This window comes from Pusillimonas sp. ANT_WB101, assembly GCF_008369125.1.
GTDB lineage: Bacteria > Pseudomonadota > Gammaproteobacteria > Burkholderiales > Burkholderiaceae_B > Allopusillimonas.
The window spans coordinates 1722884-1779747 of sequence record NZ_VOAY01000001.1; the positions used below are offsets into that span (position 1 = coordinate 1722884).

The window sequence follows — 56864 nt, forward strand, 5'->3', positions numbered from 1 at the left end:
GTGCTGACGAGCTTGACCATTGACGTTCAGGCTGATGTTGCCAGACTCCAGTACACCCGTCTCGCTAAGGGCATGCAAAGGACCGATGGGGGCCGAATCATCAAAGGCTTTGCCAACTTCCCATGGTCGCCCCTGCTTCTTGGCTTCGCCTTGCAGGTCACGTCGTGTCATGTCTAGCCCAATGGCATAACCCCAGATACACGCTTGGGCCTGCTCGGGTGTGAGATGACGACCACCCGCGCTTAAGGCAACCACCAACTCAACTTCATGATGCAGATTGCTGGTTTGCTGCGGGTAGGGCATTAGGCCGGTTTCACCGTCAGCCACCTGCAACAAGGCGTCAGCCGGCTTGCAAAAGAAGAATGGATCTTCACGGCCCGTGAAACCCATTTCTTTGGCGTGCTCGGCATAATTGCGCCCGACACAGTAAACGCGACGCACGGGAAACACAGAAGCCGAGTTTGCAACGTTGAGCGAAGGCTGCTCAGGAAAGGGGATAACGGTATCCATTCAAGCTGCTCCAGTTTGGTAACGTGCAATACTGTCGGAGATTTCTTTGAGTGCGACTTCAGGGCCTTCCCAGCCTTGCATTTTGACCCATTTGCCGGTTTCGAGATCTTTGTAGTGTTCGAAAAAGTGCTGAATGCGGGTGAGTTCTTCTGAAGGCAGGTCTTGCGGGGTCTTTATATTGCGATACGGTGGGTAAATTTTATCGACCGGCACCGCGAGAAGCTTGGCATCGCCGCCTGCTTCATCTTCCATTTTGAGCACACCAATAGCACGTGCACGGATAACTGCGCCCACCTGAATGGCAAAAGGGGCAAGAACGAGCACGTCGACCGGGTCACCATCATCAGAGATAGTCTGAGGAATGTAGCCATAATTGCATGGATAGTGCATGGCGGTGAGCAAGAATCGGTCAACAAACACGGTGCCAGAGTCTTTATCAACCTCATATTTGACCGGGTCGGCATTCATGGGAATTTCGACCACAACATTAAATTCGGCCGGCGCGTTATCGCCGGCAGGTACTCGATCTAAGCTCATGCTTGCTTCAGCCTTACTGTAAATGAGAAAAAATCAGTCTCGTCCGGAACCGCTACGAGGACGATCAGACGTTTGTGACAGATCGACACCAGGAATGGGCGCACTGTCGAAATATTCATCAAAATCAGCGGTGTCGTTTTTGGCGATAACCCCCCCCGCCCCACCAGCAGGTGGCACTTTGTCATGCGGTGCAGCCGGCTCGGGGATTTTAGTATCATCATCCATGATAAAGTCGGCAGCACTTGCCGCCATGGGCACGACGTAATCATGTGAAAAACCCATGCCGCCAACTTTTCCTGCTTCGACCATTGTCGGATCGCCACGTGTATCAGCGGCTGGCAGGGCCTTGTTGGCTGGAAGCACTGGCAGCGCGCCAACCACTCCTGCCGCCAGACGCCAGTGTTTCATGGCATCGTCTGTACGACCCAGACGGTCATAAAGGGTACCTAGCAGCGCATGAATACGCATATCGCTGCGTAGCTTCATGCTGCGCAGCAGATAGCGTTCGCCTTGCCCCCACAGCTCACCGGTAAGGCAAAGCTTACCCAGCGCCGACAGTAGCGCGGGGTCATTGGGATGGTTTTTAACCCAGCCTTCGGCCTTGCTGAGACGCCGGGCCACCTGCTCAGCAGGGCATTGCGCATAGGCGCTTAGCAGGCGCGATTCAGGCTTAATGTTAAGCGCCGCCTCAAAGATACGGGAGGCCTCGTCATAATTGCCCTGCCCCGTTTGTATGGTAGCTGCCGCCAACGCAATATCGGGCAAGGTACGCTCGTCAGCCTTGAGATCACCCCAAATGCTCTTGAAGCCTTCAACCCCGCCATCACGAAGGCGCGCCGCCGCAGACGTTTCTATGAGCTGTACAGCCTCGGCTTTGTCGATGACGCCGCGGCGAGCCAGAACGCGTGTAAGTTCGTAGACGCGGTCGTGGTTATGCAGCTGAAGATGGGCTCGAAGCAACAGTTTTGTTGCATGAAAATACCGTGAACTGGCGTCTTGCAGGGGCTTTAGTAACTCTAGCGCCTCTTGCGGACGGTTTTGGTCAAGACACATTTCGGCGGCGACAATAGCTGTGGCCTCACCCAGCCTTGGGTTGCCTGCCGCGCTTGCTTTAGCCAGCGCTAGTGCTTCGTCACGGCGGCCGTATTCACCCAAATGATGGTTGGCACGGGCAGACGCCAGGCCCGCCAATACTTTTCTGCCACCTGAGCGCGTGCGGCCCAGCAATTTTGAGAGATCTTTCTCGGCTTCGGTATAACGCCCCTCAAGAATTTTGATCCAGCCACTTTCAAGCAGCTCATGATCACGCTTCTGGGCCCTCAGGCTACGCCACGAGCGGAAGCGCTCGGGGCCGCCACTAACCCATGCCAAAACCCGCAGGCATACGTACAAAATAATAAAGAGGGCCAGCAGCAAGAGCACAGCCAGCGTCAGTGAGAGCTCAATGCGCCATGGCTGTGCAATGATGAGTACGTTGCCGCTATGCTCGCGCAACACCAGTGCCAGTGCAACAGCAGCAATAAAAACGAGAATTGTCCAGATTAAGGCTTTCATGGCTTACCCCTGCAACGCGAACAAGGGTGTCATGCCAGCCAGCTGCTCGGCGGACACGCCGAGCAGCGCAGACACAGACACAGACGTATCGGTATCGGCGGCTGCGTCTGCAGCGGGCGCCACTTCATTCGTTGAAGCATCGCTCGTCACAGAGCCGCCATTTTGCGCAGGCGCACTGGTGTCAGACTGAGGGCGAGCTTCGCTGGCCGCAGGCTGCTTAGCAGTGGGGGATGTGGTCGACGCCGAGGGTGTGGTTGCCGTTTGATCCCCTGGTGTCGCAGGATGTGTATGTACACCTGTTGTGCCTGCATTATCTGCTGCACCATGAGGGCTGGAGTTCTGTGGTGCCCCATTCGCGTTGTCAGCGCCAGACTCGTCAGTTTCAGGAGCATCGGTACCCAAACGTTCAGACTTGCTTTTCTGATCTCGCAGGGTTTGAACAGCCTGCAGGCTGTTGTCGACATTAGGCACGGGCACAGCAATAGATGTGTCAGCAAATTGGCGTGCCAGCTTGACCGCCCTGCGGCTTTGCGGTGCTTGCTGGTCGAACCGGGTTTCTATGGCTTGCACCAACGCTGCCGTTTCAGTTTGCCAGATTTTGGGCTGTCGCATCATAAGGGCGAGCTGTGCCGTCATAATACGCATGCGCAAATTTTCGCGGAAGCGTGCAGACTGTTCGGGAGACATCAACAATGCCGTCGTGTCATCGACCCTGCGCACAGCAATGAATTGCCCAAGGTCTTGACCAATGGCTGACCATGCTTCGCGCGACCATGTTGAAGCCACGTGCATGCTTTTTTTCCACCATGGCGCATCAGGGTCAACAGGTGCTTCGCTGCCATTGTCGACTGCTTGCGACGCCGCTGACGCAGATGTGTGATCTAACGGCTCAGGTGCTGCGTCGTCAGGCATAAGCAAAGGCGCACTACTGACCAGCTGCCCTAGTTCATCAAGCTGCGACGACAGCATGGCGATGTCAACGGTGGTGGCAGCGCGCAGGTGATCGAGATCACCATTAATAGTTTGTTGCAACGATGCCAGGCCGGGACGATTTGCTCGGGCAAGCTGAGCCTGGGCGGTTTCGAGCGAGATGATGGCATTGGCAATATTGCCGCTTAACTGCAACTGCTGCTGAGCGATAGTGAGCAAATGCTCGATATCATTAAGCAACACCAGTTCGGAGCCACTGTCGGTCAGCGTCTGGAATGCGCGTTCCAGGCCATCTGATTGATCACGTGCGGCATCCACGGCTTGTTCTAACGAGGCCATTTTACGGGCCTGTTGTTCGACCTTGGCCAGCGCCTGACGCGCTTGTTCAGCGGCCTGACTGGCTTGGTCGGCGCTACGCCGCACCTGGCTCTGGAGCTCGGTCGACGTACGCAGGAATTCTTGGCGTTGGTACCACCAGGCCGCTGCCATAACCAGCGCCAGCAGCACCACAACCACGAGCACAGGCCCTGTAATGCTGCGCTGACGAGATGGTTTGGAGGGTGAGGCGCCAGAAAGGCCACCAGGCGCCCCAGGGCCGCCACTGCCACCTGATGCTGTACGACTCCCCGAGGGGGAAGATGTTTTAGACGTGACGCCGGGCCCGGATACGCCAGAGCCCGTTGTGGCTGCACTCGGTTTGCCGGCAGCCGACGTATCGGATGACGTGTTAGCGCGGTTTATGCTGTCTGCCGGTCTTTCGTTCTTGGACACAGCACTATCGGCGCCCGACTGCGTTTCGACCGGAGTCATGCCCGGTGCGGAAGATGGTGTTGGTTGAAGCTCGGTTTTTTTATCTGTCATGGCGCGATTGTAATCCCAGGTGGATTCTTAAGGCGATGCCGCCCGGAGGATGGCCTGAAAAATAGCCTCGTCATCAGGCTGGCATAGTTTTACCATTGACGGCGAGCCCTGACCACTGGCACCGAGCAATGATTGTAAGCGGCTGGCGATACGCTCGTGTATTACTACAAACCTGCAACGCTGCCATGCCTGTTCAAGCCCGAAGCGACAAATATTAGCAAAAACCGCATCAACGCTCTCACTGCTGGTCAGCAAAAACACGCAAGGCCGCGCAGAAGACAAGGCCAGTGCCAACTGTTCGTGTTGATGATTGTTCCAGACAGCCGCTTCGCGACGGTAGACGGCCAGGCGATCCACCTTGACCCCAGCCTCTTCCAGCCGACTGCCTAGCCATTCTCGCCCGTGCTCGCCTCGTACTATCAAGGCCTTGTCGATGCTGTCTATACGCGTATTGAGCAATGACCAGAGATTTTCTGAGTCTTGCGGCTGCGTGGCGTCTGGGAACAGCACATTGCCAACTGGCACCACACCGGTTTCGGTAACAGCCATGGCGGTCGCAAGGCCCACAGCGGCGGCCAAGGTACCTGATGGCCACCGGACTGCTGACGGGGCCTGTGCCAACGCTCGCATATAAAGTGAAACGGCGCGACCGCTGACAAACACCACCAGATCATAGCGGGTTGGCGGCGGGACCACAAACCCGGGATCCAGAATGTCAGAAATGCACAAGGCAGGCAGGCAAATCGCATGCAGCCCCACAGCACCAAGGCGTTGGGCCAGCAACTGATTTTTATCTTGCGGCCTTGTCAGAACAACGCTGGCGTCAATGGTCGCGGCCATAGTGCCGTACTGGCTTCAGGCCAGGGAAGCTGGTAATTGCAGCTTGGCCAATATTTTGTCAGCCCCCTGCTCCAGCAAGGTTTGAGCCGCTTCGCACCCTAATTTTTCCGCCTGATCGGTCGGGCCTCTGGTTTCAGAAAAAAGTACGCACGAGCCGTCAGGCTCTGCCACAAGCGCCCGCACATGAAGCATGTCACCGTCGAGCTGCGCGTATGCGGCCAGCGGAACCTGACAAGAACCGCCCAGCGTTCGCGATACCGCTCTTTCAGCCAACGAGCAGGCAGTCGTGGTGTGATCACCCAGTGGGGCCAGCCAGCGCTGCAGATCAGTGTGCGATTCGAGCACTTCAATGCCAAGAGCGCCCTGGCCTGCCGCAGGCAGGCTTTGCTCTATCGACAGACAGCTTTTTATGCGTGCGCCCAGCCCGAGTCGGCGAAGGCCAGCAGCGGCAAGAATAATGGCGGCGTAGTCACCGTTATCAAGCTTGGATAAGCGCGTGTCAAGATTGCCCCGCAATGGCCGCACAACGAGATGCGGGTAGCGCTTGCGCAATTGAGACTCTCGCCTCAGGCTTGAGGTACCAACCACAGCGCCTGGTGGCAGTGCATCAAGACCTGCAAACTGGTTTGAAACAAAGGCGTCACGTGGATCGTCGCGTTCAAGTATGACAGACAGCAGAAAGGGGCTGTGCATGTCTACCGGCACATCTTTAAGTGAGTGCACGGCGATATCGGCACGGCCATCAAGCAGCGCAGTTTCGAGCTCTTTGATAAACAGCCCCTTGCCGCCAATTTTTGAGAGACTTCGATCAAGAATCTGGTCACCCCGGGTGGTCATGGTCAGCAGGCTGACCTCACAAAGGGGATAAAGCTGACGCAGGCGATCACGTACATGCTCGGCCTGCCACAGTGCGAGCCGGCTCGCACGTGTTGCGATGACCAGCTTTTTAGGTGTTTCTGACATAAACCCGCTAGCTGAAATAGTTAATAAGGACTACAAGAACAATACCGATAATGGCCAGAATGCCCAGCCCTTGCAGCAGCGAAAGACCCGATTCGTAAGGTTTCTTTCGGCTGGATGATTTAAACAGACCCATTTGCATTTTCCTTGGTGGGCGCTTTACGCAGCCCTACCCATTTTCCTATGGCAATGACGAGCACTGCACCGACGACATGTGCCGCATACAGGGCAGGTACAGTGATCTCACCGAATTGCTGGATGATGAAAATATCTGAGACCAGCATACCCCCTGCTATCCAACCCAGCAAGCCAGCACCGAACGTGACGACCAGGGGAAATCGGTCGATCAGCTTGAGAACCAATGTGCTGCCCCAGACAATGATAGGCACGCTGACGATAAGCCCGAAGATGACGTAGTACATCTGGTGATCGAGTTGCGTGCTTTGTGCAGCGCCAGCAATGGCAACAACATTGTCCAGGCTCATGATGAAGTCAGCGATAATAATGGTCTTGATCGCAGCCCAAACAGTGGTTCCGCCCTTGATGTTGCCATGCTCGTCTTCTTGGGGCACCAGCAACTTGATGCCTATCCACAACAACAGCGCGCCGCCAACTATCTTGAGAAATGGGATGGCAAGCAGGGTTAGCGCAAATGCAATCAGCAGCACTCGCAGTATGATAGCCCCTGCTGTCCCCCACAATATGCCCTGCATCCGCTTACTGTGCTCGAGCCCGCGACAGGCCAGTGCAATAACAACAGCATTGTCGCCGCCCAGAAGCACATCAATAAGAATGATCTGGAATACAGCGCCCCAATGAAGCGTTTGCAAGGTTTCGAGCATGGGCTTACCTGTGAAGGTTTGCGTCTTAACGGCGCATATAAGCGAAGAGAAAGGCCCCTGCGGGCCTTTCTTGTTACCTGAATGCCGTGATCAGAGTACTGACTTTAGCAGTTTCCCCATTTCGGATGGGTCACGCGTGGTACGAATACCGCACTCTTCCATGATTTTGAGCTTGGCATCAGCAGTATCGTCGCCGCCCGAGATCAGAGCGCCTGCATGGCCCATACGCTTGCCTGCCGGCGCCGTGACGCCCGCAATAAAGCCCACAACAGGTTTTTTCATGTTGTCTTTGGCCCAACGTGCAGCTTCAACCTCATCAGGACCACCGATTTCACCGATCATGACGACTGCGTCAGTTTCAGGATCATCGTTAAACATCTTGAGGATGTCGATGTGCTTGAGGCCGTTGATGGGGTCGCCACCAATACCGACAGCCGTGGATTGGCCCAGGCCCAGCTCGGTGAGCTGCGCTACGGCTTCGTAGGTAAGCGTACCTGAGCGGCTTACTACACCGATGCGACCTTTCTTGGAAATATGGCCCGGCATAATGCCGATCTTGATTTCGTCTGGTGTGATCAGGCCGGGGCAGTTAGGCCCGAGCAGCAGCGTTTTCTTGTTCTGGTCACGCATGCGGTTGCGCACTTCGAGCATGTCGCGAACAGGAATGCCTTCGGTAATGCAGATAACCAGATCCAGGTCGGCCTCAACGGCTTCCCAAATGGCTGCCGCAGCGCCTGCTGGTGGAACATAGATAACCGATACGGTTGCGCCAGTTGCCTCTTTGGCCTCTTTGACGGTTGCGAAAATCGGCACGCCCTCGAAGTTTTGCCCCGCTTTCTTGGGGTGCACGCCTGCAACAAATGCGTTTGCACCGTTGGCGTACTCGCGGCACATATGGGTGTGGAACTGCCCGGTCTTGCCGGTAATGCCCTGGGTAATGACTTTTGTGTCTTTGTTGATCAGAATCGACATGTAGAAATCCTCGGCTGTATTCTTATTTCGCTGCGGCAACGACTTTGGTCGCGGCTTCGGCCATGGTGTCGGCGCTGATGATAGGCAGACCTGATTCGGCTAGCAATTTCTTGCCCAGCGCTTCATTGGTGCCCTTCATGCGTACGACCAGCGGCACGTTCAGGTTGACCGCCTTGCATGCCGCAATAACACCTTCAGCAATGACGTCGCAGCGCATGATGCCGCCAAAAATATTGACCAGTATGGCCTTGACGCCTTCGTTGCCCAGCATGATCTTAAAGGCTTCGGTAACCTTTTCAGCTGTCGCGCCACCGCCCACGTCGAGGAAGTTGGCAGGCTCGCCACCGAACAATTTTATGGTGTCCATTGTGGCCATGGCCAGACCGGCACCGTTGACCAGGCAACCGATGTTACCGTCAAGCTGGATGTACGCCAGGTCATATTTGCTGGCTTCGATCTCGGCGGGGTCTTCTTCGGCCAGATCGCGGTACCCAACGATTTCTTCTTGGCGGTACAACGCGTTGGTGTCAAAATTAAATTTAGCATCAAGAGCGATAATGTCGCCCGAGCCTGTGAGTATCAACGGGTTGATTTCTGCCAGCGAAGCGTCGGTATCCCAATACACCTGGTACAGTTTCTGGAACTCGACAGCCGCTTTGGTCACGGAGGCTTCCGGAATACCAATGCCACGTGCAAGTTCGGCGGCTTCCTTATCAGTGAGGCCGGTTTTGGGGTCGACAAAAACCTTAAGGATTTTTTCGGGTGTGGCTTCGGCTACCTGTTCGATTTCCATACCGCCTTCGTTGGAGGCCATAACGCAAACGCGCTGTGAAGCACGGTCAGTTACGATGCCAACGTAGTATTCTTTCTTGATGTCAGCGCCTTCTTCGACGAGCAGGCGGTTGACTTTCTGGCCTTCTGGCCCAGTCTGATGGGTAATTAACTGCATGCCCAGAATTTCAGAGGCGAGTTGACGTACCTCGTCAATGGATCTGGCAAGCTTGACGCCACCACCCATGCCCCGGCCACCTGCATGAATTTGCGCCTTAACGACCCAAACCGGCCCGCCCAGCTTCTCAGCGGCAGCGACGGCTTCGTCAACGGAAAATGCAGGAAACCCGCGCGGCACGGTAACGCCATACTTCTTCAGCAGTTCCTTGCCTTGATACTCGTGAATTTTCATTTGTTACCTGTCTGAACATAGAGAAAGAAAAACGTGCCAGAACCCATAACCCGCTGGCCCGCCGATGGATGTGCCCCTACACGCATTTCGCCTTAACCTTGGGCGTGACATACCACTGGGGGTAGTACTCGCGCGCAACTTCACCGTCGAGTCTGAGCGCATGACACCCCTCAAGCTGAAACGGACGCCTGGTGTCACCGACCTCTTTGCGCTTCTGATGCCGCTGGTTTGCCATAGTTTGAACAGCCACCGTTGGCAATACAAAAGATAACTCGGTTAAGTGCGTACAGCCCGCCACACGCCCAAAACGTTCTTTAACAGCGTTTCTGAAATTGCGCAAAAGATTCATGCCGGCAAGCTGCCCATAATCGGGCGTAATCGCCGTGCAGTTCTGATTGTAGGGGGCAGCGTCGTAAGCGGCCACGGCCTTGACGATAGTAAATTGCTCGTCAATAGTGATGCGCAAATGCATGTGGTGAAAAGGCACTCCGGCGCGTTGAATCGCGCCGGAGTGTTTGGAATAATCGTAAGCCTTGAAATCAATGAGTTCGGCTTCGATATCCCAAAGGCCGTCGTCCCGTGCGAACGAGTTCACACGAATAGAGCGTGTATGTAGCGGCTCGCGCGCAGTATCGGGAGGAGGCAATGGCATTTAGGGGTAGTTACGTATAGGACGAAAAACCCTTTAAGTATAGCGCAGTGTTTCGGCTGCTTTCACCATGGCTGTCAACGCGGCACGTGTCTCGGCCCAACCACGCGTTTTCAGGCCGCAATCGGGATTAACCCACAACTGTTCAGCAGGCAGTTTTGTAGCCGCCTTTTTCATCAGATCAACCATCCAGTCAAGGGCCGGGATGTTGGGCGAATGAATATCATAAACACCAGGCCCAATATCATTTGGATAATGAAAGTCTTCAAACGCCTGCAGCAACTCCATGTTGGAGCGTGACGTCTCAATGGTAATGACATCAGCATCCATAGCCGCTATCGACTCGATGATGTCATTAAATTCGGAGTAACACATGTGCGTGTGTATCTGCGTGTCGTCACGCACCCCGCTGGTTGAAAGCTTGAAGCAGTCTACCGCCCAGTCGAGATACGTTTGCCAGTCAGCACGGCGCAAGGGCAAACCTTCGCGGAAAGCCGGCTCGTCGATCTGAATGGCGGCAATGCCCGCCGCCTCAAGGTCATTGACTTCGTCTCGCAACGCGAGTGCAAGCTGGCGGCACGTGGTTTCACGTGGCTGATCATCGCGCACGAAAGACCACTGCAATATGGTTACTGGCCCTGTCAGCATGCCTTTGACCGGCTTTTTGGTAAGCGACTGCGCATAGGCCGACCAGGCTACCGTCATGGCAGCAGGGCGCGCTACATCACCAAAAATGACGGGAGGCTTTACACAACGCGAACCGTAGCTCTGCACCCACCCATTTTGGGTAAATGCGAAACCACCCAACAGTTCGCCGAAGTATTCGACCATATCGTTGCGTTCTGGCTCGCCGTGTACCAGCATGTCGAGACCGATTTCTTCCTGAAAACGGACAACGCGCTCAATCTCTTCACGCATGGCCTTTTCGTAGGCGGCATCACCCAACACGCCCTGCTTCCAGTCGCGGCGCTGTTTGCGAATCTCTATGGTCTGTGGAAAAGAGCCTATGGTTGTGGTCGGAAATGCGGGCAACCCAAGCCGCTCTTTCTGAAGAACGATGCGGGATGAAAACGGCGCACGAGTGCGCGAAACTGCATCTGACTGGGCGAGGCGTTGCTGCACCACGACGTTATGAATGCGTTTGGACGAGCGACGTGCCTGCAGAGCGTCACGCTGCTGCTGCAGCGCTTTGGCAATAGCGGGGTCGTCGGTACCCGAAACGGATGCAGCAAGCAGACGAAGTTCATCAAGCTTCTGGGTGGCAAACGAAAGCCAGCTTTTGAGTTCGGCGTCCAGAGCCTGCTCGGCATCAAGATCAACAGGTACGTGCAGCAGTGAGCAAGAAGGCGCCAGCCACAGTTTGTCACCACGCTGACTGACCAGGCTACCCAGTTTTTCTGTAAGTGCGTCGAGGTCTGAGCGCCAGATATTTCGGCCATCAATTACGCCCACCGAGAGCACTTGCTGCGCATCAAGCACCTGAAGCACGCTTTCGAGTTGCTCGGGAGCACGTACGAGATCGACGTGCACGCCTTGCACGGGCAAGCCTTTGAGCACACTTACGTTATCTTGCAGGCTTTCAAAATAGGTGGCCAGCAAGATCGACACACCGTTTGCTGACAAGGTTTGGTACACACGGCCAAATGCCTGCTTCCAGGCATCGGGCAAGTCTTGAACAAGAATTGGCTCGTCGATCTGTACCCACTCAACCCCCAGCGTGTGCAAGCGTTCGAGCACCTCGGCATAGACAGGCAAGAGGTTGTCGAGCAATGCCAGCTTGGCCGGGTCGCCAGCACCCTGCGCGAATGCATCACCTTTGCCCAGCCAAAGCCAGGTCAAGGGGCCTGGAATAACAGGCTTGACGGGGTGGCCCAACTCGATCGCTTCACGAACCTGATCAAACAAGGCCTCGCGGGCGATGCGATAGGTTTGCTGGGGTACTAGCTCTGGCACGATATAGTGATAGTTGGTGTCAAACCATTTGGTCATTTCGCACGCGGCCGCTGGTGTACCCGATGGTGCGCGGCCACGCGCCATGCGAAAAAGCGTATCAAGCGCGACGGGCTGATCAGAGGGCTGACCAAAGCGGGCGGGCACGGCACCCAACAGCGTGGTCCATTCAAGCACATGGTCATACCAGGCAAAATCACCCACAGGAACAAGTGACAAACCGCTGCGGGCCTGAGTCTCCCAGTGCCGCGCGCGCAACTCACGCCCTACGGTTTCGAGTTCTTGCTGATTGATGTCGCCAGCCCAGTAAGCCTCTTGCGCGCGTTTGAGCTCGCGTTGGACGCCTATGCGCGGAAAACCTAAATTATGAGTAAACGTCACGTTAAACCACCATTGATTGAATAAATTGTTCAGGAATCCATTGTGCCCGTATAATTTGTTGAATCAAAATCAAATACACCATGTATAAAATGAATTCTACTCATATTAATGCTCGATCAGGCCCAAGAAAACATAGCCGGCTCACTCTGCCAATTGCAGTGGGTGTCTTTTGCGCATTAAGTGGCGTCTTCCATGCTTGAAGTCCGCCATCTCGAAACACTAAGTGCCATACGCGACGCAGGCAGCCTGCAAGAGGCGGCCGAAAGACTGCATGTCACTCAGTCGGCACTGTCTCACCAACTGCGTGACCTGGAAGTAAGGCTTAAAACTCCGTTGTTAAACCGACGTACGCGCCCCGCCCGCCTGACTACGGCGGGTCTGCGTGTACTGGCGCTGGCAGACGAAGTACTGCCGCGTATCAAGGCCACTGAGCGTGAACTGCAACGTCTTGCTGCTGGGCGCACAGGCCGGTTGCACCTGGCCATAGAGTGCCACTCTTGCTTTCAGTGGCTTATGCCGGCACTCGACGCCTTCCGGCTGGGCTGGCCCGACGTCGAACTGGATCTATCGGCGGCGTTTTCCTTTGCGCCCTTGCCTGCCTTGGTTAGGGGCGACCTTGACGTGGTCATTACTTCAGACCCGCAAATTAATCCTGCAGTTGAATATGTGCCACTGTTCAAATATGAACTGGTGCTTGCCGTAGCAGCGGCCAACCCGCTGTCGCAATACAAATATATTGAGCCCCAGCAACTGGCTGATCAGGTATTAATTACCTACCCAGTCGAACGCGAACGACTTGATGTCTTTACGGCATTTCTGGAACCTGCAGACGTCGAGCCGGCCGCAATACGCAAGGCTGAACTAACGCCTGTGATTGCGCAGCTAATTGCCAGCCAGCGTGGTGTGGCCGCCCTGCCAAATTGGGCATTGACTGAATACTTAAACCAGGGCTGGCTGCGCATCTGCCATTTGGGTGAACATGGGGTATGGCGTACGCTTTATGCGGCAATACGCACCGAAGACATGGAGGCAGACTACGTGCGTGCCTTTTTGACGCAGGCACGTGATACGTGTTTTAAGACCTTGTCGGGCATTAAAAGCGCGAAATAATACGCTGCACAAGAGACTGCTACTGGCCGTACGGTATGTCACCCAGAATACGGCGTATGGTCTCGGGATCGAACCCGCGCGAGCCGAGAAAACGAAACTGCCGTGCGTACTCTTTGGAATCGGCAGGCAGCTGATCGAATTTTTTTTGCCATACGGCCTGAGCGCGCTCTAGCTCGGTTTGGCGCAGTTGCTCGCCGATACGGCTGATCGCATCATCAGGCAGGCCATGCTGGCGCAGCTCTTGCACTATACGCTGTGTACCTTGCCGCTCGGCACGACGATTTACCAGACTTTGTGCAAAGCGTTGATCGGAAAGCCAGTTTTCGCGCTCAAGATCATCGAGCAAAGCCTCAAGCGACTCACGTTCTTCAGCGTAAGGCAATAACTTGCGCTGAAGTTCTGTGCGTGAATGCTCACGGCGTGACAAGTAGCCGATGGCCCTGGCCTTTAAGCTGGGGCCCGCTCTGCTTGAGCGTGACGCTTGGCGGCTACTGCGCTGAGAGGACGTGCGTGTATAAACCGAAGCTTCATCATCAGGCAGATCATGCTCGGTATCGTAACGACTGGTTGAGCGTGAAACCTGACCAGCCGCGCCATGTGCTGAATTATCAACGACAGCGCCGGCCCTGGGGCCGGCGACATCGGCCTGCGCCGAACCTGACGCAGCCCGGGCCCGCTCGCCCTTTAAGCCGCCCTGTCGGGCGGGTTTGTTGGCGAGCGTTTCGAAGTCATCGTCGTGGCGGGACATAGGCTACCGGGCAAACTGCCCTTTTTAGTCTTCGGACTGTGCCTCTGATTCGACAGGCACGGGCTTGCGCGCGGTGGCCGCTACCTGAGCCACAACGCCCAGACTTTCGCGCACCTTGTTTTCGATCTCGAATGCCATGTCGGGATGCTCTTTCAGGTACTCGCGGACATTGTCTTTGCCTTGCCCTATGCGCGTACCCGAGTAGCTAAACCATGACCCTGCCTTGTCGACAATGCCGGCCTGAACACCGAGATCAATGATTTCGCCTTCGCGGGAGATGCCAGCCCCATACATGATGTCGAACTCGGCTTGCTTGAACGGCGGCGCTACTTTGTTTTTAACAACTTTGACGCGGGTTTCGTTGCCAACGACTTCGTCGCCCTTTTTGATGGCGCCGATACGTCGAATGTCGAGACGCACTGTTGAATAAAACTTGAGTGCATTACCGCCGGTTGTGGTTTCGGGGCTGCCGAACATGACGCCGATTTTCATGCGGATTTGGTTAATGAAGATAACCATGCAATTGGCCCGCTTGATGTTGGCAGTAAGCTTACGCAGCGCCTGGCTCATGAGGCGAGCCTGCAGGCCGGGCAGCGAGTCGCCCATGTCGCCTTCGATTTCGGCCTTGGGCACCAGAGCGGCTACAGAGTCGATGACAATAAGGTCAACCGAGCCTGAGCGAACCAGCGCATCAGTGATCTCAAGCGCCTGCTCGCCAGTGTCGGGCTGCGAAATAAGAAGATCGTCAAGGTTTACGCCCAGCTTGGCGGCGTATTGAACGTCAAGCGCATGCTCGGCATCAATAAAGGCGCACGTACCACCGATTTTTTGCATTTCGGCAATAACTTGCAGTGTGAGTGTGGTTTTGCCCGAAGACTCTGGGCCGTAGATTTCGGTGACACGACCGCGTGGCAAACCCCCGACGCCGAGCGCAATATCAAGCCCCAGCGACCCGGTCGAGCAGATTTGAATGTCATGCGAGACCGAATTGTCGCCATAACGCATGACCGAGCCCTTACCAAACTGCTTTTCAATTTGGGAAAGTGCGGCAGCCAGCGCCTTGCTGCGTTCACCAGCGGTTTTGCTTTGTTTGTCGTCCATGGAGGTCCTTGGCTGAAAATGCGAGTGATTCAAAAGATGGCGCCAGATAACCTGGCGCCATGGATTGATGGGTAATGGGATTATTGCATCAAATTATACTGTACAAATAACCAGATATACAAAACAGGCATCTCGTTATCCCTGAGTGGTCTTACCGGGCAATACATGCCAGAATGGGATAACCCCATTTTGAGGGTATAACCCCTACCGACATGCGCATACTTATTGCAGAAGACGACAGTATTCTTGCTGACGGACTCTCCCGTTCATTGCGCTACGATGGCTACACCGTCGACGTCGTAAACGATGGCCACAGCGCAGATTGTGCACTGCAGCTGCAGGCTTTCGACCTGCTTATTCTCGACCTCGACCTGCCACGCATGCACGGCCTTACGGTGCTGCGCCAGCTGCGTCAGCGCAACACACCCTTACCGGTACTCATTCTAACGGCCGCCGACACGGTTGAGCAACGGGTCAAAGGGCTGGATCTTGGTGCCGACGATTATATGGCCAAGCCATTCGCGTTGTCTGAGCTTGAGGCTCGTGCTCGCGCACTGACCCGGCGCAGCGCCGGAACAAGCAGCACGTTACTCACGCACAAAAAGCTCAGCTTTGACCTTAATGGACGGACAGCCACTATTGCCGGCCAGCCACTTGAGCTTTCTGCGCGCGAAACCAGCTTGCTGGAGGTCTTTCTTTCACGCACCGGACGCATGATTAGCAAGAACCAGTTTGTCGATCTATTGTGCGAATGGGGCGACGAAGTTACCCCTAACGCGATCGAAGTCTACATACATAGACTGCGCAAAAAAATCGAACCCAGTGGGGCTCGTATCGTGACAGTGCGCGGCCTGGGCTATTGTCTGGAAACCCAAAATCGGGATGAATCGGTTACCGCCTGAAGGCGTACCGGCACTGCATGCTGATCGACCCCGACATCCTCGACCAGGCCCGCGAACAGGCCGACACAGGCTTCTCCTGGCATCGACCATTTCGACGCAAAAAAACCAAAAGCAATCGCTCTCTGCTGAACAAAATTATTCTTTGGATGTTCGGCCCGCTGTTTTTGCTCTGGACCATAGGTCTGGTCATCACGTATTTCATTGCACAGAATATTGCCAATGCACCTTATGACCGTGCACTGACTGACCATCTGCGTATGGTGCGACACGAGATTGAACAACAGAACATTCTTAAAGGCGCGCAGCTTTCGCCCTTCGTAATCAATCTGCTTCACGGCGACCCGGAGCACCTGATTTACTGGGACGTGCGCGATGCTAACGGCAACTCGTTGGATGGCAACCACGCCATTCCACTGCCCGCTAACTGGTCATATGACATGGATAAAGTGCGCGTGAACAACGAAAGCATGGACGGCCACAGCGTTCGCGTGGCCTACGTGTGGGGTGGTGTTGATTCGACCGGTCTACCGTATTTAACTGTTGTTGCGCAATCCAACCAAATGCGCGCACGTCTGCAGCAAGAGATTCTCACCGGCATGCTGACCCCGCAGCTTATTGTGCTGCCCCTGGCGGCATTGCTGGCGGGGCTGGGGCTGACCCAAGGGCTGGAGCCTCTTACTATCTTGCAGGAACGCATACGAGCTCGTCGGGCAAACGACACTTCACCGATCACGGCCGAGCTTGCTCCCGCTGAAATCGTACCCCTTATCGCCGCCATGAACAGCCTGCTTCAGCGCTTGACGGCAGCACATGAAACCCAGCGACGATTTGTATCCAATGCGGCCCATCAGTTAAAAACACCTCTGGCCGGTATGCGCACGCAGGCCGAACTCGCCCTGCGTGAACGCAGTCCTGAAAAAATGGATGCCAGCCTCCAGCAGCTTATACGTGGTTCAGATCGTGCCACGCGGCTGGTCAACCAGATGCTTGCACTGGCCCGCGCCGAGAACCCCGACAACCTCAGCGGGCTCGGGCTTGAGCAAATTGATCTCAACCCGCTTGCAGAACAGCAGTCTGCGCAATGGGTGGATACAGCCATTAATAAACACATCGACCTGGGCTTTGAGTGTGCACCTTTTCCCGTCCATATTCATGGCGACCCATTGATGCTCGCTGAAATGCTGAACAACCTCATTGAGAACGCCATTATCTACAGCACCAGTGGCGGCAAGGTCACCATACGAACGGGCGGCGACGCGCTGTCGGCCTATCTTGAGGTGGAGGACACTGGCCCAGGCATCCCGGTAGAGGAGCGTGAGCGCGTTTTTGATCGTTTCTATCGGGTTTTGGGCACCAACGTCGATGGAAGTGGCCTGGGGCTACCCATCGTGAAAGAAATTGCCGAATACCACGAAGCAACAGTCGAGTTTATGCCTACCTCGGGCGACTATGAGACCCACGCGAGAGGCACCAGAATAAGAGTGAGCTTTAGCCGCATCAAGAACTTGCCAAGCCAGACCCTGTGGCTTAAAAAACATCATATGTGAGGAGACGTAATGGAAAGGAGCATGGCCACGCCAGATGGCAGCACGCTCACGGGGGCCCCCGCAGCAACCGGTCGCCCCATGTCTGCCGAAGAGCGCAAGGTCATTTTCGCCTCCTCACTGGGAACCGTGTTTGAGTGGTATGACTTTTACCTCTACGGCTCCATGGCCTCCATTATTGCCTTGCATTTTTTTTCGGGGGTCAACCCAACTGCAGGCTTTATTTTTGCGCTGCTGGCATTTGCCGCGGGTTTTGCCGTGCGTCCCTTCGGCGCCCTGGTCTTTGGACGACTGGGCGATATGGTTGGCCGCAAATATACGTTTTTAATCACCATCCTGATTATGGGTATGTCCACGTTTCTGGTGGGCGTGTTGCCTTCGTATGCTTCCATCGGCATGGCTGCACCAGCGATCATGATCGGCCTGCGCCTGCTCCAGGGCCTGGCACTGGGCGGCGAATACGGTGGCGCCGCTACCTATGTGGCAGAGCATGCGCCTCAAAATCGCCGTGGCTTTTACACCAGCTGGATACAGACCACCGCCACCATGGGGCTCTTCTTGTCTTTAATTATCACGCTGGGCATACGACGCTCGCTCAGTGAAGAGGCTTTTCTAGACTGGGGTTGGCGCATTCCGTTTCTGATTTCTTCGGTACTGCTGATTATTTCGGTGTGGATACGCATGCGGCTGAATGAATCACCTGCTTTTCGAAAAATGAAGGCGGATGGAAGAGGGTCAAACGCGCCGATCAAGGAATCCTTCGGACAGTGGGGTAATCTTAAAATCGTTTTGCTTGCATTGGTGGGCTTGACGGCTGGCCAGGCCGTGATCTGGTATACGGGCCAGTTTTACGCCTTGTTTTTCCTGACGAAAACACTGGCTGTGGAGCCCAATACGGCGAGCGTAATGATCGCCCTGGGCCTGCTTCTGGGCACCCCATTTTTCGTGGTGTTTGGCGCACTTTCAGACCGCATTGGCCGCAAACCCATCATTATGGCCGGATGCCTTATTGCCGCTTTAAGCTATTTTCCTGTTTTCAAGGCAATTACCCACTTTGCCAACCCGGCGCTCGAACGCGCTCAGGCCACCGCTCCAGTCGTGGTAACCGCTGACCCTGCCACGTGTTCGTTTCAGTTCAATCTAATGGGTACTTCATCCTTCAATAGCTCGTGCGATATTCTCAAATCGTTTATGGCCAGCCGTGCCGTCAATTACACCAACGAGGCCGCTCCGCCGGGCACTGTTGCAAGAGTACGCATTGGCAACGACGAATACGAGTCGTTCGAAGGCCAGGAAATGAGTAAGGCCGACTATGCGTCGAAGTCAACCCAGCTGCGGCACGCGCTTACCGACGCCATACGCCAGCACGGCTATCCTGCAGCCGCCGACCCGTTGCAGATTAACTACGTGGCTGTCATCGGGCTGCTGACCTTTCTGGTGATACTGGTCACCATGGTGTATGGCCCGATAGCCGCCATGCTGGTGGAGATGTTTCCGACGCGTATTCGCTATACCTCGATGAGCCTGCCTTATCACATTGGCAACGGCTGGTTTGGCGGGTTTTTGCCACCCGCTGCATTTGCCATCGTAGCGGCCACTGGCAATAGCTATGACGGTCTGTGGTACCCCATTATTGTTGCGTCTATTACGCTTGTAGTGGGTACTCTCTTTGTCAAAGAAACCAAGGACAATGACATCAATGCCTGACGCTGCCTGATTCAGGCCTACGTCAGCCTATACGCCTAAAATCAACTCTATAGAAGGGGCTGCATGCAACACAGGCGTCTGATCCCCCGGCCTGGTTGCGCGACAACTCTTTTATCGCCTGTACTGTGCCCCCCGCAAGCTTTTTTAGCGCAGTACAGGTGCTTCTTCGAATGGCCCAATGCCAAAGGCATCCCGGGCCATTTTTTTTGGCCTCATAGCCGCCAACTACGCGCCAGGCTACTATCACTGCAGTTGAGTCTATGCGCTGCGCTTTCAAAGATATTCACACCCATGGCTAGTACAAGCACCGACACGGGTTCACTGCCACCGTGCAGGCCGACAGCTTTCAAATCGTGACAACTCTACACAAGCCCGGCAAAGCCAATCGCAAATAGGGCTTACAATCAACGGTCCGGTTTTCTGCCCAAGGGCGCGCCTGCCTGACAGGCTGGCACGCTCGGGCCATTCATCAAAGACATACGACATTATGTGGTTTAAAAATCTCAAAATTTACCGTCTGGCCTCCTCCTGGAAATGCACCCCAGACACCCTCGAATCAGCACTCGCCCAGCAGGCATTCAAGCCGGGCGGTAGCAGCGACATGCAAAGCCTGGGGTGGATACCTCCCCGCGAGGATAGCGGCCTGGTGTACGCGCTTGACGGTCAGTACCTGATTACGCTTAGGGCTGAAAAAAAATTGCTGCCCACCACCGTGATCAATCAGTTTGCCAAGGCCAAGGCACAAGAAATCGAAGAACAGCAAGGTTTCAAGCCTGGTCGCAAGCAGATGAAAGAAATCAAAGAGCAAGTCACTGACGCGCTTTTGCCCAAAGCGTTCAGTATTTATCGCGACACCCATGTGTGGCTGGATACTCGCAACCACTGGCTGATCATTGATGCGGCGGCCTCTGCAAAATGCGACGAAGTGCTGGGCTTGCTGGCCAAATGCCTAGACAGCTTTCCTGTGTCACCACTCTACGTTGAGGCCTCCCCGGCGGCCGCCATGACCGACTGGTTGATCAGCGATGAAGCGCCTGCTGGCTTTAGCATCGATCAAGACACCGAACTGCGCTCTACCAGCGACAGCGGCGCCACTGTACGCTATGTGCGCCAAAGCATTGAAATTGATGATGTCCGCAAGCACGTGCAGACAGGCAAGCAGTGCACCCGCCTGGCCATGACCTGGGCCGACCGTGTGTCGTTTGTGCTGACAGAAGCCCTGGACGTCAAGCGCGTAGCGCCTTTAGATGTGATCAAAGAAGGGCAAGACGCGTCATCGCATAACGAAGCCGAGCAATTTGACTCTGACTTTACGTTGATGTCGGGTGAGCTTGCCCGTCTTATTGACGCACTTATCGAGGCGCTGGGCGGCGAGCGCAAGCAAGACGTCGCGGCCTGAGCTTTACCGCTTTACACAAGCGGGCGCAGTGTTTTCTCTGCGCCCGCTTGTTGTGTACTGTTAGTACATACCGTGAAATACACTGTCATCGGGCCCTATGTGCGATGGGGGGCTCCAGGTAACGTCACGCAGAGAATGCTGCACCAGCCCTTCAACGCCCAGCAGCACTGCAAAAATGGCCATGCGCACCGGGATACCATTATCAGTTTGGCGGAATATGGCCAACCTGGGATCATGGTTTAGATCGACGCTAAGGTCATTGGCCCCTTCGCGGCTGTCACGCGGCAATGGGTGCATAACAATGACATCAGGCCCGCAACATTTGTCGACGATGGCTTTGTTAATTTGGAAGTCAGGTGTGTACCCTTCAAGCTCTTCGGCAGCAAATCGTTCTTTCTGCACCCTCGTCGCATAGATGACATCAGCGCCAACCAGGCCTGTTTCAAGCGAATGGGTTTGTTCGATGACATGCCCCCGCGTACTTGTCTCTTCGACAATGTAGTCGGGCATTTCGAGCCCTTTTGGTGAGATCAGGGTAAATTTAAGGCCGCGATAAAGCGCCAATAGTTTAATGAGCGAATGCACTGTGCGACCGTATTTAAGATCGCCTGCCAACGCAATATGTGCGCCGTCCAACAGTTTGCCCAACCGCGAGAATTCGGTAAGTATAGTGTACAGATCAAGCAATGCCTGACTGGGATGTTCACCAGGGCCGTCGCCCCCGTTGACCACGGGGATATTGGTCGCCCGTGCAAATTCGGCCACAGAGCCTTTCTCTGGGTGCCGTATTACCATGGCATCAACATAGCCGCTCATTACACGGCTGGTGTCGTAAATAGACTCGCCTTTGGCCATGGATGAAAACGTAAACCCGGTGGTATCGCACACTGAACCACCCAAACGGCAAAATGCTGCGCCAAAACTGACCCGGGTGCGTGTACTGGCCTCAAAAAACAGGTTACCAAGCACTGCACCCTCAAGTACACGCGAGATCTTTTGACGGCGTGCGATGGGCTGCATGTGGTCAGCGATGCGAAACAAGTCTTCAACCGACTCACGGCTAAACTGATCCACTGATAGCAGTTGGTGTTTGCCTTCGAACGCAATACGATTGCGCAAGGGCCCCGACTGCGCAGTGTTATGCGAATATTTTTGCAGCAGGCTTTCGTTTTCGACGATTTCAGTTACAAAGCGTGAAACGACCTCGGGCATGGCACGATATTCTTGTGACCCCTCAGGTAGCAACCAAGTGTCTAGCGCACGACGCTTGACGCCAATACGCCCCGCGAACACATCACGAGTGAGATTAAGGCGGCGCATCGCGTCGCGTAGAAATACCTGTTGCGAGACAGTCATGAGAAAACCCTGAAAATATACGCAGAGCGTATATTTTATAAACACCCACGATATTCTGCGAGTGTTTTCTTCGGTTTCTCTATAAATACAACAGCAGGCAACTCACGTAACGCATGTACGCAGCATAGAACATGCACTGTGCCGTGACTCGCCACGCAGTAGACCCCAAGGCTTGGGACGCCAGCCGCAGTCAGGTCTTGCTGCGCTGGCGAAAGCCTACCATTGCAGTCGGGCGGACACCCGCGCAAAGATGGTGCTATTGCATGGACGACTGTACCGCTTCAAATAAACTCTGCAAGGCCCAACAGCCCATAACGAAGACGATCATACTTAATGCATATGCCAGGAGCGTACAGAACAACGGCACCCAATGGCCGCGCGTTTTATAAGATCGGGACAACTGATAAAGCAGGCTGGTTTGAGCGGGACAGGACCAAAGCAGCCCAAGCCCGGCCAGCGCAAGACCAGATAGATAAGCGGCCAGCGGTAGTCGATACCAGACGGCAGACACCTCCATGGTCACACCCATGGATAGCATTATGGTCAACAGTAAACCTAGCCCGTTTAGCCAAGCGACAAACTTGAAGCCCAGTGTTAGGGTGTGACCAAGGGCCTGTACGCTAACAAGATTGGATGGAGAGTTGTCCATGGATCGCTTTGCGCTTGCGCGTGAAGGTTGTCGGTACGCTTGAGTGTAGCGCGGCACAGTGGACAATGCCGCTATCGGGCACAAGAGTTAGAACATAGGCCAGCCAGGCCGGTCAGGCGGGGCTGGCCTATTTGAACAACGGTCTGCTTACGACATTAATATCGTCAGCAGACCGCTATTGCACTACGTGCGTACTTCTGTCCAAAAACTCTGCAATGCATAATAGTCTGCACCGAAGAGAAATGGCGAAAATCTAAACAAAAAGTTGAATAAACTTTAAAGGAAATACAGAATTTCGCCTTTTACCCCTGAAAGGATGGGCCAATACCCACCTTTGCAGAAATGACCAAGCACTGGTTTAACGCGGTGTGCCTTGCGGCATTTGAGTTGGAGCTGGAACGGGAGCTGGCACTGCCGATGGAGCAGGCTGCTGTTGCTGCGACTGCTGCTGTGTATCACCCGTGCCATCTTGCGGTACGCCAGCAATTGCCCGTGCAGCCGCTGTGGCATTTTGCTCGCTACCCACTGCGAAAATTAATTGGTCAGAGGTGACGGGCGTTGTGTAGCCCGGAGCAGCAAGCATGGTGCGCCCTACAACAAGCGCAAGCCGCAGGTTGGGGTTTTTGGTGGTGGCATCGGCAATCTTGGCTTTGCCAGACGCATTTAGCTGGAGAGCCAGCAGACCTGCACCATCTTTGCTAGAACCCGCCTGTACTCCTGAAAGATCATCGCGCGTAAGCACGGGCTGTGGGTTGACATAAAGCTTGCCGGCATCAACCTCAACGGGCGTCCAGCCCGTGCGGTCGGCGGTATCTGCCAGGAACACAGCGACGGCGGCACCCTGGGCTTGCGCCTGGGGTTGTGCCTGTGCTTGAGGCTGGGTGGGAGCGGTCTCGGCTGGTGTAGCTGTTTCGGCAGATGGGCCCTGCGCTGTCTTCTGTGTGGGACCGGTCGTCTGGCAGGCAGCCAGAGCGGCCAGACTAATCGGCGCAAGAATACGGGCCAAGGTACGAGCTGTCATCATAGATACTCCCCACTCTCAAATGTAAAACAATAATCAGAAAAGTGTACCAGTTGCCAGAAGTCGTTGCCGTCAATATCTGTCAATATGTAGAAAGACTTAAATGTTTAGATCACCACAAAAAACACAAAGCCACATAACCCTGCAGGTCTGACGACGCGGTATTCTGACGGATTGCACATTATTTTGGTGCATTATGTGACGCATCACATAACCAGCAAAACCATCCATCAACGGATCCGTACATCGCGCACCTCCAGCATAACGGTATCAACCACCCTGCCTTGTCCGTCCAATAACTCTATGCGTTTCTTACCTGGTTCAGGCGCCCAGGCAATGCGGGCACCACTTCCGATGATGTGGCCATCCACACGCCACGATACATTTTTAGCCATGCCCGCCGCAATGTTGGCAGCGTGCAACCAAACGCGCTGATGTTTCCATGGAATGTCCGGGTCTAGCGCAAGAATAGCCTGATCAGCCGGTTGCGTAATACGTGGTGTGCCCTGGTTGGCCGTCAATTGGCTGCGTGCCAGCTCAACCCGCTGTACTTGCGTATCGCCCAGAAACACGTCCTGACGTGTCGGCTCGATGCCTTGCTCGAAGCTAACCTGCCCGGTACTGACGGAAGCGGGCATGGCTGGCTGACGGCTGCCCTGCCCACGGTGCAGATACGTCATGATGTCGTGCCAGATAGGGCCAGCCCCCGAAACGCCCGACACCTCGCGCATACTGGCACCACCGCTGTTGCCGACCCAGACACCCACGGTGTAGCGATCAGACCAACCCATACACCAGTTATCACGCATGTCTTTGCTGGTGCCTGTTTTAACCGCCGTCCAGAAGGGGGTGGACAATGGGCTGTCGAGCCCAAACGTGCGGGCACGCGCCTGCCGGTCGGAAAGAATATCACCCACAATCCAGGCCGCACCCGACGCCATCACGGTTTGTGCGTGGTCTGCTCTACCCTCGGCAACCGGCAGCAACCGTGACTTGGATACTGTGCCCAAATTAGCCAGTGCACGATAGGCATTGGTAAGCGTCAACAGGCTTATATCAGCACTGCCCAGGGCCAGGCTGTAGCCATAAAAGTCACCAGTTTCCTCCAACGGCAGGCCCAGCCGCACCAGCAGACGCGCAAACGCATCCGGCGTAACCATGGTCAACACTCTGACAGCAGGAATATTCAACGACGAGGCCAACGCCGTACGCACGCTGACCCAGCCTGAAAACTGCTCATCATAGTTTTGCGGCATATAAAGACCGCTGCCAGTAGAAAGATTGAGCGGCCCGTCATCAAGCAACGACACAGCCGTAAGCCGTAGCTGCTCCAACGCCTGCGCATACAAGAATGGCTTGAGGGTTGACCCCGCCTGGCGGCGCGATCTTGCATGGTCAACATATGTGGCACCCGAAAGCCCACCCGAAGAGCCCACATAGGCCAGCACTTCACCACTACTATTGTCCAATACGACCACAGCTGCATCACGTACATTTGCCATATCAAGTTCGCGCAGCCTGAGCGCAACCGAATGCAGCGCGAAACGCTGAAGATCCGCATCTAGCGTCGTACGTACAACCTGTCCGGGCGAGAGAGCAGACTTATCAAGCCCCTGAAGTGCAAGCCGCGCAAAATGCGGCGCCAACCCGCGACGACCTGCCCACGGCGCGGACTTACGCTGCAAAGCCAGATAGACGAAATCGCGCAAACCAGTGCATTCGGCTGGCTGCCCCATTTCTCCCAGAAGCGCGCAGGTGCGCCGCACCAGAACAGGCTCAGGGGCATTGGGGCCGCGCAACAGTACAGCCGCCAGCGCAGCCTCGCGCATATTCAGTCCACTGGAATCCTTCTGGAAAAGCACGTGCGACAGCGCATCCACACCTTCGAGCTCACCGCGAAATGCAACCAAATTAAGATAGGCTTCCAGAATCTGGGGTTTGCTCCAATCATCTTCCAGCCGACGCGCCTCAAATGCCTGATCAATCTTGTCGCTGACACTGCGCCCACCTGGCCCGCGACTGTATGCAGGGTCAATCAACCCCAATAACTGCATGGTGAGTGTCGACGCACCGCGGCGTTGCGTGTTAATAAGGTTGTCCCAGGCAGCTGAAGCCATGGCCTGCCAATCAACGCCGCCATGCGAATAAAAGCGTCGGTCTTCCGACATGATCACAGCACGCTGCAGGGCGACGGATACATCATCCAGGGCAACCCAGTCTCCACGCCTTGCGTAAAAATCAAGCCGTACCCGTTCAAGCAGTTGCCCTGTCCGGTCTTGCACCAGCACATCAGAGGCAGCATAGTCGCTTTTAACCTGCTTGAACGAAGGCACGGCAAGCGACGGCCCGGCACAGCCGATGGCCAGTGCCAGCGCAACACAGCTTCTAACAGCAAGGTTTGCCACGGCCTTACTCATGAATTAGGTTCCACCTGCCTCGGCTGCACGTTTGACCTTGCCGTCCTCATTTTTCGGCTGGTTCGCAGCTTGCCCATCTTCTGCGGCAGGCTTTACCACCATGTTTTCCTTGTTCGGAAACTCGCCAAAAACGTCGGGTTGATACAACGCCTCAATGCGCGTAGACGGTAAATTGAAACTGCCCGCCGTATTTAGCCGCACCGTGTAGTCGATCGTAGTTGTACCCTTGGGCAAATACTCATAATAAGCACGGTAGGCCTCAAAGCTGCGCTCGATAAAGCTGGGGCCAAACCAGCCCGTGCTGCCTTTTTCACCCATAGTTGAAATGGATGAGTCACGCCCCAGCCCGCTGCCAAGCACGATCGCTCCGGCTGGAATAGGATCACTGAGCACCACCCAAGTCATAGGAGCCTCGGCACGTATTTTTAATGTCACCCGATACACGTCACCACGCGACCATACATCAGGTACTGCACGTGTAACAGGCTTGATGCTGCGCGTTAGCTCATAGCCGGATACCAAAGGTTTAAGCGTCGGCACGGCCGCAAGCGAGCGTACCGTCGCCCAGGCGCTGCCCCCGCCATTAGGAATAATGGCGAGCGCGTCTGATTTGGCTTTGCTCCAGGGCTGCAACATATCAAATGTGCGTACGCCCTGGTTGGCCGTGGCTGTATCCCAATCAAAGGTGCGCAGCGACCCCGATGCCAGACCAACTCGCACCGTTCCCGACACCGGCTCACGCTCGAACTTGCGCGCAAACTTTTCAATGGCCAGCGTACCCAGAAGATTGGCCGTGGTTGTGCGCCATGCGCCACGACGCTGCAAGCCAAGCAGGCCCTGCGCCAGACGAGGCATGTCGTCATCCCATTGGTTGGCATCGAGTGCCACAATCATCAGTCGCGCAAGGTTAGCGTCGCCGCCCTGCATCATCCACCAGGAATCATTCAGGCTATCTTGTGCAAACGTGAGCGTGGTGCCACTGGCTGCCAGGCGTGCACGCAGCACATGCCCCACCTGTTCGATACGCTGTGGCCGCTGAGGAATGCTCTGCACACGCTGCAACAAGCTTAGCCAGTCAATAATGGCCGAGGTTTGCCAGCGATCAGGCGTAATGGCGATGCTATCCAGCATGCGTGGCGTAAACCGGTCATAGCGAGACAACGCCTCAAGAGCCGTTAGCTTGCGCATATACAGGTCACGTGTAGGCGACCAGCGCTCGCGCTTTAGCTTGCCTTGTGCAAAGGCCTGCAAACCGTCAAGCATGCGGTTACGCTGTGCAGACGGGATCTCGAATGGCATGCCCAGTGCCTGCGCCTCGTGGCTAATCACTAACAGGTAGGCAGTTAGCACTTCATTGCCGTAGCGTGCCCCCGGAAAATAGGAAACCAACCCATCTGCATCCATGTAATCCGGCAACCGTCGCATAATGCCAGCCCACGTGGTCGTGTCCATCAGCCCGATTGCGCGTGAACTCACCTGCTCCAGGCAAGTGTAGGGGTAAGCCTGAAACCACTCCTTGACCCCAGGCAGGCCACCCGCGAGCGTGGATTGCAGATGCACTTGCAGGCCACCACGTGGCACCCCATCAGCATTTACCAAAGCGCCTGCTGGCGGCGAAACCTCCAGCCTGACCGCAGGCTTGGCCGCATCCACAGACAACAACGTGGACTGTCGCGTACGAACAGGTACGGCAGGAAGCAGCTTCTGCGTAAACGCGAGACGATCAGCAGCGGGCTTGTCACCCCGCGTTTCATGTGCTTCGAATGTCCAGGCCAGCGATGTGGCGTCAATAAACAGATTGCTTTCCGGTGCTTGGATATCCCACACAGCTACACCTGCAGAACCCGCCGCCAACACCATCTCTTGGGCCGGCAACGAGCCAGGCGCAACCCCATTACCTTTATAGGAGGCCCCCACGCTCACCTGCATGTCATGCTGGGTGGCATTGCGCAAGGTCAACATAGCCTGATAGCGATCACCTTCGCGTGCGACTGCGGGCAAACCGGGAATAATCTGCAGGTCTTGAGTGCTGACGATTTGTGTCGAACCCGTACCAAAACGCTCTGCACCAAAGTCGGCAATAGCCACCAACTGGAAACGCGTGATGGCATCGTTCAATGGCACCTCAATCGTGGCCTTGCCGTCAGCATCAAGTTCGACCGAGGGCTTCCAAACAAGCAGCGTATCGAGCAACTCGCGCGTAGGGCTCATTCCGCCCCCACCGCCGGCCGGCAACGCCTTGCGTCCATAATGGCGACGTCCCACAACCTGCATTTGGGCGGTCGATGTTTCTACCCCATAACTGTGCAACTGGCGCAAGGCGTCGAGCAAGTTCCAACTGGTATTGGGGGCCAATTCAAGCAGCGCCTGATCAACCGCCGCAAACGCCACAGTACCGTGAGACGCAGGCTTACCATCGGGCGTAGTCACCTGTATGGTGACCTGCGCTTTGTCCCGCACCTGGTAAGTTTCGTGGTTGGCACTTACTTTTACGTCAAGCTTGTCAAGGTCATCAGACACGCGTATTTCGGCCAGACCAAACCTGAATGAAGGCTTGGCCAGATCGATCAGCGCCGTGGGTGCGGAGTAAGTGTCTCCCTTGGTTTTAAACGCGTCATACCAGACCCCGGGGTTGCGCCAACCCCAGCTAAAGAAAGACTGCCAAGGCACCTCGCGCACCCGACCTCGCAGAGCCAGCACAGAAACATACACATTGGGGCCCCACTCTGCCTCTATAGGAATGCGAATCGTAGGATCTGAACCTTTCAGCTCAACGATCTGCGTCTTCAGTACGCCTTCACGTTCGACCGCCACCAGGGCCGTGGCGTGTCGATATGGCATACGCACCTGGAACTCTGCCGTTTCACCCGGCTTCCAGTCTTTGCGAGCCGGAATCACATCGATACGGTCATCATTGCTGCCCCCAAACCACAGGTCGCCTGCACCGGTAATCCATATCGTTCGTGCTGCACGCGAAGCGCGCCCCTGATCGTCTTTGGCCGTCGCCACAAGCTGGATTGAACCAGGCTCAGTCAGGTTTATTTCGCAAGCCAGCTTACCCTTGTCATCGGTCTTGCCGTCACACTGCACGCCTAAATCAGTCGTTTCGGTGTGATTGTCATAACTGTAGAAACCGCCCACCAGGCGCTTGCGCACCGAGTAGGTTTTGCGGGCCACAGCACTGACCGACATATCGACCCCCGCCTGTGGCTTGCCCGTCAGCGTAAGCGCCAGCACCTCAACCTTTGCTGGTTTACCGGCTTGTTGCCAACTTTCGGTTTTAATACCTGCCTGCACCGCAGCTGGCCATACCGGCGTCGTCTGAGACAGCGTCTGAAGCTCACCGTTCGGGTCAAAAAAACTGGCTTCAGTCAAAAACTCTTGTGGTCGAGTAATGGTTGGCAACGCGTCAATCTGCAGCCGTGCGCCGCCCTGTCCGTCCAGCACCACTTTTTGCTTATCAAGAAACAGCTTTGGCGCACCAGCGCGATTCTGTTGATCGCCCTCGTCGTTCTCATTACCCTCATCCTCTTCGGCGCGTTCGTCTGTCGCAGACTCATCCGGCACGTCAAATGAAAATTCGTCATACTCACTGAAGCTGACATGGCGTTCTCGCACGACTCCCGAAAGCGTCACGGGCAGTTTGCCGGCCGAGCCTCCCGCTACATAGGCAACCTGTATGTCTGCCGTCAGGTTGGCTGGCGCCACAAGGGGCACCTCACCCGAAGACCCTGTCAGCTTCACATGTCCGGTCAGTAAAGGCAGTTTGAATTCCTCAACCCTGAACTCGCCCGGCTCATACCAATAGTCATCCCTCTTGCCCTTTAGCGTGACCGAATACACGCCTAGCCGGGCCGTTTCGGGGATTGCAAATTGATTGGTGGCAGAAAGCCCCCCAGTTGGTGTTTCAACCCACTTAACCGGAATTTCATAGCGCTGATCAGAACCCTGATGCTCAATAATCAGCATGGTGGGAAGCGCGTCGTGCGGCACGCTCAAACCATTGCGGGTCTGGTCGCGCACAAAATGCTTCATGGATACGGTTTCACCGGCACGCAGCAGCGTACGATCGAACACCGTGTGTACAACCCTTGTTGGGGTGACGCGAGTGTCGGTCGGCACATTGAAACGCCACGACTCGATCCCGTCATTCCAGTTAGTGAGTGCGAACGAAAAATCAGCACGGCCACGCGCCTGAGCATGACTGGCATCAATGCGCGCCGACACGTAAAGACCGCTAAGCCCCGTGTCTGAGCAATAGTTATTGTCGTCACTCAAGGGCTGATTATGGTGCCATATACCGTTTACGTCTGTTTCACCGCGTGCCAGCTCCTTGCCATTGCAATCAAGCACTGCAACCGATGCCTGGGGCACAACCTTGCCATCATCCAGTGTGGTTACCCAAACAAGTGTGTCATCACGCCCCGTCTTGATATGCACCCCAAGATTGGTCAGCAGCGCCGACGTTCGCACATACATGGGTTTTCCGGACTCAATCAGCGATTTCCCCAGCCTTGCGGATTCAATTTCAAGAACATGGAAACCAGGCTCTACCAGCGGCACACCTACTACCTCGAAGGGCCTTGGGCCCTGTTGACCAGCCCCAGGAAGCTGCAGCGTACGCACACCCTCGCGCCCGCTCAGTGCCGAAACCTGGCGGGAGTCAATACGATCGCCATCGTCAGACTTGGGTTTGCGCCCAGCCATAATGGCTTTGTACTGGGAAGCAGACCAATGGTTTTCATCCAGCCTGTTCAAGCGCGATAACCACAGCAGCACTTCTTTGTCGTCTTTTACCGTGTAGTCAGACACTTTGCCTGCCGACTGTCGCAATTCACGTGTCAGCAGCTCAGCCTCAACATTGCGCAGCGTAACCGCCATGCTGGCCGGGTCACTCGCTTCATCGCCCCCTGGAGCTACGTTGGCAAAGCGCTCAATAATTCCGAATGGCGAGGCGGCAAACTTAACCAAGGGTGGAAACTCGGCCGTGCGAAAAGCCAAGGGAAACTGATCGGCGTTTGTGAGCGGGCGGCCTGCGTCATCGGTGAGGCCTTCAGGCAGATTAAGCACCAGTGCCTCGCTCTCTGGCAGAGGGCCTGCAAAAGTAACCCGTGACAACACTCGCCCTTGGTCTTCGTTATTGTCATCATCATCGCTATTGAGCGTCGGTGAACGCTCAGCATCGCCTACTTTAAGGCGGATCTTGCTGGCATCGGCGCGGGTAATCGGTGCCGAAAACCTGACGTCGATGGAAGTTACGGGATTGCAAGGCTGGCCGGAGTTTTCTCGCATGCACGTCATGCTTGCCTTGAAAGCCTCACGGACGGTGTAGTCGAAGGTCTGCGCATCCAGAGTCGGCACACCTGCCTGCTGGCCGCGCGACGGGGTTGCAACGCCTGGCCCGACCTGCAACTGCACGTCGGCTTCGGCGGGCAGCGTGCGCTTGCATTGCAGCAGTTGCATGGCAGGCGTATCAACGGCAGTAGCGCGAGAATAATAAGTTGCTTCGAGTATGTCGGTGCGCGCCTGGCCGGTAATAAGCCGAACGGGCACGGCCTCGCCCAAACCCTCGACCAGACAGCGCGAATTGGCCACCAGCGTTTGCGGATCAACCTCTCCGTTGAAACGCAACACAAACACCTGATCTTCATCCACCTGGTTGCCATACGGCCGTGTACTGGTCACATACGGCCCGCCTGTCTGAAAACTAAAGCTGGTGTTGCCGGTAACGGCTTCATTATTTAGTGCGTTAAAAGCTGGATTAAGCTGTGCCGTACACCGTACACCTGGGCCTAGGGTATTGGAAAAAGCAAAATACCAACGACGAGAGTCTGTCCAGCGGCTGTGGCCATCTGCTTCAGCGTCATCGCACGTCAGGCTTACCGGCGGCGCCACCTGATTGTCACCGAATGCGATGACATCTTTATCAAAAGTGAGGCTGACCCGCTCAATATTGGCAACCGTGCCCTGGGGGGAAAACTGAACAATTTGTGCCCCCCATGCAGAAGGCAAATACAAAACACACGATAGCAAAGCCCCGACGGCAAGACGCATTACAAACTCCGGTCACCAATAGTTATTTGGCGCAACGATACCATTGTTGAATAACACAGTCAGCCTGAAGCGGCTTATGTTTGGCGACTTGTCGGCCCGCTAGGCAAAAAGCGGCGGGTTGTGTAATAATTGCGGGCTTATCGACAGAGTTTTGCCAAGTTACAGCAGACATTCTTTCGATACGCCCCTCTAGCTCATGCTTGGTTAGAGCAGCAGACTCATAATCTGTTGGTGCCGTGTTCGACTCACGGGGGGGGCACCACCTCACATCTGCCGCACGCACCCACTTACGCAAACATACGCAAATTCTTATAGTGTAAGTGCGGTGCCTGCAGGCACCCAACATCAAACCATCTTCCACTCATTTCAGCTATTTTTTATAATTCATTACGCAATTTTCACGCAAGGGATTACGCAAAATGGCGTCGTTTAGGAAGAGCGGCACTGGGTGGCGCGCGGAGGTATTCAAAAACAGCATCCGCGAAAGCGCAACCTTTCCTACGAAGAGAGAAGCCCAAGACTGGGCGACCAGGCGCGAAAATGAAATCACGGCCATGCGCGCTGGCAAGGTGATCCGCTGGACACTGTCTGATGTGATTGATAGGTATATCAGAGACATAAGCCCGTTAAAAGACGGCAGTGCGAAAGAGATTCTGCGTCTGAAGGCCGTCCAGCGCGATCCCATCTCGAAAATGGTGATGCAGGACATAGCCCCAGTCGACTTAGCTAATTGGCGCGACCGGCGCCTGCAGGCTGTCAAGCCCTCATCATGCCTTCGCGAGATCAGTTCTTTGCGAGCAGTCAGGAGTCAAGCCAAAAAAAGAGAGTGGGGGTATGTGGACCACGATCCCTGGCCAGACGTTACTAAGCCGCAACCCACTCCACCGAGACAAACAGTATTTCAGGCTGGCCAAGCAGAGCGCATTGCAGGGGCGCTGGGATATCTAGGTGGTGTGCCGGTCTCTAAGCGGCAAGAAGCCGCCGTGGCGCTGCTCTTTTTTCAAGAACGCCACCCAGAAGCCTTGCCTTACCTTGATAGGCTCCCGCAGTTAGGAGCGCCTACTGACCTACCTAAGCCAAGACTCATCCATAAAAAAGGACGGCGCACGATCTCAGCCTAATTATCACAGTCGCCTTTGGCAACTTTTTTAGCCATCTCTGTCAGATTACCAACCAACGCAAGCTGACGGCTTTGGAAAACTAGCCCCGCGCCTTCTGCGGGGCTTTTCTTTTGCCCAGTCTCTTCCCGAACCTTTCGCCCTTAAACTCGATGCAACCGCAGCCAATCACGTAACGCACTGTTCATGCGTGTTTGCCAGCCCTCACCGCCAGCTTTGAACGCATCTATGACATCGGCGTCGTAGCGCACGCTTACCAGCACTTTTGGGTTGTCCATCTTTGGTCGACCTACCCGTTTCAAATGCTTCATTTCATCCTCTCCCAGCTCATACGTGTCCGGGTCAGACGCGATGCCGCGATTGATTGCATCGTCCTCTTCTTTACTGGGGAATAAGGTTCCCGGTTTAAGCTTTGGCATAGAAATTTATCTCCCGACTATTTGCCTTGCGTAGGCTAATAATGCGCCTAGTCCAGTCCCTGTCGACATAAACCACCACATAGAGACGTTGGCCAATGTAGCCAATCGCCACCATCCGCAGTTCACCATAGGGTTGACGCACATCCTGCCACGTTACAGCTTCGTCCCACTCAAACTTCGAAGCAAGAGCTAACGACACTCCGTGCTTCACTTGGTTCACCGCATCTTTAGCGTAATCAAAGGCGATATCCATTTATTGTAGCTACGCAAATAAAGAAAAACAAGAAACTAAATGCCGCGTGCACCGCCAGAACGAGCGCTCTTTTGCTCAATGATGCCAAAAATTTAAGCTTGGGCTAAACCGCCCACTTGCGTCCTGGGCCTTCTGTCTGCCATCCATTGGGCATAGTCAGCTTGCACTTGCGCCCCCCATGCTTGCGGCAGATACCAGAACCCGTTTCGAAGGCTGGATCGCCAGCACATGATCGACGTCCGTGCGGTCGATGGTGCTTTCATCGACAAAGTTCAGAATATTATATTTTCCAAATCCCATACATGAGTTATTGATCAGGCTCTGGAATGAGCACATCACGCATGAAATAGAAAACATTTTCTGGCTGTACGATTTCGATAAAACATCAAGGGATCAACGAATATTCCTATCTTTCGAGGGAGTTCCAGATGTTTTGTCAACTTGAGGAGTAACCCTAAGGGCAACTCAATGACAAACCACGAGAACGTAATGAACCCGACAGTCCCAGACGGCGTGAGCGAATCTTTGGCAATCGACACTACGGTCGAAACATTTGACCCGCGCACTCGCCACTACTACGAACAGTTCCCGCCTGAACAGCTGGTCGACTTTCTGCTGCAGCGCGACGAGCACATTGCCGAGTTGACCGAGAAGATGGAAGCAATCGGTGCAGGCGGTGTATCGCTTATGGGTGCGGCCGCCAAGCCCGATGTTCACCGGTGCTTATCAGATCGACCATCCTTCCAGAAGAAGTGAACACCTTGATAGGCAAGTATTGTGATCTGGAGTTAATTATGCCCAAAAGAAATTTAATCGATCTAAAGGTCGCCGCTCAGATGCTGGGCGGCTTACATCCCGAGCATGTCAGGGGTCGCCTGATGAAGCGCCCCGACTTTCCACGCCCCTTTCGTATTTCGGGTCGAGTGATGCTAGACGAGGAAGAAATAGCCGAATGGATCGAAATGCAACGCCAACCAATTGATGGCCGCACTACGCAAAAATTACGCAACGATGCGCGCAAACTAGCGTAGTTATTGATTCATACGGTGCCCGGGCGCCACCAGTATTTATGCGGGTTTCCGGTAAAACGGGAACCCGTTTTGTTTTTGTGGTGGGGGAAATATTGCCATAAGATGGGCGGAGCATGAACAGCCCACCCTAGTATGAACTGCCCCCAAAAAAGATTGACACCTGTTCCAATCTTTGGGGTGTTTTCATAAGTAACTACAACGAGCAATTCAAACAAGGCGTCATTGAACGCTACTTATCGGGTGAGATAGGCGGTCGAGCTGTAGCGCAAGAACGATCTTGGCGCGACTACGCTACGCAAATGAGTGGCGTAAGGGTCATCTACTACACGACGTTGCGCAAGCCCCATAAGCCCGGATAACCGCAGGCGAGAACCTCGCCCAGCACAAATACAAGCGATTTGAGTACATCGCCTATGGCTTTAAACACACGGAGAAACCGGTCTGGAAAGGAAAATAGGCATCCGGTGGTGCAGGGGACGAGCCCGCGTCGGATGCCTCTTCAGTTGGCGTTTACGCCTTCCTTAGCTAAATTTTAAGCGATGACGATGAGGGAATCAATATCATCGTCCTGGCAGTAATCAGTAAGGAGATCAGGCAGCGACATGATCGCGACCCCTACATAAATGAGCTGCGCTACCCAGTGTGTCCAAAAGGCAGCAGCTATGCCGGCAAGGTACAACAACGGAGAGGCCTTGCCCTTCCAGTTTGAACTCAGGGCATGCGCAAGCAGTGGCGGCTGCCCATCAACCATGATAATACGCCGCTGCAGCACATAAAAAGAAAGCGCGGCCATCAGCAGAATAAAGCCGTAAGCTGCAGACGGGAGCGCATCAAGATGGTTCTCACCTATCCAGCCAGTGGCGAATGGCAGCAAAGAAAGCCAGAACAGTAAGTTCAAGTTTGCCCAAAGCACACTACCCGATACACGGTCCGCCGCCTGGAAGAGGTGGTGATGATTGTTCCAGTAGATGCCCACATAAACAAAGCTGAGCACGTAACTGAGCAAGTGCGGCAGCACCGGGCTCAGCGAGGCTAGCGTTGTACCGTGCGGCACTTTCAGTTCCAGGACCATGATGGTAATGATGATGGCCATCACACCGTCACTGAACGCCTCTAACCGCGTCTTGCCCATATTTGACTCTCTCAAGGTTACTTACCGTTCTTGACACCGAACGCAGTGAGTGTGATGTATCAAATCGCATTCCACATCTGGATTGCCCAACGTGCGGAAACAGCGTCAGCCAGTATTCTCTCCGCCACGGAGCGTCCCGTCTAACAAAAAAACGTCTCGCGCTATACTCAATGCATTATTAATTTGCATTTGCGAGTATGCGACGATTTATCGTCATTTTTTTACTAATTCTCCTCCCCATCCAAGTCCTGGCTGAGTCTTTAGAAGACTTGCGCACAGGCCCGCACCCCATTTCTCTTGTCGAAGCCATCAATGTCGCATCAACGACCACCGATGCAGTCTTGCTGCGCTCAACGTCATTGTCCGATGAGTCGAACCCTCAACAAGTGGTGCATGCTGACATCAGCGACTCAGTGAGTAGTGCAACGCTATACGCGCATAGCACCCTATCGGCTGAGCGCTGGCCAGATTACCGCCCCCTCGCGTTCCCATTAGTCTATCTTCCTGTAATAAAGCCGCCGCGTATTTGATCGATTAACCACGTATCAAATGTTGTGCCTCCACATGCTTGTGCTCGTCCGTCCTCCTTTGCCGACACGGTATTGTGGCTTTACTTATTTTTATTAGGCTTATATATGGAATGGCTTTTAGACCCCAATATCTGGGTGGGTCTGCTGACTCTTGTCGTACTCGAAATCGTACTCGGCATCGACAACTTAATTTTTATCGCGATTCTGGCCGACAAACTGCCGCCGCATCAACGCGATAAAGCAAGATTGATTGGCTTATCGCTGGCACTCCTCATGCGGCTGGGATTGCTAACGATTGTGTCGTGGCTCGTGACCCTGACCACCCCCTTGTTTTCCGTGGGAACCTTAGCGTTCTCAGGAAGAGATCTGATTCTTCTTCTGGGCGGCATTTTCCTCTTGGTCAAGGCCACCACCGAGTTGCATGAGCGTTTGGAGGGCACGACGCACGCGCAGAGTAATTCCAAAGTGTATGCAGGCTTTGCGGTGGTGGTCACACAAATTGTGGTTCTCGATGCCGTATTTTCCCTGGATGCAGTCATTACGGCCGTCGGGATGGTCGATGAACTCCCCGTCATGATGGCTGCTGTGCTGATCTCCATGGGTATGATGATGTGGGCGTCCAAGCCCCTCACGCGCTTTGTAATTGCGCACCCCACTGTCGTGGTGTTGTGCCTAAGCTTCTTGTTAATGATTGGGCTTAGTCTGACAGCGGAAGGATTGGGCTTCAAGATCCCCAAGGGTTATCTGTATGCAGCGATCGGATTTTCCATTGTGATTGAGCTTTTCAATCAGCTTGCACGACGCAGCCTACTGAAGAACGAGGCGCGCTTGCCTTTGCGGGATCGTACGGCAGAGGCGGTATTGCGCATGCTCGGCAGCAAAAAGCGCTCCGAGGCGACAGATTCCACATCAGAGGCCGATGCCGAGATGGAGGACTCTGCGTTTGGAGCCGAAGAACGCAGCATGGTGAGCGGCGTATTAACATTGGGTGAACGCTCGATTCGCTCTATTATGACGCCACGTGCAGATATCTCCTGGATCAACCTGGACGATGAGCCGACACGAATACTTCAGCATTTGCGCGAAACGCCTCATGGCTTTTTCCCCGTGTGTCGCGGCCAGCTCGATAATATATTGGGTGTCGCCCGAGCCAAAGACCTGATGGCCGATCTGACCGACGGCACTGACTTGAGCAAGCTGCCAAGCCTGCGAGAGCCCATTATCGTTCATGAGTTGACGGGCGTATTAAATGCCATTGAAACACTCAAAAAATCTCGCGGGCAACTCGTGCTGGTCACCGACGAGTATGGCACCATTCAAGGGCTGCTTACTCCCATCGATGTTCTGGAAGCGATTGCCGGCGAGTTTCCAGATGAGGATGAACAACCAACCATTCAATTAATCGCCCCGGGCCGCTGGCAGGTCGACGGTGCGACCGATCTGCATTATCTCGCCCAGGTATTGCAAACAGATGCCTTGCTGGTTGAGGGAGATGGATATTCATCTGTCGCCGGGCTGCTCCTGGAACGGTTCGGCTCGCTACCTGAGAAGGGCGCCACGATAGAGCTTGGCGGCCTGCGTTTTGAGGTAATGGAGATTACTAACCGCCGTATTGCCACACTGGCTGTGACGCGTGTCGATGATGGGCGGGTCATCCCGCTTGATCATGCATAAAAGCGATTAAGTGGTTTGAAGGGCTAATACACGTTGATCCCAATCCCCATCCAACTGCCTGTTCGCGTCGTCGCCTTATATAAGGATGGCAATAATCTGCAGCATCTCGTGCGTAACTGTGAGCATGTGGCGTTTCATTGCTTACTTGACATCCCCCCCTCCCTTAAGTGAGGGGGTTCCTACCGTGTTCAGTCCGCAGGGACTGACTCACCTCGGCGGGTTCCTGCTGCTGGCGACCTTACTGCATCGCTCACTTCACAGGCAAACCGGGCGTGTCCCGCCCTTAGAATATTGATCGCGCCGACCAGATCAGCATTTTCCTCCAAACCGCATTCCCCACACGCAAACTGTGCTTGTGTTTGCCGGTTATCCTTGGACACATGCCCACAAGCCGGACAGGTGCGGCTGGTGTTCTGTGGCGGTACGGCAATGAGATAACCGCCGTTCCATGCCAGCTTGTAGTCCAGTTGGCGGCGAAACTCAAACCAGCCCTGATCCAGAATGGCCTTGTTCAGGCCGGATTTGGCCCGGACGTTTGTTCCCGGCTTTTCGGTACTGCCTGCCGCCGACTTGGACATGTTCCGTACCTGCAAGTCCTCGATACACACCATCGCGTGGTTTTGGCTGATCGTGCTCGTGGCTTTATGCAGGTAGTCGCGGCGGGTGTTGCCGATGCGGGAATGGATGCGCTGGACGCGGGCTTTAGCCTTCTTCCAGTTGTTGCTGAACTTGGTCTTGCGGCTCATGGCCTGCTGCGCTTTACGCAGCGCCGTTTGAGCGTCTGCTGTAGCGGATGCACTGGCGCATCCTTGAGCCACGGCGTTTCAAACCCATTGCGCCACGCAGTGAGTTCCTTGCACAACCCGGCATAGCCCAACTTCTTCTCGCGGCGTGAGGTGTTCACAAAGGAAATACTCGACGATCTGCGTGACCTATTTTCCAGCGTCTGCGCCGACTTCGAGGCCGAACTGGTGGAGTTCGACGGCGAGGACGACCACGTTCACCTGTTGGTGAACTACCCACCCAAAGTGGCCGTCTCCAATCTCGTGAACAGCCTCAAGGGTGTGTCCAGCCGGATGATTCGTAAGAAGAGCTACCCGAGCATCCGAAAGAAACTGTGGGGGGGTGCCCTGTGGTCACCGTCCTACTTTGCGGGAAGCTGTGGGGGTGCCCCCATCGAGATCATCCGCCAGTACATCGAACAGCAGCAGACGCCACACTGACCGCCCAAAGGACGCCTGCGACGTCCGCGCTATCCTTGCCCGGCCTAAAGGCCGAGGCTTGCCGCGCACCGGGTCAGCAGCTCTGGTACGCTCGAAAGACACAGTTGGCCGTATGCTTGTGGATAGCTTTTCTTTCGTCTTTAGGCATATAACTTGCTTAGCTCATGCTATGCAAATTTGATGGCATTCTCAGTCTATAAAGCGAAACATCGCGAAGGAGTCCTCCATGCTACATCCGACCGTCCATAGGCCCAACCCTGAACGAGCGCCTGGTACCGAAGTGCCGCCTAAACCCGGGCAACCTTTGCCAAACCCCGAGAATCCCGATCTACCGGGCACAGTACCTGCCGACCCAGGCGATCCCGGCCAAGGTCAGCCAATCCCTCCAGAGATGGATTACAACGCGCTAACGCTTTGACCCGTTATCATCGAAAAAGCGAGAGGCAAAGCCACCCAGCCCACTTCGACGGGCTTCTATTGCCGGTACGGGAACGCAAGCTGCTAATTTTGCTTGCGCGCACTTTACAAGAAGGAAGACGCAATGACACACGCCAAACTTACACCAGGCCAAACCAGTACACCTATCGACATCAAGGGGCCACCCAAGGCCAAACGCGAAGAGGACGCCCATGCAGAGTTGGGAATAGAGTCGCCGTTGAAAAACCCGGACGACAAAGGAAAGAGCAAAGAGTCCCGCGACGATCAGTAACCCCCTGCCCGCTTTGCATGCCAGCCTCCAGATTCGTCAGCAGAACATTACAGCCCAGTGCACTTGCTGCCGAGTTAGCGCTGTTTTAAGCTATTAGATTAAATATTTTAGGAGCGCAGATGAACAAGGCATTTCAAATTTCCATTCTCGCTCTCTCTACGTTGCTGACAGCACCGGCGACAGCCGCTGAGATCGACGGCAAAAACATTACGGAAGCTGCAGGGGCTGACAATGCGCTAGCTGCCGAATTTCAACGTATCATGAAACCGATCACGCCCGACGCCCCATGGGTCGAGAGCTTTGGCGTTACGACAACCCCTGAAATTGAGGCCGTTGGCGGCAAAGTCTACGACGTTTATAGGGGATGCAAACCGAATGACTGCCCCACTGAAGTGTATGTGTTGCTGTACGATCGCGAAAACAATAAATTCGTATCGGGCGCATTCATTCGGAGCCAATTCAAAGACCTAACGCTGACAGAGAGCGCCATTACATGGCTAGGCGATACCAACACCGTTCGGGCCGGCGCCATTGGCAAGCACTTATATTAAGATCGAGCGAGGCCAATGAAACAGCCAGCCCTGAATAGCGTGGACGAATCTTTGGCCGACGACGCTACAATCTGAAAGCGCGCCCCATGCGCCCACCTCGACTACGAACCGCCTCTACCTCGGCGGTTCGTCTGCTTTCTGCTGTCGCACGACATACACCTTGCCGACCAACCAATTCATTGAACCCAGGTTATATACAGAAGCGTTACTAAAGCGTCATGCAAGATAGCGCTTGAACCACTCCACCGTCCTGCGCCATGCAAGTTCAGCGGCGTCCTTGTCGTATCGTGGCGTAGAGTCATTATGAAAACCGTGATTCGTGCCAGGGTAGACATACGCCTCGTAGGTTTTACCGTCCTTCTTCAAGGCTGCTTCATAAGCCGGCCAGGTCGCATTGACACGATCGTCGTGCTCTGCGAAGTGAAACAGCAATGGCGCGCGAATCTTTGGTACATCTGAGGGGCTCGCCTGCAAACCATAAAACGGGACGGCAGCAGCCAATTCAGGGTAGGCGACAGATGCAGCATTGACGACGCCGCCTCCATAGCAAAAGCCTGTGATGCCTGCTTTTCCGCTGGTGCCATCAAATGCCGTCATAAACTCGATGGCTGCAAAAAAATCGTTCATCAGCTTTTGCGGATCAACCTGTTGCTGAAGCTCACGCCCCTTGTCGTCATTACCCGGGTAGCCGCCCAGCGAGCTCAAGCCATCTGGCGCAAGCACGATAAAGCCTTCTTTTGCCAGCCGACGCGCTACGTCCTCGATATAAGGATTCAGGCCCCTGTTTTCGTGAACCACCACAACAGCGGCCAACTTGCCCGCAGCCTTGCTCGGCTTGACCAGATAGGCACGCACATTGCCATGCCCCTGAGGAGATGGGTAGTTAATATATTGGGCGATGATGTCCGGATCAGTGAATGAAACTTGCTGTGCCAAGGCGTAATCTGGGCTAATCGACGCGAGAAGCGCCGATGCCGTCAGGCCACTTACCGCAAATTTGGCAGACTGTTGCAGAAACTGCCGTTTGGTAATCTTTCCGTGTGCGTAAAAGTCGTAAAGCTGAAGCAGTTCGGGGGCAAAGTCTTTCGCTGTCAATCTAGGCATGACATCTCCTTTGGTAGGGCTATGGTGAAATCAAGCGTATGTGGGTAGCCCCGTCTATGCGTGGCCTGGGCGTTGCCCAGCGCCAGTTGGAATCGCTCGAAAAACATGCTTCTGCCGTAGGCGTAGATGTGCTGCAGATGGACACGCACCGCACACTTGCTGAAGTTCAAAAGCTTTATACTCGTAACGGCTATGTCAAAATTGCCGCCTACAATAAAAACCCTTACGCACACCACTGGTTTGAAAAGCGAGGTTTACAGCTGTTGCGCTAACATCCGCTGAGCGAAATCATAGTTCTATTTTTGGCACATCGACAGATGGTTAGCTCTTGCTGGCCGCCGCTGTCTTTCCTGCCGCCTGAGCCTCATCCAGTGCATCCTCACGCGACGCACTTACCGGCATCAACACGGGCTCGGTCAGCTCACCCGTAGGACTAATTAACCAATAAGACGCCTGAAATTGCCCCGGCTCGAGTTCTTTCATATCGAATTCGTAACCCCAATTCTGATCTGCCATTGCTGTCTCCCTTGGTCGATCCGTTAAGACACCCGCTTCCAAGAATCATACATGCTCATCCATCAATCCGTCCTGCAGATGACCGACAAAATGAAACAGCAGAAACCTCCGGTAAAACAGTAGACAGTGGCACCGCAGACCTTACTTATGACTCGGCAACAGAGGACGTAACCTGGTCGATCTCGCACAAAGGCCTTTTAGGGCCGGTAACCATGGCACCTCCTCGTGGCGAAATCCATGGGCAAGTCTAAACCCCAATAAAATAGGCCCGGCCCGGGCCAAACATGGAATCGTGTTCTGACTCAAAAAACCGAGCCAGTCTCGCACCAAGAAGCCGTGCATTATTGGCCCCCGCACTTCCGGCCTTGGAACGTCTGATATACATGACCTCATCTGCAAATACGCCATGATGATTACGGGCTTTGAAGAATTCGGAGCCTAACGCTACTATCAGGGTTGGTATTTTCTGTGGGAGTAGCCCGTGTGCGGACGAGTAAAGCAAACTAACGATCCAGCGCAGTATTTCGACTATACGCGCTGGAACCCGCTCGAGCATTCGTGGGGTGGCTACCAAGGCAGCCCTAACATACCGCCCGGCACCAGGCCACTGGTGCTGCACCGACTGGGCGACGGTGCCGAACAGGCGGATACCCTGTTTTGGGGATATAAACCCTCATGGCCAGGTTATACGCGGGGGCCCGCAAGTAACGCCCGGCTAGACACCGTGCTCAAAGGCTCACGCTTCTGGAAGCCGCTGCTATCCAGGCGCATTATTCTGCCCGTTGACGGCTGGTATGAGTGGACGGGTGACAAAGGTGACAAGCAACCCTGGTTCATCACCTCAAAGGACGGCCATCCTATTCTTATGGCGGGTATCACTGCATGGCAGCCAGGTCAGGAAATGCTCGCAGAAAACGGCTTTGCCATTGTTACCGACGACGCTGCAGGTGGCATGGTAGACATTCACGACCGTCGGCCCATCTGCTTGGGTGTGGAAGACGCGATTACCTGGCTGGATCCTGAGCTACCTGTTGATCAAGCCGTGCAGCTGTTGTCCACAGCAAGGCCAGAATCGGCTTTTCAGTGGTGGGAGGTTACACGGAAGATGGGAAATTCTCGGTACCAAATGGCAGATACCAGCGAGCCGTTACTGTGATCATTCAGATGGCCCGCTAAACGGTCGTGTTGGCGTTTCAGCACAAAACCAGCAGCACTCTCGAAATACTCCCTGGCGGGCTACCTGCAAGATGGGGTGCCAGACTCGACAGAACGCCTTACCGCCTGGAGCTGCTTTTGGTCGAACACGCCCACCCCATCCACTGAGATGACAACGTCAGAGTTCTTCTCATAGCGGCCCGAAACATACGCTTGCAACGATGCTTCTCCCGTGTCGCGACGCTTTGGGTCCAACACGTGCAGTACACCTGAATAGCTGTGCATAAGCAGCCCGCCATTCGTTTCGAATTCTGAAAGACATTGACGGCTATACGCCTGCAGCCGCCGATAGGCTTCGTCAAAGGTCATTGGCGCGATAAAGTTGTCGACGCTGGGGCCTTTCTTCGCTTCCATGCCAGAACACCCAACCATCAAAACCAGAATGCCGACCGAGGCAAATACTCGCATAGCGTCTGTCTCTTTTTATTTAATGTAAGCGAATACTACTATGATGATTTACCAAAACGAATAAATCTACTTACGGTGCAGTGGCGTTGGTCGTTGAATATAAAAAAGCGTTTTTTCGGCGAGAACCCCATCCTAAACTTATCCCCAGAACCTGTGAATAACCCTAGGGACAATTCAATGACAGATCGTCAGAAGATAACAAAACCGCCAGTCCTGGATAGCATGGGCGAATCTTTGACAATGGTGCGATAAGAAGAAAATTCGTTCTATGCCTGCTTCATTGCTATGAGCCCATTTTGCTGAAGTCGTTGGTCCATTTATTGCTGTCGCACCAAGCGCTCACCTTCCCCGTTAAAATCACGCCTTTGACCTCTTAATACTTTTGAAAAAGGATTGGCCATGGCTGAGAACCCTTTCGGCGACGATACCGAAACGACTGATGACACCAGGCGCTATATGGTTCTTATTGCGGCGTCGCAAGACAACCTTGCTTTAGTGCAGCAGATTCACAAAAACATTCAAAACGAAGTAGATAAAAAAGCATTCGCGATCTGGGTTGATTCCAGAGGAATCGGCATCGTTGTTGAGACCGGGCTCGTGGCCGCAGAGATCCAGAAGGCAGCGCTGGCCGTCGATGCAAAAATCGGGCTTGGAAACTTACGTGGGTTCTTAATTGTAGAAATCGGAGCAGATTGGGCAACGCACAAAGACGCGAAAACCGAGCACTGGATGGCGAGTCATGTCGGCAACCCTCGCGCTGCGCCTCCTCGCAAAAGCCGACGCCGTTAATACTCACTCTCGCATACAAGGTTTTCTTGGGGTAGCGTGAGCGACTCTCTGGCAACAGACACTTCGGTCAAATAATTGACGCTCACACACTTGGCGCTACGAGTTGCAGCGCGTCATACCTGCCACAAGCCTAACTGCACCCTGTTACCAAATGGAGCGACGACTCAGGCTTCTTGATACCGCCTGATTCAGGCGCCTGGCCTCTTTCTCAGCATACTCCCGCTCCCCTGGCTCATACGACCCTTCATAAAGACACTTGCTGCGGTTCCACCTGCACTCGCTGCTGGAAACCGCAACCTGGTCGCCGCCACCACGCGATGCGCTGGAACGCCCCGAAGAACAGCCCGAAACAAGCGCGATAAGAAAAAGTGCCATGCCACACCGCACATACATTTTAATAGGCATTTTATTCAATCTCGTCAATAAGTTATAGCCACTGTTATAGCAAACACTTTAACTTCTTACCAGCTAAAAATACGCATGAAGCCCCTCAACGGAGGTATCGCCAGCGTGGTGCAAGCTAAAAAAAAGCGGACAAGCACCACGAGACGCTCAGAGCTTGCGGCTTTCGCGAGCTTCTGGCAGCTTACTTCCGAAAACCGGACAACACTGAGGACACAATGAGAGTATTCGCATGCTGCAAACGCAGTTATAGCTTTCTTGGCGCTGTGCTGCGTCACGGGCGCACTCCTTTCCTGGAAGTAATAAGTTCGCCACTACAAACAGTATTGCCTTCGCACAAGGCGTACGAAGGCAAACAGCCACCTTTATCGTTGCGTGATCTCATTTTTACCAACAACATCGATCCAGCGCGCAACCTCAGCTTTTATTCTTGCGGCAAATTGCTTCGGCGTATTGTCGACCGGCTGAGCTCCCATCGCAGCGAGCTTGTTGTTAACCTCTGGATCCTTGAGTGCGGCAGCGATTGTAACGTTGAGCTTTTTGACAATATCATCGGGCGTGCCGGCAGGTGCCAACAATCCGAACCACGCAGACAGTTCGTAACCCGGGACGCCCGACTCAGCCATGGTGGGGACTTCTGGAAACGATGGCCAGCGCTCTTTGCTGGTGACCGCCAGCGCCCGCAGGCTACCTGCATTGATATGACCTGCAGAGGAAGGAAGATTATCAAAACCAACAGGGATCTGGCCACCAATCACATCATTAAGCATGGGACCGCCGCCCTGATAAGGAACGTGAACCATATCTATGCCGGTCGTGGCTTTCAACAACTCTCCTGCCATGTGAGGACTACCGCCCAGGCTGGTGGAGCCAAAGCTCACGGAACCTGGGTGCTTCTTTGCATAATCAAGAAATTCTTTAAATGTTTTGAAGGGAGCATTCTTGTTGGCAATCATGACATTGGGGGTTTCGGCCACGACAATGACCGGTGAGAAATCCTCCACGGTTCTATAAGACAAATTCTTGTACATCGCCTCATTAATACCGTGGGTATTGATAGTCCCCATTAGCAATGTGTAGCCATCTGGTTTTGAGCGCGCAACAGCGGCGCTACCAATCTGGCCTCCCGCTCCAGGCTTATTCTCAACGATAAACGTCTGGCCAAGCTTATCGGTCAGTTTCATGGCCACCAACCGGGCAAGCAAATCTGTAGTACCTCCCGGCGGATAAGGAACAACAATGCTCACTTGATGATCAGGGTAGGCAGCAAAACCCGCAGTGGGTGCCACTACCAGAATACCAAGGCTGAATGCCGCGAGTGTTTTAGTCTTGAACATGGTGTCTCCTAATTATATTTTTTATGCTTTGCTGCACTACGGCCTTGTAATCAAGCTGTGCAACAAAAAAAGAAACTAACGTACGAATCAAAGCAGGTGTTGGCCTCGCAATTTGCTGTGCAATGCATCGGGAACTTCCACTTCAAATCCCAAAATAGCGGCCGACAATGCCTTACCGTAATTGTCGAGGCACAAGCTGCGCGAGACCCCGCCACCAAGCGCGCCCTGTGCGACAAAGTTCATCGCGTGCAAACCATCAACTTCGTAGCGTGTGACAGTACCCTTGATGGCGCCGCGGTAGTGCTCCTTGAAACGTTCCGCAGTCAACTGCTGCTTAAGTAGTTCATAAAATTCGGGCTCATAGGCAAATACAGAGATATTCGATGTGTTGCCTTTATCGCCCGAGCGTGTATGGGCAACATGTTGTAGTAAGACATGCATGACTCAACTCTCGAAGTAGGTGATGGACGCAGGAACCTGCTCGCGGGGAACAAGTGAAGACCACACACCTATAATTTCACGTGTGCGGTCCTGGTGAGGGACCCGCTTGCCAGTGTGGGCGACCCCTGAAACAGCCATGCCATCGACTTCCCGCCCCACCTTTGTCGCCTCTTCTTTTGACTGGGTACGAGCGGCAACACGTACGGCAATTTCATAGGGCTCGGGCACGTTATCGGGCGTTGCCTCACCATGGATAGCATTTACGCCCAGAAAATCTATGCGGACATCTTCAGCCTGCAAGTGCACGATTTTGAATCGTTCCTGCAAAATACGTTTGGCTAACTCAGCGCGGCGCAACGCCCCTGGCCCTGCATAGAAGAACATGTCTTCGCCAATAAAACCTTCGGTACAACCGATAGACACTTTGAGCGTGGGTGGGCGCGGTTTACCGGTCAACCCGCTTACGCGCACACGATCCGGTCCTACCTGCTCAATGCGTGCCTGTGTGAAATCCACGACCACATCGGGCGTCAGATAATTAGCTGGGTCATGCACCTCGTAAAGCATTTGCTCCTTCACGGTCTGTACGCTTACCATACCGCCGGTGCCAGCCACTTTGGTGAAAATAGCGCTGCCATCTTCCTGAACCTCAGCAATCGGAAAGCCAAAATTCCAGGGCTCCGGAACGTCCTTGAAACCAGGGTCGGAAAAGTATCCGCCAGTGACCTGCGCGCCACATTCCAGCAAATGGCCAATTCCGTTGCCAGCCCCAACACGCACGTGGTCCAGCGGATCCCAGTCGAACTCATACATCATGGGGGCCATGAAAATGGATGGGTCAGCCACACGGCCCGTCACCACAATCTGAGCGCCCTCCCGCAATGCTTGAACAATGGGCTCTGCGCCCAGATAGACTTCCGCAGAAATCAGCGAAGATTCCAGTGTATGTGTGGGCTCATCGTTTTCCAGAATACGATCAGTCAGTGATAGCACACGATCAGTGATGAGACTGCCTGTAATTGCAGCCACCTTCACACCCCGAAGACCGAATTCCTCCAGCAACGCCACAATTCGGCGCGCCGCGCCTTCGGGATTAATCCATCCTTGGTTAGAAATAATACGGGTACCGTTTTTCATGCAGGCTGGCAGCACTGCTCGCATTCTTTCATCCAGATATGTGTCATAGCCGGGAAAAGTAGGGTCTCGGCGACTGCGCACTTGAGCCGCCGAGACGGTCGCCTCGGCCATGGTCTCGAAGCATAAATAATCTAACTGACCCTGTTCGGCATTAAGCTTTGCTGGCTCAACCCGATCTCCCCACCATGCAGCACCAGATCCCACTCGGATCGTTTTACTCATTGACTGCTCTCCTTGTTCTACGTGCCGAACTCGATACGTTCTTGAATCGGAGAAAACAGTCTAGCGACGTGACCGTGCTATAACCAGCACTCTGGAGGAACAGACGGTGTGAGAAGAATTCATAGGCGAATCAAATATGGATAAATACGCCGAACTCGAGGTTTTTCTGTGCGTGGTGGAAGAAGGCAACTTTTCCGCTGCTGCACGCAAGCTGCTCCGATCCCCATCGGCAATCAGCAAGATCATGGCTCGATTGGAAGCCCGGCTCGCAGTGCGGCTGTTTGACCGCATCGGTGGTGCCATCCGCTTGACGCATGAAGGTCAGATATTTCTCGGCCACGCACAGGCTGTAACCGAGGCAATGGCCTCCGCCGAGCATGCTGTCAACCCTGAAGCTTCACGCGTGTCAGGTCTTTTACGGGTGCATACCAGCCTTACGGTAGCCAAGTACCAGCTAGCACCGATGTTGCCAGCATTACTGGCACAGCATCCCGCCCTGCATATCGAGTTCGTGATCGGAACTGAACGTGGCAACTTTATCAAGAAAGACATTGATGTAGCGATACACAGCGGGAGTCCGACTGAACTGTCGCTGGTTGGCAAACAACTCTATATAAGACGCTGGATCGTCGCTGCTTCACCTGATTACGTGGCGGCACACGGAGTGCCCCTTCTGCCGCAAGATCTGCCATCGCATCGTTGCCTCAATTTCACGGTGCGGCATCACTGGAATACATGGACCTTCTCCAAAAACGGTGTAGAAGAGACCATCAATATCGATGGGGCGCTGGGTGCTGACCAGGGCGAGCTGCTACGCACACTGGCTCTTGAAGGGCTCGGGATTGTGCGGTTAGCCGAATTCCATATTGGAGCGGATGTGGCTGCAGGTCGACTGCTGCGCCTGCTGCCAGACTACGAAGCAGTGACAGATGATGTAATGTATTTACTGTATCCTCATGGTCGCGCTCTGGCTCCACGCGTACGAGCCTTTATTTCTTTTCTCGAAGAACAATTCAAGCATTAATTGGAGCATCACCCTAAGGGGCCAGGCCAATAAAACATTCTCCAAATCATCGAAATCAGGTTGCCCGGCTGCTCCCCTGCATACCGAATTCGCATAAAAAATAATAGCGAGAAGCGAAACGCCATTACTTCATATGCGCTCCTGAAGTGCACTCTTCAGTATGGGAGCGGGCAGCTCCGCCCAAGCTGCCGCTCTCTCCGGTATGACACAATTTGTGGGATATCTCTTGGTCGTCGTTGGGCCGTTACGCATAGGTGCCATGTATGATGCTTAAGCTAATTGGACCACCTTCCCCTTCTTGTGCGCGCGCTGATGGCGCTCGCAAGGGACCTCATTGGCACCATGGCGGGTCGGGCTATTCAAATTGCAGCCCGCAAACTCGGCCGAAAATTGGCTACTTACCCGCAGTCAACCCGTGTGACCTCGCCCTGATCGTTTACATAAACATTCATGCGATCTCTCCGATAGTCGCGAGTAACTGCCGTATCGGGGTAGATAATTCGAGTACCAGCGGGTAGCGCAGCCGGATTAATATCAGCAGCCCGCGAACGGACAAGCTCCTGATGCTGGGACGCTCTACATTCATCTTCGGCCTGAGGGTCTGCGACCGGCGCGGTATGGCAAGCCGCCAACATGGCAGCAACAGGTAATAGTAAAAGAAAGCGCATCGTATTCTCCTTGAGTGCCAAATGGCGACAATGCCTCAAGCAACTTATGTGCCCAGGTTTACGCTCGCCGCTGATCGTGCCCACCAAAATCACGGGTTCACAACCTTGGCGCTGCCGCCTGCAGCACGGGCATACGTGATTTAATCCTGCTTTATGCTAGGGTGTTCAGACAGAAAATGAATTACACACCATTATTTACGGAGGCTTTGCAAAAATGAAACCACTTAGCCGCTATGCCCGTCAGTTGCACCAGCGACGCATTAGCGCATTCTTCCTGCTGAAACACGATACCAGCAGATCTGACCGCCAGATCGAAATCACCACGTTTTCGCCCCACGAAGATAGGCCGCGCACGCTGCGCGAGATGTTTCCTGACGCTGAAATAGACCTTGACGAGCAAGATTAAGTTGCTGGTTTCCGGTGCATTGGCAAGGTCGCCAGCAGCAGACCGGCCAATGCCAGCCCAAAGGCCATAAACTCCGTATTGCCCAGCGTTTCGCCCAGCACCACCACGCCGACCAGCGCTGCGCTCAGAGGCATCATCACCATAAAGACACCCGCCCGCGATGCGGGCACGCCCTGCAAACCTGTCATCCACAGCCATACCGTCCATACGCTGGCGGCCAGGCCGTAAAACACAACAAGCACCCAAGTGCCTGACGTAACAACAGAAAAATCAAAATGCAGGGCAGCGTATAGGCCGACTGGCGTCGTCAACACCAAACTCCACAAATTAACCACCGCACTAATGCGGCGCGGACTCATGACGGCCGTAAGCTTCTTGCCAATGACCGCGTACGAAGCTTCACAGAATACCGCCACCAGCAGCAATAAATAGCCAACCCAGACCTGCGAGCCTGCGCCCTCGGCCAGCACTGGGCCGGTGCCAACGTGTTCTGACGGCCCTACTGAAAGCAGACCGATGCCAATTACCCCGCAGGCCACAGCCCCCCAAACTCTGGCGCTGACCTCTTCCTTCAGAAAGAGCCTGCTCATTATCGCCACGGCTGCCGGGATAAACGACAGAATGACCCCCGCAGTTACTGCACTAGTCAGGCGAACACCAGCAATCATGCAGACGGTAAAAAGAAAGTTACCCAAAAAAGACTCGAGAAAGATCAGCCCGTGGGTGGTGCGAGACAATAAAGGCTCGGACGAAGGCCTGCGCAACCAGCGCAACATAGCGATGCCGCCTACGCCAAAACGCATCCAGGCCAAAAGAAACAACGGGAAGATAACCGCGAGCGGCTTGGTCAGGGCAATGTAAGTGCCCACCAGCGACATACTCAGTGCCAAATACCCATATGAAACCAGCAGGGGCGGCAAACGGAAGGCCTTACCCATAGATAGCCTGACTGTTTCTACGCCGAACCAGGTCATGCGGGCCGCAATCACGCCCATCAGGCATGACACCCGCTGAGCACAGCGCACAGGCTGCCGTCCCAAAAAGGCCAAGTGGTAAAATGCCGCTCTGCACAAATCCGCCCACTTTGGGCGCCCCTCCGGTACAAGACGCAATGGGCGTCGTCATCCCAGTCAATGACGTCATTCTCCTTGTGCATATCCGCACCAAGAGGGAAGCAAAGAATTCGTCATTGTGGGCCCACCGGCCCAACCCTGGAGTTACGTAATGCATCATACGGGTAAACAAAACCCTGTCATGAAATTTATCTTGAATGGCAGTCTCGTCGTTCAGATTCTCATCGGTTTGGCTGCCGGCGTACTACTGGCTATTTTATCGCCCCAACTGGCGCTGAAAACATCACTAGCGGGCGACCTGTTCATCAACGCCCTCAAATCGGTTGCACCAATTTTGGTATTTGTACTGGTCGCCGCATCCATTGCCAACCAGCGCCACGGCCAACAGACCCGCATGGGTTCCATTGTGGTTCTGTACCTCATTGGCACGTTCCTGGCTGCATTGGTGGCCGTGGTTGCAAGCTATATGTTTCCGCTCACCATACAGCTAAAAGCCACTACACAGGCGCTCAGCCCTCCCGGCAATGTCAGCGAAGTGCTCAGCACCCTGTTGTTCAACGTGGTCGACAACCCCATTAATGCACTGATCAATGCCAATTACATGGGTATCCTGGCCTGGGCCATTGCTATAGGCCTATCCATCCGTCATGCGCATGACGCCACCAAAAACGTCATGGGCGATCTATCGCAAGCCTTGTCATTTATCGTAAAAATCGTTATCCGATTTGCCCCCATAGGCATTTTCGGGCTTGTTGCCTCCACGGTTGCGGAAACTGGCTTCGACGCGTTGTTGGGTTATGTACGCCTGCTGGCCGTGTTGATCGGCTGCATGGTGTTTGTCGCGTTGGCGGTCAATCCGCTCATCGTGTTCGCAAAAATACGCAAAAACCCTTATCCGCTGGTGTTTACCTGCCTGCGCGAAAGTGGCATCACCGCATTCTTCATGCGCAGTTCGGCCGCCAACATCCCCGTCAACCTGGCTTTATGCAAAAAGCTTGGCCTACCGCAAGATACATATTCGGTATCCATACCAGTGGGCGCAACCATTAACATGGCCGGTGCAGCCATTACCATTACCGTGCTGACACTGGCGGCGGCCAATACCTTGGGCATCACGGTCGATCTGCCAACAGCCCTGCTTTTAAGCGTACTGTCTGCCATCTGCGCCTGCGGTGCGTCGGGGGTAGCGGGCGGTTCGTTGCTGCTTATCCCACTTGCCTGCAGCCTGTTTGGCATTCCCAATGAGCTGGCCATGCAAGTCGTCGGCGCAGGTTTTATTATTAGCGTGCTACAAGACTCGGCTGAAACTGCACTCAACTCATCCACTGACGTCCTGTTTACGGCAGCGGGCAGCTATGAACACAGAGTGGTTCTTGTGGCAGCCGAAGCCGAAGCAGCCTGACGCTACACCTGGCAAAGCATTACGTGTAAACACGGCGTCACACGACCAGGCGCATTGGTACATGACCACGGCTGCACTCAACCCAACACCCCACGCATGGTCAAGGCTCAGCACTGCGCCGTCTACGTCCAAGAAATGAAATCAGCAATGCCGCAGCGACCGCTGCGGCGATAGGACAGAATAGGTCTAGCTGAGCATCGAGCGACCAGTTCCACACGTCAAACGCCTCCCACGGCATCAGATGCGAGGGGTCGCCTATTTTATACTCCCGCTGAGCGTGCTCGCGCCCGGCATAAAAGCCAATGGCCAGCGCAGCGCCAACCCATGCATTACGAGTAAAAACATATACGACAAACAGTATTAACAGGGCTATAAACATGTGCGAAACATGCGTAAGATTCATCAGCCTTCACCTCAGGTTAAGTGTGCTTCGCAGAGGATGCGATAAACTTATCTTTTCGCGCTTCTTTCACCTCTACCCTCGCGCCGGCCAGAACGCCGTACCATGCCTACATCATTGCAACATAATCTTCTCCTGAGGGACGCATGAGTTCCAGCATGTCTGCCAACTCTGCTGGCCAGGGTACGCCTGCGCATCCTGCGACCGCCCTGCATCCAGCCGACCAACAGCTCGCCAATGGTCATAATGCCTACGCGCTTCAGGTCAGCGATCTGCATAAGTCATTTGGTGAGCATCACATTCTGAAAGGCATCAGCTTTGCAGCGCGCAAAGGTGAGGTTTTGTCCGTCATCGGTTCATCCGGATCAGGCAAAAGCACCTTGCTCCGGTGTATCAACCACCTCGAAATCCCTGATCAAGGCGAAATACGCATCGGCAACGAAGTGTTGCGTACCCGCAAACGCCGCAACGGTGAATCCTGTACCGTCGACCCCAGCAAGCTCAACCGTGTGCGCGCCAAATTAGGCATGGTTTTTCAAAATTTCAACCTGTGGTCACATCGAACCGCCCTGCAAAACATTATCGAGGCGCCAGTTCATGTACTCGGCCTAAGCCACGCCCATGCACGCGAGCAAGCGCTACTGCTGCTCGATAAGGTTGGGCTCGCTCAAAAGCAGGACGCCTACCCTGGCGAATTATCCGGTGGCCAGCAGCAGCGCGTGGCCATTGCCCGGGCGCTGGCCATGAACCCCGACGTATTGCTGTTCGACGAGCCAACTTCAGCACTAGACCCTGAGATGGTCGGAGAAGTACTTAAAGTAATTCGCCAGCTGGCAATAGAGGGCCGTACCATGCTGCTGGTCACACATGAAATGAAATTCGCACGCGAAGTATCAGACGAAGTCATCTTCATGCACAACGGCCTGATCGAAGAAAAAGGCCGGCCTGAACAGTTGTTTGACCATCCCCGCTCCGCCCGTTTGGGCCAGTTTTTGCAGGCAGTGCAATAATCACCATCCACCATTGACTGAAAGCCCGAAACCAAGCAATGTATCGCTGCCTGCGGGCAAGCATTCGTATGGCCTGCATCAAATACCGACCATAAGGAACTACACAATGATCAAACCTCTTTTTCGAAACGCCGTGCTTTGCTCGGCGGTTGCCTTGCTGGGCATGACAACGGCTGGTGCAAGCGGCACTCTTAAAATCGGCACAGAAGGCGGTTATCCGCCCTGGAGCATGGTCGATGCCAATGGCAAAGTAACTGGCTTTGACGCCGATGTCGGCAATGCCTTGTGCAAAGAACTCGACGCCAAGTGTCGTTTCGTAGTCCAAGCGTTTGACACCCTTATCCCTTCGCTGGATGCCAACCGATTTGATCTCATTATTTCCGGCATGTCGGTAACCCCCGAGCGCAGCAAGCGCATCACCTTCAGCATTCCGTACGTAGTTGAAGACACCACTTTCATACTCCCCAAGAACAGTGATCTGGTCGGCGCAGACAGCACCGACACACTATTCAAAGGTCTGGCAGGAAAAACCGTGGGCGTTCAGGGTGGCACCACCCAAGGTGACTTCCTGCGCAAGAACGCGCCAGAACTCAAGGTCAAGCCTTACGACACGCTCGACCAAATGCAGATGGATCTCGATGCTGGCCGTCTGGACGCCACCTTCGCTGACGTAACGTCTCAGGCCAAATTCCTGAAAAAAGTCGGTGACAAAAACTTCGCACTGGCTCATTTCATCATCAAAAGCACCGCTGATCCAGAAACCCTGGGCTATGGAATTGGTGTTGGCATTAACAAAAACAATGCTGATCTCAAGCAAAAAGTGGACGCCGCCCTATGCACACTGATCAAAAACGGCACCATGAAAGAAGCCAGCATAAAATGGTTTGATGTCGACACCACCAACTACGATGTCTGCAAAAGCTGACATACTGCTGCCCTAAATCCGCCGCCCCCTTCGGGGCGGCGCTTCGCTTTCCTCATGCACCGTTTTATCAATTCTCTTTCGGCCATTGCGCGACATAGCAGTCCATTACCACCATCATGACAGAGACTGCGCTAAAGATTCTGCACGAAGGCTGGGGCCTCATGCTTTTGCGTGGCGCCGCCATGACGCTGCTTATCTCGTGTTTCGGGATGGCACTAGGCTTGCTCATCGGCATTGCTGGCGCCACCATCAAGGTATCGCGTGCCAGGTTTGCCAGCCTGTTGGTCAGCGGCTACACCACCATTGTGCGCAGCATCCCAGAACTGCTCATCATCTACCTTTTGTTTTTCGGGTCCGTTCAGCCGGTCGCCGACCTCGCTGATCGGCTGGGCTGGGAAGACGCCATGACCAGCTGGTTTCCGGCCCTGGTCGGCGTCCTGGCAATCGGCCTGATCTCCGGGTCATACAGCGTCGAAGTGTTTCGCGGGGCGCTTAATGCCATCCCACGCGGTCAGGTCGAAGCTGCCAAGGCCGTAGGTATGTCTGGCTGGCTGCGCCTCAAGCGCATCGTTATCCCGCAAATGTTCTTCTATGCCTTGCCTGGCACCAATAACGTTTGGCAGACGGCTCTCAAAGACACGGCACTCATTTCGCTGGTAGGTTTGGTCGAAATCATGCGCGCGGCAGTACTGGGCGCAGCCGCCACCCGAGAGTCACTCATTCTTTACCTGATGGCGGGTGCACTTTACTTCATTATCGGCGCCGGCAGCCAGGCTGTATTTTTGCTGGCCGAGCGCCATTACGGCCGCGGCATGAAAGGGCATTAGCATGGACGCCGCACTCTTTTACACCACAATTACCACCCTCTTTGAGGGATTCGGCCTAACGGTTTACATTAGCCTGGCCTCCATTGTGATGGCGTCAATCATAGGCTTGGCTGCCGCAGTAATGCGCATGTCAAAGTCGTGGTTTCCCTCATGGCTTGCGTTCGCCTACAGCACCTGTTTTCGGGGTACCCCCTTGCTGGTGCAGCTTTTTATTTTTTATTACGGGCTGGGAACGCTTTCGTTTGTGCGCGAGTCGCCTGTCTTGTGGTGGGTGTTCAGTGATGGCGCACGCTGTGCAATTCTGACCATTGCGCTAAATAGCGGGGCCTATATAAGCGAAGTGCTACGTGGGGGCCTGCAGTCTGTACCACGAGGCCAGATCGAAGCCGCCAAAGCCTGCGGCATGCCCAGCCTTCTGCGCTTCAGACGCATTATCTTCCCTCTTGCGATCCGGCAAGCATTGCCCGCATACAGCAACGAACTCGTGCTGGCCATCAAAGGTACCAGCCTGGCATCGACCATCGCCGTTATGGAACTCACAGGCTACGCCAAACGCCTCATGAGCCAAAGCTACGTCATCATTGAAACCTTTGTTGTAGCAGGAATCCTATATCTGGCAATTAACCTGTTTCTGCTGGCCTGCGTTCATCTGACTGAACGCTGGCTAGGCGTTTCACGCCTCTCGACCCGCGCATAAAGCGCCGCGCCATGCCTACCGGCGCAAGTCTCAACGCGCCCGCC

The 56864-nt window shown here is 54.5% G+C and carries 55 protein-coding genes, 1 tRNA gene and 1 pseudogene (1 of these 57 cut by a window edge); 25 read left to right on the forward strand and 32 right to left on the reverse strand.

Annotated features, from left to right (window positions below):
- The 12 genes from FQ179_RS07770 to metE all read right to left on the reverse strand — a co-directional run.
- A protein-coding gene (locus tag FQ179_RS07770; protein WP_149396621.1) for a fumarylacetoacetate hydrolase family protein crosses the window boundary here: on the reverse strand, nt 1–510 show its 5' portion. 195 nt of this gene lie to the left of the window's left edge; only the first 510 of its 705 coding nucleotides appear in the window; it begins with the start codon at nt 508–510; its stop codon lies beyond the left edge, outside the window.
- A complete protein-coding gene (gene ppa / locus FQ179_RS07775) occupies nt 511–1047 on the reverse strand; it encodes an inorganic diphosphatase (protein ID WP_149396622.1) in 537 nt (178 codons plus the stop codon).
- Nucleotides 1048–1080: 33 nt separating this feature from the next.
- A complete protein-coding gene (locus tag FQ179_RS07780; RefSeq protein ID WP_149396623.1) occupies nt 1081–2601 on the reverse strand; it encodes a heme biosynthesis HemY N-terminal domain-containing protein in 1521 nt (506 codons plus the stop codon).
- Nucleotides 2602–2604: 3 nt separating this feature from the next.
- The gene (locus tag FQ179_RS07785; RefSeq protein ID WP_149396624.1) at nt 2605–4392 is read right to left on the reverse strand and encodes a uroporphyrinogen-III C-methyltransferase; all 1788 of its coding nucleotides are present in this window, start codon (nt 4390–4392) and stop codon (nt 2605–2607) included.
- 27 nt (nt 4393–4419) lie between these two features.
- Nucleotides 4420–5232 carry a uroporphyrinogen-III synthase gene (locus tag FQ179_RS07790; protein ID WP_149396625.1) on the reverse strand — a complete coding sequence of 271 codons (813 nt, stop codon included), beginning with the start codon at nt 5230–5232 and terminating at the stop codon, nt 4420–4422.
- 15 nt (nt 5233–5247) lie between these two features.
- Nucleotides 5248–6195: a hydroxymethylbilane synthase gene (gene hemC / locus FQ179_RS07795; protein ID WP_149396626.1), complete on the reverse strand. Its 948-nt coding sequence runs from the start codon at nt 6193–6195 to the stop codon at nt 5248–5250.
- A 7-nt stretch (nt 6196–6202) separates the two neighbouring features.
- The gene (locus FQ179_RS22660; protein ID WP_255474878.1) at nt 6203–6328 is read right to left on the reverse strand and encodes a hypothetical protein; all 126 of its coding nucleotides are present in this window, start codon (nt 6326–6328) and stop codon (nt 6203–6205) included.
- On the reverse strand, nt 6315–7034 hold the full coding sequence (locus FQ179_RS07800; RefSeq protein ID WP_149396627.1) for a TerC family protein: 720 nt from the start codon (nt 7032–7034) through the stop codon (nt 6315–6317). The genes FQ179_RS22660 and FQ179_RS07800 overlap by 14 nt, the downstream gene beginning before the upstream one ends.
- A gap of 90 nt (nt 7035–7124) precedes the next feature.
- Nucleotides 7125–8006, reverse strand: a complete 882-nt coding sequence (gene sucD, locus FQ179_RS07805) for a succinate--CoA ligase subunit alpha (protein WP_137239928.1) — start codon at nt 8004–8006, stop codon at nt 7125–7127.
- 22 nt (nt 8007–8028) lie between these two features.
- Complete coding sequence (sucC, locus tag FQ179_RS07810) at nt 8029–9189, reverse strand: ADP-forming succinate--CoA ligase subunit beta (RefSeq protein ID WP_149396628.1); 1161 nt, start codon at nt 9187–9189, stop codon at nt 8029–8031.
- A 76-nt stretch (nt 9190–9265) separates the two neighbouring features.
- The gene (locus FQ179_RS07815) at nt 9266–9841 is read right to left on the reverse strand and encodes a DUF2889 domain-containing protein (RefSeq protein WP_149396629.1); all 576 of its coding nucleotides are present in this window, start codon (nt 9839–9841) and stop codon (nt 9266–9268) included.
- Nucleotides 9842–9874: 33 nt separating this feature from the next.
- Nucleotides 9875–12169, reverse strand: a complete 2295-nt coding sequence (gene metE, locus FQ179_RS07820) for a 5-methyltetrahydropteroyltriglutamate--homocysteine S-methyltransferase (RefSeq protein WP_149396630.1) — start codon at nt 12167–12169, stop codon at nt 9875–9877.
- Between the two features lie 192 nt (nt 12170–12361).
- Between metE and FQ179_RS07825 the strand changes: the two genes are divergently transcribed.
- A complete protein-coding gene (locus tag FQ179_RS07825; RefSeq protein WP_149396631.1) occupies nt 12362–13279 on the forward strand; it encodes a LysR family transcriptional regulator in 918 nt (305 codons plus the stop codon).
- Nucleotides 13280–13298: 19 nt separating this feature from the next.
- On the opposite strand, the gene recX is transcribed toward FQ179_RS07825, so the two are convergent.
- Together recX and recA are read right to left on the reverse strand one after the other, a co-directional pair.
- Nucleotides 13299–14027 (reverse strand): recombination regulator RecX, encoded by a 729-nt coding sequence (gene recX, locus FQ179_RS07830; protein WP_149396632.1) that lies wholly within the window; start codon nt 14025–14027, stop codon nt 13299–13301.
- A 24-nt stretch (nt 14028–14051) separates the two neighbouring features.
- Nucleotides 14052–15128, reverse strand: coding sequence for a recombinase RecA (gene recA / locus FQ179_RS07835; protein WP_149396633.1), 1077 nt, complete (start codon nt 15126–15128; stop codon nt 14052–14054).
- Between the two features lie 212 nt (nt 15129–15340).
- Here recA and FQ179_RS07840 point away from each other — a divergent pair, with 212 nt between their 5' ends.
- The 4 genes from FQ179_RS07840 (at nt 15341) to FQ179_RS07855 (ending at nt 20680) form a co-directional block, all read left to right on the forward strand.
- Nucleotides 15341–16030 (forward strand): response regulator, encoded by a 690-nt coding sequence (locus FQ179_RS07840; protein WP_149396634.1) that lies wholly within the window; start codon nt 15341–15343, stop codon nt 16028–16030.
- Between the two features lie 17 nt (nt 16031–16047).
- Nucleotides 16048–17577: a sensor histidine kinase gene (locus tag FQ179_RS07845; protein ID WP_149396635.1), complete on the forward strand. Its 1530-nt coding sequence runs from the start codon at nt 16048–16050 to the stop codon at nt 17575–17577.
- Between the two features lie 78 nt (nt 17578–17655).
- Nucleotides 17656–19281, forward strand: a complete 1626-nt coding sequence (locus FQ179_RS07850) for an MFS transporter (RefSeq protein WP_370459856.1) — start codon at nt 17656–17658, stop codon at nt 19279–19281.
- Between the two features lie 487 nt (nt 19282–19768).
- On the forward strand, nt 19769–20680 hold the full coding sequence (locus FQ179_RS07855) for a recombination-associated protein RdgC (protein ID WP_149396636.1): 912 nt from the start codon (nt 19769–19771) through the stop codon (nt 20678–20680).
- 60 nt (nt 20681–20740) lie between these two features.
- Here the strand turns inward: FQ179_RS07855 and FQ179_RS07860 are convergent, their stop codons facing one another.
- The 5 genes from FQ179_RS07860 to FQ179_RS07880 form a co-directional block, all read right to left on the reverse strand.
- On the reverse strand, nt 20741–22036 hold the full coding sequence (locus FQ179_RS07860) for an aspartate carbamoyltransferase (RefSeq protein WP_149396637.1): 1296 nt from the start codon (nt 22034–22036) through the stop codon (nt 20741–20743).
- A gap of 256 nt (nt 22037–22292) precedes the next feature.
- Nucleotides 22293–22685 carry a hypothetical protein gene (locus FQ179_RS07865; protein ID WP_149396638.1) on the reverse strand — a complete coding sequence of 131 codons (393 nt, stop codon included), beginning with the start codon at nt 22683–22685 and terminating at the stop codon, nt 22293–22295.
- Between the two features lie 358 nt (nt 22686–23043).
- Nucleotides 23044–23709, reverse strand: coding sequence for a hypothetical protein (locus tag FQ179_RS07870; protein ID WP_255474879.1), 666 nt, complete (start codon nt 23707–23709; stop codon nt 23044–23046).
- Between the two features lie 227 nt (nt 23710–23936).
- Nucleotides 23937–26123 carry a penicillin-binding protein 1C gene (gene pbpC / locus FQ179_RS07875; RefSeq protein ID WP_149396639.1) on the reverse strand — a complete coding sequence of 729 codons (2187 nt, stop codon included), beginning with the start codon at nt 26121–26123 and terminating at the stop codon, nt 23937–23939.
- A gap of 3 nt (nt 26124–26126) precedes the next feature.
- Nucleotides 26127–32177, reverse strand: coding sequence for an alpha-2-macroglobulin (locus FQ179_RS07880; RefSeq protein ID WP_149396640.1), 6051 nt, complete (start codon nt 32175–32177; stop codon nt 26127–26129).
- 183 nt (nt 32178–32360) lie between these two features.
- On the opposite strand from FQ179_RS07880, the gene FQ179_RS07885 reads away from it, so the two are divergent.
- Nucleotides 32361–32439, forward strand: a tRNA-Ile gene (locus FQ179_RS07885).
- Between the two features lie 157 nt (nt 32440–32596).
- A complete protein-coding gene (locus tag FQ179_RS07890; RefSeq protein ID WP_149396641.1) occupies nt 32597–33298 on the forward strand; it encodes a hypothetical protein in 702 nt (233 codons plus the stop codon).
- A 140-nt stretch (nt 33299–33438) separates the two neighbouring features.
- On the opposite strand, the gene FQ179_RS07895 is transcribed toward FQ179_RS07890, so the two are convergent.
- Complete coding sequence (locus FQ179_RS07895) at nt 33439–33714, reverse strand: BrnA antitoxin family protein (protein WP_149396642.1); 276 nt, start codon at nt 33712–33714, stop codon at nt 33439–33441.
- Nucleotides 33701–33967 carry a BrnT family toxin gene (locus FQ179_RS07900; protein ID WP_149396643.1) on the reverse strand — a complete coding sequence of 89 codons (267 nt, stop codon included), beginning with the start codon at nt 33965–33967 and terminating at the stop codon, nt 33701–33703. Before FQ179_RS07900 ends, FQ179_RS07895 begins: the two co-directional genes overlap by 14 nt.
- A gap of 489 nt (nt 33968–34456) precedes the next feature.
- Here FQ179_RS07900 and FQ179_RS07905 point away from each other — a divergent pair, with 489 nt between their 5' ends.
- Both FQ179_RS07905 and FQ179_RS07910 read left to right on the forward strand, forming a co-directional pair.
- Nucleotides 34457–34723 carry a hypothetical protein gene (locus FQ179_RS07905; protein WP_149396644.1) on the forward strand — a complete coding sequence of 89 codons (267 nt, stop codon included), beginning with the start codon at nt 34457–34459 and terminating at the stop codon, nt 34721–34723.
- A 38-nt stretch (nt 34724–34761) separates the two neighbouring features.
- Complete coding sequence (locus tag FQ179_RS07910; protein WP_149396645.1) at nt 34762–34998, forward strand: AlpA family transcriptional regulator; 237 nt, start codon at nt 34762–34764, stop codon at nt 34996–34998.
- Between the two features lie 532 nt (nt 34999–35530).
- On the opposite strand, the gene FQ179_RS07915 is transcribed toward FQ179_RS07910, so the two are convergent.
- On the reverse strand, nt 35531–36130 hold the full coding sequence (locus FQ179_RS07915) for a TMEM175 family protein (protein ID WP_149396968.1): 600 nt from the start codon (nt 36128–36130) through the stop codon (nt 35531–35533).
- A 197-nt stretch (nt 36131–36327) separates the two neighbouring features.
- On the opposite strand from FQ179_RS07915, the gene FQ179_RS07920 reads away from it, so the two are divergent.
- Nucleotides 36328–36660, forward strand: coding sequence for a hypothetical protein (locus tag FQ179_RS07920; RefSeq protein WP_149396646.1), 333 nt, complete (start codon nt 36328–36330; stop codon nt 36658–36660).
- 105 nt (nt 36661–36765) lie between these two features.
- Nucleotides 36766–38334, forward strand: coding sequence for a TerC family protein (locus FQ179_RS07925; RefSeq protein WP_149396647.1), 1569 nt, complete (start codon nt 36766–36768; stop codon nt 38332–38334).
- Nucleotides 38335–38522: 188 nt separating this feature from the next.
- Here FQ179_RS07925 and FQ179_RS07930 read toward each other — a convergent pair whose 3' ends face one another.
- Entirely contained in the window at nt 38523–39080 is a 558-nt protein-coding gene (locus FQ179_RS07930) for an RNA-guided endonuclease InsQ/TnpB family protein (RefSeq protein ID WP_370459842.1), read from the reverse strand.
- Nucleotides 39081–39221: 141 nt separating this feature from the next.
- Between FQ179_RS07930 and tnpA the strand changes: the two are divergent.
- From tnpA to FQ179_RS07945, 4 genes and pseudogenes are all read left to right on the forward strand, one after another.
- Nucleotides 39222–39557 (forward strand): annotated as a pseudogene (tnpA, locus tag FQ179_RS07935) (IS200/IS605 family transposase); the annotation flags it as partial.
- 226 nt (nt 39558–39783) lie between these two features.
- A complete protein-coding gene (locus tag FQ179_RS07940) occupies nt 39784–39975 on the forward strand; it encodes a hypothetical protein (protein ID WP_149396648.1) in 192 nt (63 codons plus the stop codon).
- A 123-nt stretch (nt 39976–40098) separates the two neighbouring features.
- Nucleotides 40099–40266, forward strand: coding sequence for a hypothetical protein (locus FQ179_RS22260; RefSeq protein WP_188074528.1), 168 nt, complete (start codon nt 40099–40101; stop codon nt 40264–40266).
- A gap of 119 nt (nt 40267–40385) precedes the next feature.
- Nucleotides 40386–40817: an Ivy family c-type lysozyme inhibitor gene (locus FQ179_RS07945; protein ID WP_149396649.1), complete on the forward strand. Its 432-nt coding sequence runs from the start codon at nt 40386–40388 to the stop codon at nt 40815–40817.
- A gap of 216 nt (nt 40818–41033) precedes the next feature.
- Here FQ179_RS07945 and yghX read toward each other — a convergent pair whose 3' ends face one another.
- On the reverse strand, nt 41034–41921 hold the full coding sequence (gene yghX / locus FQ179_RS07950; RefSeq protein ID WP_149396650.1) for a YghX family hydrolase: 888 nt from the start codon (nt 41919–41921) through the stop codon (nt 41034–41036).
- Nucleotides 41922–41959: 38 nt separating this feature from the next.
- Here yghX and FQ179_RS07955 point away from each other — a divergent pair, with 38 nt between their 5' ends.
- Nucleotides 41960–42193, forward strand: coding sequence for a GNAT family N-acetyltransferase (locus FQ179_RS07955; RefSeq protein WP_149396651.1), 234 nt, complete (start codon nt 41960–41962; stop codon nt 42191–42193).
- A gap of 49 nt (nt 42194–42242) precedes the next feature.
- Here FQ179_RS07955 and FQ179_RS07960 read toward each other — a convergent pair whose 3' ends face one another.
- On the reverse strand, nt 42243–42437 hold the full coding sequence (locus FQ179_RS07960; RefSeq protein WP_149396652.1) for a hypothetical protein: 195 nt from the start codon (nt 42435–42437) through the stop codon (nt 42243–42245).
- A 481-nt stretch (nt 42438–42918) separates the two neighbouring features.
- On the opposite strand from FQ179_RS07960, the gene FQ179_RS07965 reads away from it, so the two are divergent.
- Nucleotides 42919–43593, forward strand: a complete 675-nt coding sequence (locus FQ179_RS07965) for an SOS response-associated peptidase (protein ID WP_149396653.1) — start codon at nt 42919–42921, stop codon at nt 43591–43593.
- A gap of 80 nt (nt 43594–43673) precedes the next feature.
- Here the strand turns inward: FQ179_RS07965 and FQ179_RS07970 are convergent, their stop codons facing one another.
- A complete protein-coding gene (locus FQ179_RS07970) occupies nt 43674–44060 on the reverse strand; it encodes a BPTD_2524 family lipoprotein (protein ID WP_149396654.1) in 387 nt (128 codons plus the stop codon).
- Between the two features lie 399 nt (nt 44061–44459).
- Between FQ179_RS07970 and FQ179_RS07975 the strand changes: the two genes are divergently transcribed.
- Nucleotides 44460–44849 carry a hypothetical protein gene (locus FQ179_RS07975; protein WP_149396655.1) on the forward strand — a complete coding sequence of 130 codons (390 nt, stop codon included), beginning with the start codon at nt 44460–44462 and terminating at the stop codon, nt 44847–44849.
- Between the two features lie 767 nt (nt 44850–45616).
- Here FQ179_RS07975 and FQ179_RS07985 read toward each other — a convergent pair.
- The 3 genes from FQ179_RS07985 to FQ179_RS07995 form a co-directional block, all read right to left on the reverse strand.
- On the reverse strand, nt 45617–46588 hold the full coding sequence (locus FQ179_RS07985; RefSeq protein ID WP_149396657.1) for a tripartite tricarboxylate transporter substrate binding protein: 972 nt from the start codon (nt 46586–46588) through the stop codon (nt 45617–45619).
- A gap of 87 nt (nt 46589–46675) precedes the next feature.
- A complete protein-coding gene (locus tag FQ179_RS07990; RefSeq protein ID WP_149396658.1) occupies nt 46676–47029 on the reverse strand; it encodes a hypothetical protein in 354 nt (117 codons plus the stop codon).
- Between the two features lie 3 nt (nt 47030–47032).
- Nucleotides 47033–48388, reverse strand: coding sequence for an acyclic terpene utilization AtuA family protein (locus tag FQ179_RS07995; protein ID WP_149396659.1), 1356 nt, complete (start codon nt 48386–48388; stop codon nt 47033–47035).
- Between the two features lie 136 nt (nt 48389–48524).
- On the opposite strand from FQ179_RS07995, the gene FQ179_RS08000 reads away from it, so the two are divergent.
- A complete protein-coding gene (locus tag FQ179_RS08000; RefSeq protein WP_149396660.1) occupies nt 48525–49412 on the forward strand; it encodes a LysR family transcriptional regulator in 888 nt (295 codons plus the stop codon).
- 398 nt (nt 49413–49810) lie between these two features.
- On the opposite strand, the gene FQ179_RS08005 is transcribed toward FQ179_RS08000, so the two are convergent.
- Entirely contained in the window at nt 49811–50080 is a 270-nt protein-coding gene (locus tag FQ179_RS08005) for an I78 family peptidase inhibitor (protein ID WP_149396661.1), read from the reverse strand.
- A 214-nt stretch (nt 50081–50294) separates the two neighbouring features.
- On the opposite strand from FQ179_RS08005, the gene FQ179_RS08010 reads away from it, so the two are divergent.
- Complete coding sequence (locus tag FQ179_RS08010; protein ID WP_149396662.1) at nt 50295–50486, forward strand: hypothetical protein; 192 nt, start codon at nt 50295–50297, stop codon at nt 50484–50486.
- On the opposite strand, the gene FQ179_RS08015 is transcribed toward FQ179_RS08010, so the two are convergent.
- Entirely contained in the window at nt 50483–51460 is a 978-nt protein-coding gene (locus tag FQ179_RS08015; protein ID WP_370459843.1) for a DMT family transporter, read from the reverse strand. The two genes, FQ179_RS08010 and FQ179_RS08015, sit on opposite strands and share 4 nt — an antisense overlap.
- Nucleotides 51461–51740: 280 nt before the next feature.
- Here FQ179_RS08015 and sstT point away from each other — a divergent pair, with 280 nt between their 5' ends.
- The gene (gene sstT, locus FQ179_RS08020; protein ID WP_149396663.1) at nt 51741–52961 is read left to right on the forward strand and encodes a serine/threonine transporter SstT; all 1221 of its coding nucleotides are present in this window, start codon (nt 51741–51743) and stop codon (nt 52959–52961) included.
- A gap of 100 nt (nt 52962–53061) precedes the next feature.
- Here the strand turns inward: sstT and FQ179_RS08025 are convergent, their stop codons facing one another.
- Nucleotides 53062–53364: a hypothetical protein gene (locus FQ179_RS08025; RefSeq protein ID WP_149396664.1), complete on the reverse strand. Its 303-nt coding sequence runs from the start codon at nt 53362–53364 to the stop codon at nt 53062–53064.
- Nucleotides 53365–53519: 155 nt separating this feature from the next.
- On the opposite strand from FQ179_RS08025, the gene FQ179_RS08030 reads away from it, so the two are divergent.
- From FQ179_RS08030 to FQ179_RS08045, 4 genes are all read left to right on the forward strand, one after another.
- Nucleotides 53520–54371, forward strand: a complete 852-nt coding sequence (locus tag FQ179_RS08030; RefSeq protein WP_149396665.1) for an ABC transporter ATP-binding protein — start codon at nt 53520–53522, stop codon at nt 54369–54371.
- A 106-nt stretch (nt 54372–54477) separates the two neighbouring features.
- Nucleotides 54478–55296 carry a transporter substrate-binding domain-containing protein gene (locus FQ179_RS08035; protein WP_149396666.1) on the forward strand — a complete coding sequence of 273 codons (819 nt, stop codon included), beginning with the start codon at nt 54478–54480 and terminating at the stop codon, nt 55294–55296.
- A 116-nt stretch (nt 55297–55412) separates the two neighbouring features.
- Nucleotides 55413–56123: an ABC transporter permease gene (locus FQ179_RS08040; protein ID WP_149396667.1), complete on the forward strand. Its 711-nt coding sequence runs from the start codon at nt 55413–55415 to the stop codon at nt 56121–56123.
- A 1-nt stretch (nt 56124) separates the two neighbouring features.
- Nucleotides 56125–56820 (forward strand): ABC transporter permease, encoded by a 696-nt coding sequence (locus FQ179_RS08045; protein ID WP_149396668.1) that lies wholly within the window; start codon nt 56125–56127, stop codon nt 56818–56820.
- The last annotated feature ends 44 nt before the right edge of the window (nt 56821–56864 follow it).

Excerpts from the sequence above, each read along its gene's own strand:
- FQ179_RS07925 (WP_149396647.1), top strand. The coding sequence starts at position 36,766 with ATGGAATGGCTTTTAGACCCCAATATCTGGGTGGGTCTGCTGACTCTT.
- FQ179_RS07815 (WP_149396629.1), bottom strand. The coding sequence starts at position 9,841 with ATGCCATTGCCTCCTCCCGATACTGCGCGCGAGCCGCTACATACACGC.
- sstT (WP_149396663.1), top strand. The coding sequence starts at position 51,741 with ATGAAATTTATCTTGAATGGCAGTCTCGTCGTTCAGATTCTCATCGGT.
- recA (WP_149396633.1), bottom strand. The coding sequence starts at position 15,128 with ATGGACGACAAACAAAGCAAAACCGCTGGTGAACGCAGCAAGGCGCTG.
- FQ179_RS07920 (WP_149396646.1), top strand. The coding sequence starts at position 36,328 with ATGCGACGATTTATCGTCATTTTTTTACTAATTCTCCTCCCCATCCAA.
- FQ179_RS07975 (WP_149396655.1), top strand. The coding sequence starts at position 44,460 with ATGGCTGAGAACCCTTTCGGCGACGATACCGAAACGACTGATGACACC.
- FQ179_RS22660 (WP_255474878.1), bottom strand. The coding sequence starts at position 6,328 with ATGGGTCTGTTTAAATCATCCAGCCGAAAGAAACCTTACGAATCGGGT.
- pbpC (WP_149396639.1), bottom strand. The coding sequence starts at position 26,123 with ATGAGTAAGGCCGTGGCAAACCTTGCTGTTAGAAGCTGTGTTGCGCTG.
- FQ179_RS07905 (WP_149396644.1), top strand. The coding sequence starts at position 34,457 with ATGAACCCGACAGTCCCAGACGGCGTGAGCGAATCTTTGGCAATCGAC.
- FQ179_RS08000 (WP_149396660.1), top strand. The coding sequence starts at position 48,525 with ATGGATAAATACGCCGAACTCGAGGTTTTTCTGTGCGTGGTGGAAGAA.
- FQ179_RS07970 (WP_149396654.1), bottom strand. The coding sequence starts at position 44,060 with ATGCGAGTATTTGCCTCGGTCGGCATTCTGGTTTTGATGGTTGGGTGT.
- sucD (WP_137239928.1), bottom strand. The coding sequence starts at position 8,006 with ATGTCGATTCTGATCAACAAAGACACAAAAGTCATTACCCAGGGCATT.
- FQ179_RS07930 (WP_370459842.1), bottom strand. The coding sequence starts at position 39,080 with ATGAGCCGCAAGACCAAGTTCAGCAACAACTGGAAGAAGGCTAAAGCC.
- FQ179_RS07780 (WP_149396623.1), bottom strand. The coding sequence starts at position 2,601 with ATGAAAGCCTTAATCTGGACAATTCTCGTTTTTATTGCTGCTGTTGCA.
- FQ179_RS07955 (WP_149396651.1), top strand. The coding sequence starts at position 41,960 with ATGTGGGTAGCCCCGTCTATGCGTGGCCTGGGCGTTGCCCAGCGCCAG.
- FQ179_RS08040 (WP_149396667.1), top strand. The coding sequence starts at position 55,413 with ATGACAGAGACTGCGCTAAAGATTCTGCACGAAGGCTGGGGCCTCATG.
- FQ179_RS07940 (WP_149396648.1), top strand. The coding sequence starts at position 39,784 with ATGCTACATCCGACCGTCCATAGGCCCAACCCTGAACGAGCGCCTGGT.
- ppa (WP_149396622.1), bottom strand. The coding sequence starts at position 1,047 with ATGAGCTTAGATCGAGTACCTGCCGGCGATAACGCGCCGGCCGAATTT.
- FQ179_RS22260 (WP_188074528.1), top strand. The coding sequence starts at position 40,099 with ATGACACACGCCAAACTTACACCAGGCCAAACCAGTACACCTATCGAC.
- recX (WP_149396632.1), bottom strand. The coding sequence starts at position 14,027 with ATGTCCCGCCACGACGATGACTTCGAAACGCTCGCCAACAAACCCGCC.
- FQ179_RS07845 (WP_149396635.1), top strand. The coding sequence starts at position 16,048 with ATGCTGATCGACCCCGACATCCTCGACCAGGCCCGCGAACAGGCCGAC.
- FQ179_RS07890 (WP_149396641.1), top strand. The coding sequence starts at position 32,597 with ATGGCGTCGTTTAGGAAGAGCGGCACTGGGTGGCGCGCGGAGGTATTC.
- FQ179_RS07995 (WP_149396659.1), bottom strand. The coding sequence starts at position 48,388 with ATGAGTAAAACGATCCGAGTGGGATCTGGTGCTGCATGGTGGGGAGAT.
- FQ179_RS07915 (WP_149396968.1), bottom strand. The coding sequence starts at position 36,130 with ATGGGCAAGACGCGGTTAGAGGCGTTCAGTGACGGTGTGATGGCCATC.
- FQ179_RS07880 (WP_149396640.1), bottom strand. The coding sequence starts at position 32,177 with ATGCGTCTTGCCGTCGGGGCTTTGCTATCGTGTGTTTTGTATTTGCCT.
- FQ179_RS07985 (WP_149396657.1), bottom strand. The coding sequence starts at position 46,588 with ATGTTCAAGACTAAAACACTCGCGGCATTCAGCCTTGGTATTCTGGTA.
- FQ179_RS07960 (WP_149396652.1), bottom strand. The coding sequence starts at position 42,437 with ATGGCAGATCAGAATTGGGGTTACGAATTCGATATGAAAGAACTCGAG.
- FQ179_RS07790 (WP_149396625.1), bottom strand. The coding sequence starts at position 5,232 with ATGGCCGCGACCATTGACGCCAGCGTTGTTCTGACAAGGCCGCAAGAT.
- FQ179_RS07910 (WP_149396645.1), top strand. The coding sequence starts at position 34,762 with ATGCCCAAAAGAAATTTAATCGATCTAAAGGTCGCCGCTCAGATGCTG.
- FQ179_RS07860 (WP_149396637.1), bottom strand. The coding sequence starts at position 22,036 with ATGACTGTCTCGCAACAGGTATTTCTACGCGACGCGATGCGCCGCCTT.
- FQ179_RS08035 (WP_149396666.1), top strand. The coding sequence starts at position 54,478 with ATGATCAAACCTCTTTTTCGAAACGCCGTGCTTTGCTCGGCGGTTGCC.
- FQ179_RS07990 (WP_149396658.1), bottom strand. The coding sequence starts at position 47,029 with ATGCATGTCTTACTACAACATGTTGCCCATACACGCTCGGGCGATAAA.
- FQ179_RS07825 (WP_149396631.1), top strand. The coding sequence starts at position 12,362 with ATGCTTGAAGTCCGCCATCTCGAAACACTAAGTGCCATACGCGACGCA.
- FQ179_RS07870 (WP_255474879.1), bottom strand. The coding sequence starts at position 23,709 with ATGATGACAGCTCGTACCTTGGCCCGTATTCTTGCGCCGATTAGTCTG.
- FQ179_RS08030 (WP_149396665.1), top strand. The coding sequence starts at position 53,520 with ATGTCTGCCAACTCTGCTGGCCAGGGTACGCCTGCGCATCCTGCGACC.
- FQ179_RS07855 (WP_149396636.1), top strand. The coding sequence starts at position 19,769 with ATGTGGTTTAAAAATCTCAAAATTTACCGTCTGGCCTCCTCCTGGAAA.
- FQ179_RS08005 (WP_149396661.1), bottom strand. The coding sequence starts at position 50,080 with ATGCGCTTTCTTTTACTATTACCTGTTGCTGCCATGTTGGCGGCTTGC.
- FQ179_RS07945 (WP_149396649.1), top strand. The coding sequence starts at position 40,386 with ATGAACAAGGCATTTCAAATTTCCATTCTCGCTCTCTCTACGTTGCTG.
- FQ179_RS07840 (WP_149396634.1), top strand. The coding sequence starts at position 15,341 with ATGCGCATACTTATTGCAGAAGACGACAGTATTCTTGCTGACGGACTC.
- FQ179_RS08045 (WP_149396668.1), top strand. The coding sequence starts at position 56,125 with ATGGACGCCGCACTCTTTTACACCACAATTACCACCCTCTTTGAGGGA.
- hemC (WP_149396626.1), bottom strand. The coding sequence starts at position 6,195 with ATGTCAGAAACACCTAAAAAGCTGGTCATCGCAACACGTGCGAGCCGG.
- FQ179_RS07785 (WP_149396624.1), bottom strand. The coding sequence starts at position 4,392 with ATGACAGATAAAAAAACCGAGCTTCAACCAACACCATCTTCCGCACCG.
- FQ179_RS08025 (WP_149396664.1), bottom strand. The coding sequence starts at position 53,364 with ATGAATCTTACGCATGTTTCGCACATGTTTATAGCCCTGTTAATACTG.
- FQ179_RS08015 (WP_370459843.1), bottom strand. The coding sequence starts at position 51,460 with ATGACCTGGTTCGGCGTAGAAACAGTCAGGCTATCTATGGGTAAGGCC.
- FQ179_RS07865 (WP_149396638.1), bottom strand. The coding sequence starts at position 22,685 with ATGGACAACTCTCCATCCAATCTTGTTAGCGTACAGGCCCTTGGTCAC.
- FQ179_RS07895 (WP_149396642.1), bottom strand. The coding sequence starts at position 33,714 with ATGCCAAAGCTTAAACCGGGAACCTTATTCCCCAGTAAAGAAGAGGAC.
- FQ179_RS07900 (WP_149396643.1), bottom strand. The coding sequence starts at position 33,967 with ATGGATATCGCCTTTGATTACGCTAAAGATGCGGTGAACCAAGTGAAG.
- sucC (WP_149396628.1), bottom strand. The coding sequence starts at position 9,189 with ATGAAAATTCACGAGTATCAAGGCAAGGAACTGCTGAAGAAGTATGGC.
- FQ179_RS07850 (WP_370459856.1), top strand. The coding sequence starts at position 17,656 with ATGTCTGCCGAAGAGCGCAAGGTCATTTTCGCCTCCTCACTGGGAACC.
- FQ179_RS07800 (WP_149396627.1), bottom strand. The coding sequence starts at position 7,034 with ATGCTCGAAACCTTGCAAACGCTTCATTGGGGCGCTGTATTCCAGATC.
- yghX (WP_149396650.1), bottom strand. The coding sequence starts at position 41,921 with ATGCCTAGATTGACAGCGAAAGACTTTGCCCCCGAACTGCTTCAGCTT.
- FQ179_RS08010 (WP_149396662.1), top strand. The coding sequence starts at position 50,295 with ATGAAACCACTTAGCCGCTATGCCCGTCAGTTGCACCAGCGACGCATT.